This window comes from Pontibacter locisalis (assembly GCF_042684605.1).
GTDB classification, from domain to species: Bacteria; Bacteroidota; Bacteroidia; order Cytophagales; family Hymenobacteraceae; genus Pontibacter; species Pontibacter locisalis.
The window spans coordinates 1-57,671 of the sequence record NZ_JBHULU010000015.1; the positions used below are offsets into that span (position 1 = coordinate 1).

46 protein-coding genes and 1 tRNA gene (1 of these 47 running past the window's edge) are annotated in these 57,671 nt (G+C 42.8%); 15 read left to right on the plus strand and 32 right to left on the minus strand.

Annotated elements, in window-relative coordinates; translation table 11 throughout:
- The 4 genes from ACFSRY_RS10355 to ACFSRY_RS10370 all read right to left on the minus strand — a co-directional run.
- Nucleotides 1-189: hypothetical protein (locus ACFSRY_RS10355; protein WP_377506524.1), on the minus strand; the 189-nt coding region annotated here is incomplete at its 3' end.
- An 83-nt stretch (nt 190-272) separates the two neighbouring features.
- Nucleotides 273-1,559 carry an adenylosuccinate synthase gene (locus ACFSRY_RS10360; RefSeq protein ID WP_377506527.1) on the minus strand — a complete coding sequence of 429 codons (1,287 nt, stop codon included), beginning with the start codon at nt 1,557-1,559 and terminating at the stop codon, nt 273-275.
- A gap of 8 nt (nt 1,560-1,567) precedes the next feature.
- The gene (locus ACFSRY_RS10365; protein WP_377506530.1) at nt 1,568-1,918 is read right to left on the minus strand and encodes an STAS domain-containing protein; all 351 of its coding nucleotides are present in this window, start codon (nt 1,916-1,918) and stop codon (nt 1,568-1,570) included.
- Nucleotides 1,890-2,390 carry a Fur family transcriptional regulator gene (locus ACFSRY_RS10370; RefSeq protein WP_377506533.1) on the minus strand — a complete coding sequence of 167 codons (501 nt, stop codon included), beginning with the start codon at nt 2,388-2,390 and terminating at the stop codon, nt 1,890-1,892. Before ACFSRY_RS10370 ends, ACFSRY_RS10365 begins: the two co-directional genes overlap by 29 nt.
- Before the next feature lie 334 nt (nt 2,391-2,724).
- Here ACFSRY_RS10370 and ACFSRY_RS10375 point away from each other — a divergent pair, with 334 nt between their 5' ends.
- The gene (locus ACFSRY_RS10375; protein WP_377506536.1) at nt 2,725-3,396 is read left to right on the plus strand and encodes a hypothetical protein; all 672 of its coding nucleotides are present in this window, start codon (nt 2,725-2,727) and stop codon (nt 3,394-3,396) included.
- 139 nt (nt 3,397-3,535) lie between these two features.
- Here ACFSRY_RS10375 and ACFSRY_RS10380 read toward each other — a convergent pair whose 3' ends face one another.
- Entirely contained in the window at nt 3,536-5,737 is a 2,202-nt protein-coding gene (locus ACFSRY_RS10380) for a RelA/SpoT family protein (protein ID WP_377506539.1), read from the minus strand.
- 250 nt (nt 5,738-5,987) lie between these two features.
- Here ACFSRY_RS10380 and ACFSRY_RS10385 point away from each other — a divergent pair.
- The 4 genes from ACFSRY_RS10385 (at nt 5,988) to clpX (ending at nt 9,833) form a co-directional block, all read left to right on the plus strand.
- Nucleotides 5,988-6,069, plus strand: a tRNA-Leu gene (locus tag ACFSRY_RS10385).
- Between the two features lie 80 nt (nt 6,070-6,149).
- Nucleotides 6,150-7,472, plus strand: a complete 1,323-nt coding sequence (gene tig / locus ACFSRY_RS10390; RefSeq protein WP_377506542.1) for a trigger factor — start codon at nt 6,150-6,152, stop codon at nt 7,470-7,472.
- An 82-nt stretch (nt 7,473-7,554) separates the two neighbouring features.
- Complete coding sequence (locus ACFSRY_RS10395; RefSeq protein ID WP_377506545.1) at nt 7,555-8,253, plus strand: ClpP family protease; 699 nt, start codon at nt 7,555-7,557, stop codon at nt 8,251-8,253.
- Nucleotides 8,254-8,606: 353 nt separating this feature from the next.
- Nucleotides 8,607-9,833: an ATP-dependent Clp protease ATP-binding subunit ClpX gene (gene clpX / locus ACFSRY_RS10400; RefSeq protein ID WP_377506548.1), complete on the plus strand. Its 1,227-nt coding sequence runs from the start codon at nt 8,607-8,609 to the stop codon at nt 9,831-9,833.
- 81 nt (nt 9,834-9,914) lie between these two features.
- Here clpX and lpxB read toward each other — a convergent pair whose 3' ends face one another.
- The 4 genes from lpxB to ACFSRY_RS10420 form a co-directional block, all read right to left on the minus strand.
- The gene (gene lpxB, locus ACFSRY_RS10405) at nt 9,915-11,039 is read right to left on the minus strand and encodes a lipid-A-disaccharide synthase (RefSeq protein ID WP_377506551.1); all 1,125 of its coding nucleotides are present in this window, start codon (nt 11,037-11,039) and stop codon (nt 9,915-9,917) included.
- Nucleotides 11,040-11,110: 71 nt separating this feature from the next.
- On the minus strand, nt 11,111-11,536 hold the full coding sequence (locus ACFSRY_RS10410) for a 6-pyruvoyl trahydropterin synthase family protein (RefSeq protein WP_377506554.1): 426 nt from the start codon (nt 11,534-11,536) through the stop codon (nt 11,111-11,113).
- The gene (locus tag ACFSRY_RS10415; RefSeq protein WP_377506558.1) at nt 11,537-12,544 is read right to left on the minus strand and encodes a FecCD family ABC transporter permease; all 1,008 of its coding nucleotides are present in this window, start codon (nt 12,542-12,544) and stop codon (nt 11,537-11,539) included.
- On the minus strand, nt 12,541-13,458 hold the full coding sequence (locus ACFSRY_RS10420; RefSeq protein ID WP_377506561.1) for an ABC transporter substrate-binding protein: 918 nt from the start codon (nt 13,456-13,458) through the stop codon (nt 12,541-12,543). The genes ACFSRY_RS10415 and ACFSRY_RS10420 overlap by 4 nt, the downstream gene beginning before the upstream one ends.
- An 82-nt stretch (nt 13,459-13,540) precedes the next feature.
- Here ACFSRY_RS10420 and rfaD point away from each other — a divergent pair, with 82 nt between their 5' ends.
- Together rfaD and ACFSRY_RS10430 are read left to right on the plus strand one after the other, a co-directional pair.
- The gene (rfaD, locus tag ACFSRY_RS10425) at nt 13,541-14,506 is read left to right on the plus strand and encodes an ADP-glyceromanno-heptose 6-epimerase (RefSeq protein ID WP_377506564.1); all 966 of its coding nucleotides are present in this window, start codon (nt 13,541-13,543) and stop codon (nt 14,504-14,506) included.
- A gap of 52 nt (nt 14,507-14,558) precedes the next feature.
- The gene (locus ACFSRY_RS10430) at nt 14,559-15,017 is read left to right on the plus strand and encodes a YciI family protein (RefSeq protein ID WP_377506567.1); all 459 of its coding nucleotides are present in this window, start codon (nt 14,559-14,561) and stop codon (nt 15,015-15,017) included.
- A 61-nt stretch (nt 15,018-15,078) separates the two neighbouring features.
- On the opposite strand, the gene ACFSRY_RS10435 is transcribed toward ACFSRY_RS10430, so the two are convergent.
- From ACFSRY_RS10435 to ACFSRY_RS10520, 18 genes are all read right to left on the minus strand, one after another.
- Complete coding sequence (locus ACFSRY_RS10435; protein WP_377506570.1) at nt 15,079-18,570, minus strand: hypothetical protein; 3,492 nt, start codon at nt 18,568-18,570, stop codon at nt 15,079-15,081.
- Complete coding sequence (locus tag ACFSRY_RS10440; RefSeq protein WP_377506573.1) at nt 18,567-22,268, minus strand: sensor histidine kinase; 3,702 nt, start codon at nt 22,266-22,268, stop codon at nt 18,567-18,569. Before ACFSRY_RS10440 ends, ACFSRY_RS10435 begins: the two co-directional genes overlap by 4 nt.
- Nucleotides 22,269-22,705: 437 nt before the next feature.
- Entirely contained in the window at nt 22,706-22,966 is a 261-nt protein-coding gene (locus ACFSRY_RS10445) for a hypothetical protein (RefSeq protein ID WP_377506576.1), read from the minus strand.
- A gap of 32 nt (nt 22,967-22,998) precedes the next feature.
- The gene (locus ACFSRY_RS10450; RefSeq protein ID WP_377506579.1) at nt 22,999-23,559 is read right to left on the minus strand and encodes a DUF420 domain-containing protein; all 561 of its coding nucleotides are present in this window, start codon (nt 23,557-23,559) and stop codon (nt 22,999-23,001) included.
- Nucleotides 23,537-24,208 (minus strand): SCO family protein, encoded by a 672-nt coding sequence (locus tag ACFSRY_RS10455; RefSeq protein WP_377506582.1) that lies wholly within the window; start codon nt 24,206-24,208, stop codon nt 23,537-23,539. The genes ACFSRY_RS10450 and ACFSRY_RS10455 overlap by 23 nt, the downstream gene beginning before the upstream one ends.
- Nucleotides 24,209-24,217: 9 nt before the next feature.
- Nucleotides 24,218-24,559 (minus strand): cytochrome C oxidase subunit IV family protein, encoded by a 342-nt coding sequence (locus ACFSRY_RS10460; protein WP_377506585.1) that lies wholly within the window; start codon nt 24,557-24,559, stop codon nt 24,218-24,220.
- A 79-nt stretch (nt 24,560-24,638) separates the two neighbouring features.
- Nucleotides 24,639-25,385 carry a cytochrome c oxidase subunit 3 gene (locus tag ACFSRY_RS10465; protein WP_377506588.1) on the minus strand — a complete coding sequence of 249 codons (747 nt, stop codon included), beginning with the start codon at nt 25,383-25,385 and terminating at the stop codon, nt 24,639-24,641.
- A 25-nt stretch (nt 25,386-25,410) separates the two neighbouring features.
- The gene (locus ACFSRY_RS10470) at nt 25,411-25,995 is read right to left on the minus strand and encodes a cytochrome c oxidase subunit 3 (RefSeq protein ID WP_377506592.1); all 585 of its coding nucleotides are present in this window, start codon (nt 25,993-25,995) and stop codon (nt 25,411-25,413) included.
- 2 nt (nt 25,996-25,997) lie between these two features.
- On the minus strand, nt 25,998-26,900 hold the full coding sequence (gene cyoE / locus ACFSRY_RS10475) for a heme o synthase (RefSeq protein ID WP_377506595.1): 903 nt from the start codon (nt 26,898-26,900) through the stop codon (nt 25,998-26,000).
- A complete protein-coding gene (locus ACFSRY_RS10480; protein WP_377506598.1) occupies nt 26,900-27,976 on the minus strand; it encodes a COX15/CtaA family protein in 1,077 nt (358 codons plus the stop codon). Before ACFSRY_RS10480 ends, cyoE begins: the two co-directional genes overlap by 1 nt.
- Nucleotides 27,977-27,984: 8 nt before the next feature.
- Nucleotides 27,985-29,811, minus strand: a complete 1,827-nt coding sequence (locus ACFSRY_RS10485) for a cytochrome c oxidase subunit I (RefSeq protein WP_377506601.1) — start codon at nt 29,809-29,811, stop codon at nt 27,985-27,987.
- 19 nt (nt 29,812-29,830) lie between these two features.
- Nucleotides 29,831-30,895, minus strand: coding sequence for a cytochrome c oxidase subunit II (locus ACFSRY_RS10490; protein WP_377506604.1), 1,065 nt, complete (start codon nt 30,893-30,895; stop codon nt 29,831-29,833).
- 24 nt (nt 30,896-30,919) lie between these two features.
- Nucleotides 30,920-32,170 carry a quinol:cytochrome C oxidoreductase gene (locus tag ACFSRY_RS10495; RefSeq protein WP_377506607.1) on the minus strand — a complete coding sequence of 417 codons (1,251 nt, stop codon included), beginning with the start codon at nt 32,168-32,170 and terminating at the stop codon, nt 30,920-30,922.
- Nucleotides 32,171-32,194: 24 nt separating this feature from the next.
- Complete coding sequence (locus ACFSRY_RS10500) at nt 32,195-32,884, minus strand: c-type cytochrome (RefSeq protein ID WP_377506610.1); 690 nt, start codon at nt 32,882-32,884, stop codon at nt 32,195-32,197.
- Nucleotides 32,884-33,408 carry a DUF3341 domain-containing protein gene (locus tag ACFSRY_RS10505; RefSeq protein ID WP_377506613.1) on the minus strand — a complete coding sequence of 175 codons (525 nt, stop codon included), beginning with the start codon at nt 33,406-33,408 and terminating at the stop codon, nt 32,884-32,886. The genes ACFSRY_RS10500 and ACFSRY_RS10505 overlap by 1 nt, the downstream gene beginning before the upstream one ends.
- Complete coding sequence (gene nrfD, locus ACFSRY_RS10510; RefSeq protein ID WP_377506616.1) at nt 33,401-34,831, minus strand: NrfD/PsrC family molybdoenzyme membrane anchor subunit; 1,431 nt, start codon at nt 34,829-34,831, stop codon at nt 33,401-33,403. The genes ACFSRY_RS10505 and nrfD overlap by 8 nt, the downstream gene beginning before the upstream one ends.
- 20 nt (nt 34,832-34,851) lie before the next feature.
- A complete protein-coding gene (locus ACFSRY_RS10515; protein WP_377506619.1) occupies nt 34,852-37,842 on the minus strand; it encodes a TAT-variant-translocated molybdopterin oxidoreductase in 2,991 nt (996 codons plus the stop codon).
- A gap of 43 nt (nt 37,843-37,885) precedes the next feature.
- Complete coding sequence (locus ACFSRY_RS10520) at nt 37,886-39,211, minus strand: cytochrome c3 family protein (protein ID WP_377506622.1); 1,326 nt, start codon at nt 39,209-39,211, stop codon at nt 37,886-37,888.
- Nucleotides 39,212-39,703: 492 nt separating this feature from the next.
- Between ACFSRY_RS10520 and rpsF the strand changes: the two genes are divergently transcribed.
- The 6 genes from rpsF (at nt 39,704) to priA (ending at nt 46,769) form a co-directional block, all read left to right on the plus strand.
- Nucleotides 39,704-40,072 (plus strand): 30S ribosomal protein S6, encoded by a 369-nt coding sequence (gene rpsF, locus ACFSRY_RS10525; RefSeq protein ID WP_377506626.1) that lies wholly within the window; start codon nt 39,704-39,706, stop codon nt 40,070-40,072.
- Nucleotides 40,072-40,323, plus strand: coding sequence for a 30S ribosomal protein S18 (rpsR, locus tag ACFSRY_RS10530; RefSeq protein WP_377506629.1), 252 nt, complete (start codon nt 40,072-40,074; stop codon nt 40,321-40,323). Before rpsF ends, rpsR begins: the two co-directional genes overlap by 1 nt.
- Before the next feature lie 12 nt (nt 40,324-40,335).
- Nucleotides 40,336-40,779, plus strand: coding sequence for a 50S ribosomal protein L9 (gene rplI / locus ACFSRY_RS10535; RefSeq protein WP_377506632.1), 444 nt, complete (start codon nt 40,336-40,338; stop codon nt 40,777-40,779).
- A gap of 208 nt (nt 40,780-40,987) precedes the next feature.
- Nucleotides 40,988-41,974 carry a GSCFA domain-containing protein gene (locus tag ACFSRY_RS10540; protein WP_377506635.1) on the plus strand — a complete coding sequence of 329 codons (987 nt, stop codon included), beginning with the start codon at nt 40,988-40,990 and terminating at the stop codon, nt 41,972-41,974.
- A 79-nt stretch (nt 41,975-42,053) separates the two neighbouring features.
- The gene (locus ACFSRY_RS10545) at nt 42,054-44,117 is read left to right on the plus strand and encodes a thioredoxin domain-containing protein (RefSeq protein ID WP_377506638.1); all 2,064 of its coding nucleotides are present in this window, start codon (nt 42,054-42,056) and stop codon (nt 44,115-44,117) included.
- A gap of 120 nt (nt 44,118-44,237) precedes the next feature.
- Nucleotides 44,238-46,769: a replication restart helicase PriA gene (gene priA, locus ACFSRY_RS10550; protein ID WP_377506641.1), complete on the plus strand. Its 2,532-nt coding sequence runs from the start codon at nt 44,238-44,240 to the stop codon at nt 46,767-46,769.
- 610 nt (nt 46,770-47,379) lie between these two features.
- Here the strand turns inward: priA and ACFSRY_RS10555 are convergent.
- The 3 genes from ACFSRY_RS10555 to ACFSRY_RS10565 all read right to left on the minus strand — a co-directional run bounded on the left by ACFSRY_RS10555 (nt 47,380) and on the right by ACFSRY_RS10565 (nt 52,133).
- Nucleotides 47,380-48,825, minus strand: a complete 1,446-nt coding sequence (locus ACFSRY_RS10555; RefSeq protein WP_377506644.1) for an SLC13 family permease — start codon at nt 48,823-48,825, stop codon at nt 47,380-47,382.
- 104 nt (nt 48,826-48,929) lie between these two features.
- Nucleotides 48,930-49,454 carry a DinB family protein gene (locus tag ACFSRY_RS10560; RefSeq protein WP_377506647.1) on the minus strand — a complete coding sequence of 175 codons (525 nt, stop codon included), beginning with the start codon at nt 49,452-49,454 and terminating at the stop codon, nt 48,930-48,932.
- A gap of 120 nt (nt 49,455-49,574) precedes the next feature.
- Nucleotides 49,575-52,133: a M14 family metallopeptidase gene (locus ACFSRY_RS10565; protein WP_377506650.1), complete on the minus strand. Its 2,559-nt coding sequence runs from the start codon at nt 52,131-52,133 to the stop codon at nt 49,575-49,577.
- 484 nt (nt 52,134-52,617) lie between these two features.
- On the opposite strand from ACFSRY_RS10565, the gene ACFSRY_RS10570 reads away from it, so the two are divergent.
- On the plus strand, nt 52,618-53,310 hold the full coding sequence (locus tag ACFSRY_RS10570) for a TIGR02117 family protein (RefSeq protein ID WP_377506653.1): 693 nt from the start codon (nt 52,618-52,620) through the stop codon (nt 53,308-53,310).
- A 6-nt stretch (nt 53,311-53,316) separates the two neighbouring features.
- On the opposite strand, the gene ACFSRY_RS10575 is transcribed toward ACFSRY_RS10570, so the two are convergent.
- On the minus strand, nt 53,317-54,270 hold the full coding sequence (locus tag ACFSRY_RS10575; RefSeq protein WP_377506656.1) for an NAD(P)-dependent alcohol dehydrogenase: 954 nt from the start codon (nt 54,268-54,270) through the stop codon (nt 53,317-53,319).
- Between the two features lie 203 nt (nt 54,271-54,473).
- Here ACFSRY_RS10575 and ACFSRY_RS10580 point away from each other — a divergent pair, with 203 nt between their 5' ends.
- Nucleotides 54,474-56,366 carry a CocE/NonD family hydrolase gene (locus tag ACFSRY_RS10580; RefSeq protein WP_377506659.1) on the plus strand — a complete coding sequence of 631 codons (1,893 nt, stop codon included), beginning with the start codon at nt 54,474-54,476 and terminating at the stop codon, nt 56,364-56,366.
- A gap of 74 nt (nt 56,367-56,440) precedes the next feature.
- On the opposite strand, the gene ACFSRY_RS10585 is transcribed toward ACFSRY_RS10580, so the two are convergent.
- Nucleotides 56,441-57,671, minus strand: partial view of a PKD-like domain-containing protein gene (locus tag ACFSRY_RS10585; RefSeq protein ID WP_377506662.1) — the 3' end only. It continues 6,605 nt past the right edge of the window; the window shows 1,231 of its 7,836 coding nt (coding positions 6,606-7,836); its start codon lies beyond the right edge, outside the window — the gene reads right to left on this strand; its stop codon occupies nt 56,441-56,443.

A 57,671-nucleotide genomic window follows, 5' to 3' on the forward strand; every position in this document is an offset into this window, starting at 1 on the left:
CACTTCCCCGTCCCTGCCGAACCGGGATGCAAAAGTAAGAAAGGTTTTTCTCTCCGCAAGGGGGAGAGGTGAAAATAATCCGCCGCCCCGGACAACCCCCTGAAAAACAGGGAGAAAAATTTCAAGGACCCCCAGCCGGCTTCCCCGGGCGCTTTGGGAGAACAGGAAGTCAGCAGAGTTTGGTTCCACCCGAATACTGCTTTTTTCTGCCCCCCCCAAACAAAAGAGCCCGGCAACTGGTGCCGGGCTCTTTTATTGGTAGGCTTTATTGTTTATTCTACTATAACTGCCTCTCTTTTTAGCGTGCTCTTCCTGTCCGGCCCAACCGACACTATTGTGATTGGTACCTGCAGGTTCTCCTCTATAAAAGATAGGTAGTTTTTAAATGCCTCTGGCAAATGATCAATTGAATCTATTTGGTTCAGGTCTACCTTCCATCCTGGTAACTCTGTATATACAGGCTCCAGATTTCCTTCCTCTAAAGAATGCGGCACTTTATCTGTTACCTCACCTGAAGGCAGCTTGTAATGCGTACATATGCTAATAGAATCAAATTCTGTGAGCACATCGGCTTTCATCATATTTAGCTGCGTTACTCCATTCAGCATGATAGAATATTTCAGACTTGGCAGATCGACCCATCCACAACGGCGCGGACGACCTGTTGTAGATCCGAACTCTCTACCTGCTTGTCTTATCTCCTCCCCTACTTCATCCAGTAGTTCTGTAGGGAATGGTCCACTACCAACGCGGGTACAGTATGCTTTGAAGATTCCGTATACCTCCCCGATATGTTTTGGAGCGACACCTAAACCGGTACAAGCTCCGGCAACTAAAGTTGTAGAAGATGTAACGAAAGGATAGGTACCAAAATCAACATCCAGTAAAGAGCCCTGTGCCCCTTCAGCTAGCACCCGCTTTCCATTCTGGATTGCTTCATTGATCATATATTCACTATCCACCAACTTCAGCGTTCGCAGATAGGCTACAGCATCAAAAAATGCCTGCTCCTGATCTCCTAGGTCCAGTTGCTTTCCGTAAAACTCAACTGTCTTTCTATGGCGCTCTATTAGCTTATTATATTGCTCCTGAAAATCATCAGCCAGTATATCACCTACTCTTAATCCAACACGGCCGATTTTGTCCTGATAAGTCGGCCCTATACCTTTTAAAGTAGAACCAATTTTTCCGCTACCAAGCGCCTCTTCTGAAACTTTGTCTAAAACCTTATGCGAAGGAAGAATCAGAGAAGCTTTTTTAGATATATACAGATTTTGGGCAGCATCTACACCCCGATCCGTTAGCTTTTGCATTTCAACCTTAAACACGATCGGATCAAGCACTACGCCATTACCTATGATGTTCTGAATATGCGGATGAAAAATTCCTGAAGGAATTTGGTGCAAGACATGCTTTGTACCTTCAAACTCTAATGTGTGACCTGCATTAGGACCACCCTGAAAACGGGCTACGATGTCATAGGTCGGGGCAAGTACATCGACGATTTTTCCTTTGCCTTCGTCGCCCCACTGCAGACCTATTAATATATCAACTGCCATTTATATGTTTAATAAATTGATTCCTTTAAGAATTGCGTCGCAAAGTTATCATTTTCTGCGATAGTGAAAATCGCATTGAGTTTTGTAACTATAAGAAGCTTACGAATATGATCAGAAGGCTTGATCAAAACAAGTTCTCCGCCCCGGTTGCGAAACTTGGTGAGCAGCGATACCAATATTCCCATGCCGCTGCTATCCATAAAGCGAACATTAGAGAGATCAACAGCACAAAGCAAGGCTTTACCATCCTGCAGCGCATCTACCTCTTCGATCATGCGTTGTGTGTCGGTGCCAGCAATTAGATCACCTTCCAGTCTTATGAACAGGATATCATCCTTCTGCTCTGTCTGATACTTCATGACGTAGTTCCTCTGTAGCTTTTTTGGCGCGGCAATCGCCGCAGACACCATATAGGTTTAGGGAATGATGCAAGATATGAAAATTTAGCAGCTCCCCTACCATCGTCTGGATATTATGAATACGGGGATCACAGAACTCCACTACTTTATGGCACTCTGTGCATATCACGTGATCGTGCTGCCTGAATCCGTAAGACTTTTCATACTGTGCCAGGTTACGACCAAACTGATGCTTGCTCACTAAATCATTTTCCACCAGCAGATCCAGTGTATTATAAACTGTAGCCCTGCTAACACGATAATTCTTATTCTTCATACTGATGTAGAGCGACTCTACATCAAAGTGCCCGTCACGGGAGTAAATCTCTTCCAGTATTGCGTAACGCTCCGGTGTTTTCCGAAGACCCTTGCTTTCCAGATAAGCTGTAAAGATCTTCTTTACCTCTTCAAATTTATTCTTATCTAATGCCATGTTTATATCTCTAATACAAACTTATCTTTTTATGTGGTAATGCTAAAGCTATTGTAAAACAGATTTTAGTTCTGTTAGCTTTTTTATCAAAATTTAGTCAACGAACATATAAACATTGCAATTTCAACATATATTTGTCCGCTCAATTTTAAGCCCTTCACAATCTAAAAATTATGACCACTGATTTTAGCTATAAAGGAACAGTATCTGCTCTTTTAATTTAAAACAGGTGAAGAATGAGAGTGCATACAAAACCATCCCTAAATTATAAACCGAAATATTTTACAACTAATTCACACTGTTTTTTTTAAAAGTTTAATTTCAACCGATTACAATGAAACACTTTTTACTATCATTATTCTTTTTGTCGTTAGTGGCATCTACAACCTCTGCACAAAATTCTAAAGGTGTGCCAGGTGAAGGCTCAACCACTCCATTAGGAAGCTCAATTGGCGGCTCGCTTTCCAGCCTTAAGATAATTGCAGGTATTACTGGTGGTGGAATCAATTTTAAGGATGACACCGGCAACGCCATGAATGTTGAATTTGGCCCTTCCTTGGGTTACATGTTGGGAGTTGCACGAGATCATCAATTCGGACAGAATCTAATCATTCAGCCAGGAATTTCCCTTGTTGGTTTTGGGTCTAAGGTTGTTGATGCTGATTATACTTACAATATCCATTATTTAAGCTTCCATGCTAATGCTCACTTATTAACAGCATTTAAAATTTATGCTGGTGGTGGTTTGTTTCTTGATTATGGCCTGTTTGGAAGCCAGGGTTATCCTTCCGGGGAGTCTAATGATATTTTTGAATCAGGTGGGTTTTCAAGACTTAACAGTGGCTTGAACCTAGAGGCGGGTTATCCTTTAGTCCTACAAGGTAAAAGTGGAGAAGTGTTTGCTTCTTACAGAATTGGTCTTAATAATGTTGAAGGCGATGACGCACCTGCAGGTCAGACGACAAAACTTAGAATGTTTACTATAGGTCTAAAGTACTCGCTATAGTTTAAGCACTTCAGATACCTTAACAGGCATTGAACCATAAAAAGAAAGAGGCCACTGAAGAAGTGGCCTCTTTCTTTTTACACCATCCTAAATTCTACTAATGCAGAACGTCAGGACGTAAAGCTTAGCACAGACTTATCTAATCAAAACGCTCTGCAGTTAATACCCCATTAACTTTGCTCATACGCTGTATTAACTTTTCTAAATGGCTGGTGTCATTTACAAACACCATTATATTACCCTCAAATATACCATCGTTCGAATCAATGGTGATAGAGCGCATATTTACCTTTAAGCTGGTTGAGATGATCTTAGTCAGGTCGTTTACCAAACCTACCCTGTCTGTTCCTTTTATCCGGATACCAGCCAGAAAGGCAAGTTCCTTCTGATCCGTCCATTTTGCTTTAATTACCCGATTACCATAGTTAGACATTAGCTCCATACCCTCCTTGCAGTTGGTACGATGAATCTCAATCTCATCATCCTCTGTTTGGAAACCAAACACATCATCACCAGGAATAGGATTACAGCACTTGGCCACCCTGTATTGCATGTTAGAAGTTTTTTCCCCTATCACCAGCATGTCAGAATTCACGCCCCGAATCTTCTGCACTTCCTTATCAAATGTTTTAGGCTCCAGCATGGAAGTGGCCTTATCAACAGAAGCTGTAAAAATCACCTCCTTTATATTCTTAATGTCGATATGCCCGGTAGCTATCCTATAATATAGGTCCTGCAGGGTAGGCACATTAAAAAAGGCCATTAGCTTGTTCATATTAGCTTGTGTTTCCTGCACGTTCAACTGCACCAGGCGTCGATCAAGCATGGCCTTACCCTGTTCTGCACGGTTCTTCCGCTCCTCTCTCAGTGCTTCCTTTATCCTGGATCTTGCCCGTGAGGTAACCACGTACTGCAGCCACTCCTCGTTAGGCTTCTGCTTCTGGGAAGTCAGAATCTCCACCTGATCCCCATTCTTAAGTTTATAGCTCAGCGGCACCAACTTCTGATTCACCTTTGCCCCCAGGCATTGTAAACCAATCTGGCTATGAATTTCAAAAGCAAAATCTAAGGCTGTGGCTTTATCCGGAAGGATAATGAGTTCGCCTTTAGGAGTGAAAACAAAAACCTCTTCCACGAACAGGTTCTTGCGGAACTCGTCCATAAACTCAAGTGCATTGGCCGTATTATTCTCCAGCATGTCGCGCACCTTATTAATCCACACTTCCAGCCCGGACTCTGAGCTACCAACACCTTCTGTTTTATACTTCCAGTGCGCCGCATATCCACGTTCTGCAATTTCATCCATAAGCTTGGTGCGAATCTGCACCTCCACCCATTGCCCGGACTTACTCATTACAGTAGTATGCAATGATTCATAGCCATTGGCCTTAGGCGTGTTTACCCAATCACGGAGACGATCCGGATTAGGCTGGTAAAAGTCTGTTATAATAGAGTATACCTGCCAGCAGGCCGCTTTTTCGTTTTCAAGCGGCACATCCAGTGTAATACGGATAGCGAACAAGTCATAAATTTCATCAAAGGTGATGTTTTGCTTCTTTATCTTTTTAAGGATAGAGTAGATAGATTTTGGCCTGCCCTTGATGTTGAACTTAAAGCCATACTTGCGTAGCTCTTCCTCAATAGGCGAAATAAAATCTTTGATGAATTTACTCCGGGCGCTGCGCGTCTGGCGTATTTTGTTGGAAATATCCTTATAGGTATCTGTATCGGTGTACTTAAGGTATAAGTCCTCCAATTCAGATTTAATGGCATAAAGGCCCAGGCGATGTGCCAGCGGAGCGTACAGGTACATTGTTTCGGAAGCGATCTTCAACTGCTTGTGGCGCGGCATGCTATCCAAAGTACGCATGTTGTGCAGCCGGTCTGCCAGCTTTATAAGAATAACACGAACATCATCACTCAAAGTGAGCAACATCTTGCGGAAATTCTCTGCCTGCTGAGAGGTACCGTAGTCAAATACACCGGATATCTTTGTGAGCCCTTCAATGATTTTAGCCACACTAGGGCCAAACTCACGCTCGATATCCGCAATCTCCATTTCTGTATCCTCTACAACATCATGCATTAGTGCTGCTACAATGGAGGTAGTTCCCAGGCCGATTTCCTCTACAGCAATTTGTGCCACGGCAAGCGGGTGCAGGATGTAAGGTTCCCCTGACTTGCGGCGCATGTCTTTGTGTGCTTCAACAGAGGTATTGAAAGCTTTCTTGATGATTTTGGCATCACCATCCTTCAGAAAAGGCTTCGCGTACCGAAGTATTCGTCTGTAGTGTCTTAAGATCTCCTTGCGTTCAGCTTCCGGATCAATTATTGTAACCATATTCTATCAATGCATAAGCACCTTCCACATTATGTAAATAGTGCTTACTATAAGTATAAGTAGGTAGAGGCTTTATAAGTTTCAAATATAACGATTATAAGCAGCATGCAATAATATCCTATGCCAAAGCATGTATGCAACAGCTACTATATCCGGAAGAAAAAATATTTGAAAATTTTTTGGAGGAGATATTGCATTTAAAAAAACGTTGCTTACCTTTGCATCACTATTACAAACAAGCACACTTCAAGCGGATGTGGCGAAATTGGTAGACGCACTAGACTTAGGATCTAGCGCTGCGAGGCATGGGGGTTCGAGTCCCTCCATCCGCACAATGAACACGAACCCTCAACAGCCATGTTGGGGGTTCGTTTTTAGTAGGTATTTCTAAAAATCTTAAATTTTATACGCCTTGAATATTACATTAAACCAAACCGACAGCACCAATGCGCAACTGAAGGTGGTACTGGAAGAGGCCGATTACGCTCCGAAAGTAGACCAGCAGGTTAAGGAATACAGCAAAAAAGCCCAGATCAAAGGCTTCAGACCTGGTAAAGTGCCTGCCGGGCTTGTAAAGAAAATGTATGGAAAAAGCATTCTTGTTGAAGAAATCAACAAACTTCTGCAGGCAGAGATTTCCAAATACATCAAGGAAAATGATGTAAAGCTTTTAGGGGAGCCACTTCCTGAGCCAAATCAGGCTGACATTGACTGGGACAACCAAAAAGAGTTTGAGTTTACGTATGCAGTAGGTCTTCTGCCAGAGATCAACCTTCCGCTGGATAAGAGCGTAGAGGGTTATTCTATTGAAGTAGACCAGAAAACAATTGATGAGGCTTACGAAAACATCAAGCGGCAGTTCGGCAAAACAGTAAACCCTGAAACATCTGAGGAAGGTGACTTTATCTCTGGTGAGCTGAAGCAGGTTGATGGTGAATTCCAGGCGAAAACCCTTATCCCTACGAACCGTGTAGTGGAGGGCAAAGACAAGTTTGTTGGCGTAAAGGAAGGCGATGTTATCAGATTTGATATCCGCAAAACTTTTGGAGATGATAACGCTGCCCTGGCTCATGTTACTGGCCTGAGCAAAGAGGTTGTAGCAGATTTAAATGGTGAGTTCGAGTTTACAGTTGATAAAATCAACCGTACGGAGGCAGCTGAATTAAATCAAGAACTTTTCGATAAGCTTTTCGGTAAAGACGAAGTGAAGACAGAGGAAGAGTTTGACGCGAAAATCCGTGAGACCATCAAGGAGAACTATGAGCGTGAGTCTGACAACCTGTTGTACCGCAATATCATTGATACCTTAGTTGATAACGTTAACGTAGAACTGCCAACCGACTTCTTTAAACGTTGGATTAAGGTTACAAACGAAAAGATAACTGATGAGCAGATCGAGGAAAACTTCGACAAGTATGTTCGTGAGCTGAAGTGGTCGATGATCAAAAACAAGGTAGTTGAAGAGAACGAGCTAAAAGTAAGCAACGAAGAGGTTGTTAACAGCACGAAAGAGAAGATGCTTGCTCAGTTCAATATGCCCGAAATTCCTGAGGAGCTGGTAGAAAGCATGAACAATTATGCTAACCAGTATCTGCAGCAGGATAACGGCCGTAACTATATTAATGAGTACGAGCAATTGCTAGCTGAGAAAGTGCTCGCTAAACTTAAAGAGCAAATGACTGTTGTTGAGAAAACAATAACAGCAGAGGACTTCAAAAACATGTCGTTTGAATAAGAACGAATAAACTATATCAGAAAAAAGGTCCTTTTTTAAGGACCTTTTTTTATTTTTGAGTAAACCGTAAACCTAAACACATATGTTTAACAAAGACGAGTTCCGGAAATTTGCCGTAAAAGGCCAAGGCATGAGTGGCCTGGGCGTAGATCAATATATCAGCCATGTAGAGGGCCGAGCCATGCATACCATTGAAAGTATGACTCGCTCTGTTATTGAGGAGCGCCCTACTAACTTCCGTGAGATTGATGTATTCTCCCGCCTGATCATGGACCGCATTATTTTCCTTGGTACGCAAGTAGACGATTTCATTGCCAACATCATCACAGCTCAGTTGCTCTTCCTGGAGTCAGCAGATGCTAAGAAAGATATCCTGCTTTACATCAACAGCCCGGGAGGTTCTGTTTATGCAGGCTTGGGTATTTATGATACGATGCAGTATGTAAGTCCTGATGTTGCTACAATCTGTACTGGCCTTGCTGCCTCTATGGGTGCTGTACTACTTGCGGGTGGTGCTCCTAACAAACGTTCTGCTCTGCCACACGCACGTGTCATGATTCACCAGCCAATGGGAGGTGCACAGGGCCAGGCTTCTGACATCGAGATCACAGCAAGAGAGATCCTAAAGCTGAAAAAGGAACTCTACGAGATTCTGGCGCAGCACTCAGGTAAGTCATATCAAGAAGTATATGATAACTCAGATCGTGACTACTGGATGAAAGCTGAAGAAGCAAAAGAGTATGGCCTGATTGATGAAGTATTAACACGCAAAACCGCTTAAGTATAAAATATAAGCTATTTGCAGTGAAACCCGCTCTGATTAGTACAGAGTGGGTTTTTTTATTGCCTTATAGTCTGATTATAACCTCAGTTGCCCTCCTATCCGTACATAAAACACCATAACACAAGAAAAATTATCAACACAGGGTTGTGGATATCACAAGCACATAAACATTTAGTTTACAACACCTTATCTAAAAATATATAAATATAAATTCTAAAATTTAAACCCTGTTTTTGATATTATAGTAAAAATTGCATTTAAGAAATTGTGCAGGTATAATTTTTCAATTTTGTACCTTTGCTTTAGACTTTGAATAATGGAGTCTGTTTTATTAGGATCAATCGTTTCGTATGGCTGAAATTACGTGCTCATTTTGCGGCAAAAATAAGAAAGATGTATCGGTGATGATTTCCGGTATCAACGCGCACATCTGTGACCGTTGTATCGGGCAGGCGCAACAGATTTTGAATGAAGAGAATAAAATACGCGCGAATAGCCGTACTCCTAAATTCAACCTGATGAAGCCAAAGGAAATGAAAAGCTACCTTGATCAGTTTGTTGTAGGCCAGGATGATGCGAAGAAGGTGATGTCAGTAGCAGTTTATAACCATTATAAGCGCCTGATGCAACCTGCTGAAGCAGAAGATGATATCGTTATTGAGAAGTCGAACATTATCATGGTGGGCGAGACAGGTACTGGTAAAACGTATCTTGCACGTATGATGGCTGGTATCTTACAGGTACCATTCTGTATAGCTGATGCCACTGTGCTTACAGAGGCGGGTTATGTTGGTGAAGATGTAGAAAGCATTCTTACGCGCTTGTTGCAGGCTGCAGACTATAATGTAGAGTCGGCGGAGCGTGGTATCGTTTATATTGATGAAATTGATAAGATTGCCCGCAAGAGCGATAATCCTTCTATTACCCGCGATGTGAGTGGCGAGGGCGTACAGCAGGCATTGCTTAAGCTGTTAGAAGGTACTGTTGTAAACGTTCCGCCGCAAGGTGGTCGTAAGCACCCGGAGCAGAAAATGATCACCGTGAATACAGAAAACATCCTTTTCATATGTGGTGGCGCCTTTGTGGGTATTGACAGACTTATTAAAAACAGACTTAATACCCGACCAATCGGTTTCAGTAAATCCAAGCAGGATGATGCGGATGAAAGTGAGAACTTCCTGAGGTATTTATCAGCCCAGGATCTAAAGAACTTCGGCTTGATCCCGGAATTGATAGGCCGTTTACCAGTAGTAACGCACCTGAACCCATTAGATAAGGAAACACTGCGCCTTATTCTGCTGGAGCCTAAAAACTCTATTGTAAAGCAATACAAGAGACTGTTTGAAATGGAGAACATCAAACTTTCATTTGATGACAGTGCTTTGGAGTACATCGTGGAGAAAGCAGCAGAGTATAAGCTTGGCGCACGAGGCTTACGTTCAATCTGCGAAGGCATCATGACCGACGCTATGTTTGAATTACCGTCAGAAGAAGGTACTAAAGAATTGGTAATTACCGGTGAGTATGCCCGTGAGAAATTCGAAAAGTCTAGCCTTAAGCAGCTGAAAGTAGCATAAAGCTTACTAATAGGATATAAAAGCAAAAGCCCCGGTAGATATCTACCGGGGCTTTTGCTTTTATGTCTGTTTCTTGTCTACCTACACCCTCTCCTTTTCACTGAGGTAGCTAACCATTAGTTCAGCTGCACGCTCCGCAGTACGGAAGTCACCGATTTTTTTGCGAACAAGGTCGTATCCCTCTAGCTGCTTTTTCAGGAAATATTTATCAAACAGCACCTGCTTTAGTTCTGCCACAATCTTCTTCGGGGTGAAATCATCCTGAATAAGCTCTGTCACTACTGGTTTGTCTGCTATCAGGTTAACCAATGAAATGTACGGCACTTTAATGACCATCTTACCGATAAAATATGAAATGGCACTAGTCTTATAACAAACAACCTGCGGTACTTTGAATAATGCAGTCTCTAATGTTGCTGTACCAGAAGTTACCAGAGCAGCTTTTGAATGTGCCAGCAAATCATATGTCTGGTCGTAGATGATTTTGATGTTTGGATCCTTGTTGTACTGCTCGTAATAAGATTTTGAGAAGTTAGAAACGCCCGCCACAACAAATTGATAATCTCTGAAAGAAGGCAGCACACTAAGCATAACGTCGAGCATATTCTCTATCTCCTGCTTTCTGCTGCCTGGTAGTATGGCTATAATAGGCTTGTTGTTATACAGCTTATTCTTTGCACGAAAATCTGTAGACGCCACATGATCTGAAACAGAGTCGCTCACCGGATTACCTACATAGTCCACTTTATAATCAAACCTGCCATAGAAGTCTTCTTCAAAAGGCATGATCACAAACATACGATCTACTACCTTTTTAATCTTATGTACACGTCCCTGGTTCCAGGCCCAGATTTTCGGGGATATGTAATAGAAAACCTTAAGGTTCTGCTTTTTAGCAAACTTCGCAATGCGCATATTAAAGCCTGCATAGTCTACCAGTATCACAACATCCGGTTGCCAGGCTCTTATGTCTGCTTTACACTCTTTCAGGAAACCTAAAATTTTACGAAGGCTTTTGAAAACTTCTGCAAACCCCATAAAAGCCATTTCCTGGTAATGGCGAACCAAATCCATACCTGCTTCCTGCATCATTTCGCCACCCCAGCCGCGAATTTCAGCATTAGGGTCTTGCCTGCGAATTTGCTTTATAAGATTGGAGGCATGTAAATCACCGGATCTTTCACCGGCTATAATATAATATTTCATTCAGTACGTATCCGTTCTGGGCTGCCTAAAAAGAAGGCTAAAAATAAGATTGGGGTTAATAGCTCAGGTGGTTACTCTTCGCCAAAGTACTCTACGTAGTTTCGGGGAGTTTCGTATAATTTGAGGCTATGTAATTTTGCTCTACCTGCAGATATCTCTGAAATGCGCGGTTCCAGTATTTTCCAGAACTCTACCACCAGTATTTCTGTGCTTGCCAGTTTACCTTCCATAAAAGGCACATCCATGTTCAGATTTTTATGATCGACCTTTTCGATAATGTGCTTTCGGATAAGCAGACTCAGTTGTTTCAAGTCGATCACAAAGCCAGTGTCAGGATCCGTTTTTCCTTTCACAGTTGTAACTAACTCATAATTATGGCCATGCCAGTTAACATTGGCACAAGGGCCGAACACTTCTTTATTCTTCGCCAGCGACCAATTCGGGTTATACAGCTTATGGGCTGCATTAAAGTGCTCTAACCTGCTTACGTAAATCATTTAACCTCTAAAGTTGTAATTCTTTCTGAACAGCAAATATACAAAGAAAGGAACACCAAAGAATGAAGTAATGATTCCAATTGGCAAACCCGCCGGCGGATAAATGAGACGGGTAAGTAAATCACAGAGCAGCATAAAAAAGCCACCTACAAAAGCACAAAAAAGGAGATTAAATTTTCCGGTTGCTCCCATCAAACCGCGGGTAACGTGCGGAATAATTAGTCCTACAAAACCAATAGGACCGGAAGTAGCTACGGAAAAGCCCGTCACCACCGAGACTGTAGCTAATATTACCCAACGTGTGCGGGCTACCCTCACCCCCAGAGCTTGAGCCCGCTCCTCCCCTAAGAGCAATATGTTTAGCTGCTTTTGATAAAAAAAGAAAAATACTAAGGCAAGTAGTAGTACTACAGCAGGATAAGGCACTAAGCTCCAGGTCGCTCTTTCAAAGCTACCCATTGACCAAAAGATAACAGACTTAAGCTTTCCCTCTGAGTCGGATAAGAAGGTAAGCAGCCCAACCACAGCTGCTACAAGTGAGCTTAAGGCAATGCCTGCCAACAACAACTGCGCCGGAATCAACTGTCGCTTCCGGTAACCTAGTGCGATAACAACCAGCGTTACAATAAAAGCACCCAGCAAGGCAAATACTGGTGGCATGTAAATTCCTGCAATGGTCATCTCCACAAAACCAAAGAAAACAATTACCGCACCTAATGATGCACCAGATGCAGTACCTAAAAGATAAGGATCAGCAAGACCGTTGTTTACCATTGCCTGCATCAGGTATCCACAGAAAGCAAGTGAAGCTCCTACCACTAAAGCAAGTACCAGGCGGGGCAAACGCAGGTGCACAATAGCATAATGGGTTGTGTTATCACTGTTGTAATAAAAGAGGGCCTCTACTATTGTAAACACATCCGACTCGAATGAGCCTACCTGTAGTCCCAGCAGCAGTACTACCAGAATCAGGAGCAGGGCAAATAAAAAGTACAGTGGGCGCATCATGGGTATAGAAAGCCCTCTAACTCTTTCAAAGATTCCACTACCCGCGGACCAGGTCTTGACATAAGGTCATCAGTTGGTTCATAAAGCCGCTTCTGCTGATAGGCCTTGATTTTTCGAAGCTCAGGATATAGGTTAAAGAATTTCGCCTCTAACTCCTCTTTTGTGCCACCTAGCAATACATCCGGATTAAGTTTAAGCACATACTCTCGTGTCAGTGCCGGATAGGGCTGGTCGAAAACCTCCTTTACAGCATTCTCAGCACCCAACAATCGCAATTTGTCAGTAAAGATCGTATTCTGGCCATATACATAAATCGGATCACTCCAGGTGATCGCCAGCACTTGCTGAGGGTTCTCCTTATTCTGATGCCGTGTTGCGATTTGCTTCACCTCCTGCCGGAGCGAGTCAGCTAAATACTGTGCCTGCTTTTCGCGGCCCATAATCCTACCAATGTCTTCTAAGCCAGTGAAGACATCTTCTACACTGGCATACTTTTGATAATATACAGGAATCCCCAACTCCTCCAGGCGGGCGGCAACATCAAGTGGTGTAATTCCCTCCACTGTAAAAACAAGATCCGGCTTTAGCTGCAAAATTTGTTCATAATCAACTGGATAATTGTTAACTACAGGCTTGGCCAAAGCCTCGGCAGGGTAATCATCGTGAGGTGTACGGGCAACGATACTGGTAGTATCCAGTACGGCAAACAGCATCTCCGTCATAGAAGAAGCCAATGAAAATACCCGTTTCGGCTGCGACTCTAGTTTTATCTCCCTGCCCAGGTCATCTTTTAGAATCAATTCTTCAGTTGTTCCCTGTCTGTCGTTCCTGCTGCAGGCACTAAACACCACAAGCAGGCAAGTAAGAAATGTAAATAGGTTCCGGCGCAACAGGCCTTTAAATTCTCCTTTCAAAGTATGGGTTTGTAATGCCAAATTGGCTCAGTTTATTTTTGTAAATTTAACGCAATTTATCTTACAGTTTTAAATACTGAATATGATCGTTGTAACCGGTGCCGCTGGTTTTATTGCAAGCTGCCTTGTAAGCAGACTAAACCAGGCTAATTTTAATGATATAGTAGTTGTAGATAACTTCTCTGTTTCCAAGAAAGAGACTAATCTGAAGGGGAAGAAAATAAAAGAGTTTGTTGATCGCGACAACTTTTTTGATTGGCTGGATGAGCACTACGAAGAAGTAGAATTCATTTTTCACCTTGGGGCTCGTACCGATACCACAGAATTCAACAAGGACATTTTTGACCTGCTTAACCTGAACTACTCAAAGAAGGTGTGGAATGCCTGCTGCGAATATCAAATACCCTTAGTATATGCTTCATCAGCTGCTACTTATGGTGCTGGTGCCCTAGGTTATGACGACGACGAAGCGACTATTCCGCTTTTAAAACCACTGAATCCATACGGAGATTCAAAAAATGACTTTGATATCTGGGCACTGGAACAAACGGCAAAGCCATTCTTCTGGGCCGGCCTTAAGTTTTTTAATGTGTATGGCCCAAATGAATATCACAAAGGTAAAATGGCCTCCGTTATATATCATACTTATAACGAGATTAAGGAGAAAGGAAGCATGACCTTGTTCCGTTCGCACAACCCTGACTTTGCTGACGGGGAGCAGATGCGTGACTTTATTTATGTGAAGGATGTGGTAGAAGTATGTATGTTCCTGATGCACCATCGCAGAAACTCCGGTATTTACAATTTAGGTTCAGGAAAGGCCCGCACATTTATGGCACTGGCACTAAATACCTTTGATGCTATGCGAGTAACGCCTGATATAAATTTCATGGACACTCCGGAGACCATTCGGGATACCTACCAGTATTTTACGGAAGCCAACATGAGTAAGCTAAGGTCAATAGGTTACGATAAACCCTTTTATACTTTAGAAGAAGGGGTGCAGGACTACGTACAGAACTACCTGATTCCAGGAAAATACTACTAGTTTAAGTTAAGAATGCACTTATTAAACGCCATAATTTAAATAAGCTATACTTATGAAATCTTTTTTCACTTTTCTTATACTTTGTTTTGTGGCTGTTGGAGTGCAGGCGCAAACAAATAATTCTGCTTACGACAAAGCGCTAGCTGACTCTTTGGGTGCAGATGATTATGGTATGAAACAATATATATTGGTTATACTGAAGACTGGCCCCAACACATCAACAGACAAAGCACAAATAAACAAAGCATTTCAGGGACACATGGAGAATATAGGTAAGTTGGTAGAGCAAGGAAAACTTATAGTGGCCGGCCCTATTGGCAAAAATGATAAAACCTATAGAGGCATCTTTATCCTGAATGCCAAAACAAAGGAAGAAGCAAGAGCTATTCTAGCAACTGACCCTGCTGTAAAGGCTGAATTTTTAGATGCAGATTTGTATGACTGGTATGGCTCTGCCGCACTGCCAATGTACTTGCCGATACATAATAAGCTTGAGAAGAAGAAGATATAGCTTTATACTTTCATAGCAAAGGGAGCTTTCGCTCCCTTTGCTATTTTACAGCCGCAGGTAATTAGAACAGCACAGATACCTGTGTTCTTCCGGTGTGTACTGCCCCTATTCCATTAGCTTTGCGGCCATCATAGTTCAAGGAAATATTCAGTCCATTGCTCAGGCGTTGCTGCACATTCAGAGACCATGTAAGGTTGTTTCCAGGGCGCAGTGCATTTAAAATCTCATACCCCACATAGGAATTAGGCTCACCTGTGTATTCTATGTTGATCAGGCGGAAGTTACCTGACACTGTACGTTTGCCAACCTGGCTTAACCTTGCTTCTAATCCGAGTTCATTAAATGTTGCCTCCTGCTTTTCATCCGATGGGGCTAGGTCATTGTCTCGTAAAGCTAGCTGGTAAGTACCCGTAAAGCGGATTTTTGTGCTGGGCTGATAAGATAGCTCCGGCGTTAGCTCCTTTGATACAATTTGAAAGTTTTTGGAGGTTAAAAAATCTGAACGGTGCTCACGTATAGCATAAACCGCCTGAAACTGTGTACTCATCACCTCATTTAGGTTGAGCCTGCCTGCAAGCGTGTGGCTTCCTATATTACGGGTATCGGTACCGTTAGCTAAAAGCGCCTTCTGTTGGTTTTGCTGTAAGGTATACTCTAACCCGTAGCGAGGGTTACTTCGATTATAATATACCGTATTCCGTAGCGACTTCGCTAATGAAATAAGGAATTCATCTTCGAAGTCTTCACTAAATGGATTGAAACGATTTACCAGATCATCATTGGTAATTTTCTTATCGATGCTGATAAAGCTTAGCATCGAGAACTTCGAGGCCAGACCTTTGATGCCTTCCTTCCCACGCCACGAACGAGGTGTGGTACTATTCAAGCGATAGGAGAAGTGATTAGTGAAAGCATTAACATATTCGTCTGTTGGCAGGAAAATTTTAATATACCGCCGCTGATCTACAGTTTGAGCCTCCAGATAATCATTTAGTTCATTTGGGTTACCGCCCTCACGCAGGTAGTGTGTACCTTGTCCTGGCAAAGTTTCTCTAAAAATAAAAACACGCTTCAGTTCCCGTCCTGTACCCACGGCATAACTCATCTCTGATCGAAAACTTCCTTCCAGTAATCCGGCATTCCAGTCTATTCGCGACTGTACTGTCTCCTCATTTCTGCCTGCAGCCAACTCTAGCTTCCGGTAAGTGGCCTGCACTGCCAGATCGCTATCTGGGCCAAGCAGCGTTTGAAGTACGGCATTATACGTCTGCCCAATCTCAGGCAGCCCCAGATCGCCGTTACCTGTTGGCCGTAAGTCTTTACGATAGCTATAGTCTACACGGAATTTGGTGCGTGCGGTGTCGCTGCTTTCTACATACACCAGGTGCTCCTCAAAGTACATAGCCGATCCTGTTATTGAATCGGTAGCAAGTGCCTTTACCTTATTTTTATCGAACCGGTAAAGGTAGCCCGGTGCAAAACCATTGAAGTTATACTTTACGCCAACATCACCCCGGTACCATTCCGATTTACGCTGTCCTTGTTCGCTGTTCAGTACAAAAAAATTATTGCGAAGCTCTACACGCCCTAACCTTTTCCATGCATCCAGGTAATGCTGCACTCCACTTAATTGGTCTTCGCGGCTCCGACGACTAATACGGTAATTGAAAAAGTTGGCCGCATCTTTTGCTGCTCCTACAGAGAAATTGAAAATATGATCTTCTGCGTTAGGCAATATAGTTGGTAAGCTCCAGTCACGATCAAATTCTATAGGCCGGTACCGATCGATAGGCACAAAAAATTCATCTGTATACTCGTAGTTAAGGGTGCTGTTTAACTTGTAGTCTCCTAACAGCGCTACTTCCCTGTTCACTACATTGTACCCTATTCGTGCACCCTTTCCCTTGTTATCTTTGGAGTGGAGATCAGAAAAGCGGTTTACATCATTTTCTGAAAAGGCTCCTTCTACAAACACGTCTATCCCCTGATCTACTTCATAGCTACTCCCCACCGTTATCAGCTGCTTTTTACGGGGAGTTGGAAGTACGCGCACCGGTGCAAAGTTTCCACGGGAAACCCCATCTGCCGGAGCTATCCACCTGTATACCCTACCATTCACAGGGTCATTGGCAGCTATATAATTTCCTTGATTTAAGCCTACCTCTGTAAAGCGCACATTATAAAAGGCGGAGTCTGGATCTGTGGAATATACATAAATGGTAGCCATCTCCTGCCCATTGTTATAAATGGTATCTCGCTTGGCATACAGTACCTGACTGGGGTCAAAGGCAACGCTATCAGCACCCGGAGTTACAGCTAATTGCAGGCTATCACCAATGCTGGCAAGCAGGCGCTTCTGCTCATCCCGCAGATCCAGGTTTATCAAGTTATTAGGGTTGTCTGATTCGTTATAGTAGTTGCCGTATACTTTTAACTTACCCAGGCTTTGGTAGTGATTTAGTGTATAGATACCACGGCTATAATTCTGGTCAGAATATTCGAAATCAACTTTAATGCGGGTATTCTTTGTGATTACATGCCTTGTCGTGAAAGTAATCTCCGCCTGATTGTAGTCGATCACATAATCATAGTCGTAACCTCTTACCAGTAGTTTACCATCCAGGAATACCCGCTCTGAATTTGCCAGCACAATTATAAAGCGTTCATTATTGGGGCCACGCAGGCGGTAAGGCCCCAGCACACCCTCCAATGCCTGGATAGTCTGGGAGGCGAACTTTCCTTTCGAAACAGAAGCTGCCACAGATGTTATCCCCTGATTATCGGGGCTGCTGCCAAAAACTGTTTCAAAAGCCCCTCCTTGCACATTCTTGTAATACTGCAGAAAATAAGATGGCTTATTCCGAAGCACTACATCCCCTGCAGTTAACTGCCAGCGTTTATGATTCAGCGTGATGTACACTCTATCAAATTCCTGCAACTGCTGTGTATTACCTTCCGGCTGAAAAGGAATGTTTTGATCTGTTATTGCAGCGGTAATACCTATATACTCTGTTAGCTTTCCATCTAGCTGAAGGTTTAAAGCAGAGTTAACAAACACATTCTGCGTATTCCCAAAGGATATACCCCGCGAGATACTTCCTGTCTTGTTAAGGCCGGGGGTACTAAAAATCTCCTCCTTTGTACTGATGTCCTCCTGATAGAAGCCTTTCTGGAAAGAGGTCATCTCAAGTTTAGTAATATCGCGCCGGAAAGCTGGTTTGGTAAGATTCAACGGCATTACTCTAAAGCAGACCAGTACGGAGTCCGGTACAGGAGCTTTTGTACCTAAGGAATCTATTACAACTGAATCCGGTGCAGGAAAACTGGTAAGCTTAAACTCATTCCTGGAGAAATTGTAATCGAAGCTAAACTGCTCTTTAAGAGGATGGTAAAATGTTACTGTTTCAGGTGAAAGAGTTAGTGTGTCTAAAACGTGAGGCTGGCTGTTAGCTTGAATCCACTTACAGCGCTGGTTACTAAAGGAAGATTGAGCAAAAAGCGGCACACTCAACCATAACAGCGCAATTAACAACAGCCATCCTCTACTTTTCATGGCTTTGCCAGTGGTAAAGAAATATAAAACGTAGTCCCTCTTCCATCCTCTGATTCGAACCACAACCGGCCGCCTGCGTTTTCAATTCCTCTTTTGGCCACAGCCAACCCTATGCCAGAGCCCGTATACTTGGTGCTGAAGTTAGGAATAAATACTTTATTCCTGATTTCCTCTGGTATGCCACTGCCATTATCTTTAATGGATATCAGTACAGAGTTATCCGGCTGTACTTGTAGCCCTATTTTAATCTGGGGCTTTCGGGATGCCGGCACCGCCTGAATAGCATTCAACAACAGGTTGTTGAACGTTCGTACCATCAGATTCTCATCAGCAATTACACACACTTCCTCCTTTTCAATAGTAGTGTGTACTACGGCTGTAGCCGGATCATTATGCAAGTCAGCTGATTTACGCAGGGCAGCGGAAACGTTAATCAGCTCCTGCTTGGGCTCAGGCATAGTGGTAAAGCTGGAAAAAGAGGTGGCAATATCACTTAATATGTTTATCTGGGTAATAAGAGTATGTGATATCTTCTCAATCAGTTGCTCTGTATTTGGCTTTTTCTCAGAGATGGCCTTCTGAAGGTACTGTAAAGACAACTTCATTGGAGTAAGCGGGTTCTTAATCTCATGCGCTACCTGCCGGGCCATTTCTCTCCAAGCTGCTTCTTTCTCACGCATAGCCAAGTCTTCCTTATTTTGCTCTAACGTAAGTAGCATTCGGTTGTATTCGTTTACCAGCATTCCGATTTCGTCTGCCCCTTCGTAAGCTAACATTTCGTTTTTCCCAGTCAGTGAGGTACGTTTCAACTTATCCGCCAACATACGCAAGGGAACTGTAAGTGCCCGTGAAGCAAAAAAAGTGAGCACCATGAACATGATGAACATCACTGTAAAAATGTTCATGGTGGTCGTAAACAATTCAATCAGTTTCAAATCAAGTTCTTTTTCCGAATCAAAGAAAGGTATGCCTACAAAGCCAGATAAAGATGACAGGTCGTTATTTACCCGAAGCGGCAGATATACAGCATTAAATGATAAGTTACCGGCATGTTCTTCCAACAACACACGAAGCGCCTGTCGCTCCGAAATAGCGGCATAGGCCTGCGGATTTATCAGTTTGGACAACAAGCCTGTATCAAATATAAAAGGTTGGCTTGTAGTAATAAGAACTCCATCGCGATCATACAGGTTTATGTCTGTTTCAGAAATGGTAGCAATCTCAGAAACACGCTTTTGCAGTTCGCTCTTGTTTTCCAGTACTCCTGTACCTATAACTGAATTTAAATTCTCCTGTATTGCTTTTCCCCGTTGCTCATAGGTAGTCATTAAGTCCTTTTTGTAGGATGCCGTTACAAGACTGGTTATAGCAACACTAATCAGGAGCAGGGGTAACAGTATTCCGAAGTTAAGGAACACCTGTATCTTGGTACTAAAATTAGGTCTGAATTCCCGGACATACCTTGGCCGGAACAACAGGGTCAGCAGTCCGAAACCTACGAACCCCAAGACGTACACCAGGAACAGGAATGAAAAGTTAGATAGTATCTCCTTTACACTGTATTTCTCATTTGTTACAACAAGCACTTTGTCCTTCCCAGCCTTCACACCAAAGTGGTGAAAATCATCCTGGTTATGCCCTTCATCATAGAATTCATTATGGCCGATATGAACTGTATCGAAATTTGTGGCATAGTCATATTCCCCTTCACTATAGCTAAGCTTGCTGTTCTCATAAATAGCAAAGCTCAGCAGATCTGTTCTGAATGGCTGATTATTTTGCTGATCGCTTAGCAGTTCAGGTACTACACTGTGGGGCAGCATCCGCTTTAAATCGAGCTGCAACACTATAGTGCCTTTCATTGAATTACTGATAGGTATATTAATCAACTGTAAATAAGTTCGTGCATTATACCGGCTTGGATCCTTTATTAAGAATAGATTTGCTCTTTCAGTCTGTGTTTCAGGAGTATCATATTTTTCAAGGAGCTCCTGAAGCGTAGCAGCTGTTGTATCAGCACTTTCAAGTGTCCTTCCTTCACTATCAAACAATAACACATTTGTTTCATATTTATCAAAATACTCATTCAAATACTGTTTTGAAATTTTGCGCTTTACAAAGCCCGCATCGATGTACGGGCCCATCATCTTATTCTGAATAAGTTCGTCCTTAGCGATCTTGTCTGCTACTTCTTCAAGCAGATATTCGCCAAGCACATCGTTATCCTGAAGCAGGTTGTTTGCAAAACGCTGTTTATATATTTTTACTTCATCCTGATAGTGAGCATATAAGGAAAAAGCTCCAATTGTAGCACTCATCATCATTACCAGGAAAAAGAACAGGAAAGTCCGGTATGGAAAGCTTGTAGTCTGGTTGCTTTGTGCAGACAAACTTATGATAAGCCAGAATATGCTTCCTGTAAGAACAACAGCCAATAACTCTTGCTCTACAAAGAAGAACAATGCGAATAGCAAAGCAGTAACCAGAGCCAGCATTTTATAATGCCAGCCCTTTGGCACCTTCTTTACTAGAACTGTCACCACCGAACTCAACACATAGGTAAAAAGGCAAAGAGCTATCGTATGAATTAACATCACGACATAGACGATAACTTTATACTTAGTAAAATCTAAGGATAGTGTGATGTCAAGTATTAATGGAGAGTTATGATAGATCCCATGGTAAAACTGGTAAAGGACTGCTAGCAGGAGGTACAGACCTAAGATGCACCACACCAGGTATTCACGAGCTTTCGCTAGTGAGAGTAGCTTAAGCTGAGAAAGAACCTTGTTTTTCCGGAAGAGAAAAAGAGTTACTGCTGCCACTGTAAGCAACAGGAGCATATTAAGGGCTAAATCACCTACTGACGGAGACCAGAACGAGGCTGCATAAAGTTTGGGGTTAAATAACTCCGCCTCTGAGATAGCAAATGGTAAGTCAAAAATAAGCAGACCCAAGCGAAATACCAGCAGAAAAAACAACAATGCAGCCGATGCCTTTCCATACTGCCCTAAATTAGAAAAATGCCTGAAAAGAGATATGCAAAAGAGCACGTAAAAAAAAGCTCCTAATGTTAGAAGGATGAGCTGCAGCTTTTTTGTTTTCGGTATTACCTGTTGCCCATCAAACTCAATAGTAAAAAGAAACTCCTTGTTTGGTCCTCTTACTACCGGGAATCCTGAGCCTGGTTCCAGCTCCAGATTCGCATTCATTCCCTTCAAAATCTCTTCTTCTAGCTGTGGATAAGCTTGTGCCCTTTTGCGTACGTCAGTTTTTAAGGTCGCACAAACATAAATATCATACCCTTTTGCCCTATGCGGAACTACTACAAAAGCCCCTCGTTCATTTGACACAGCCTTTATAGAAGAAATATTACTAAGTATGTCTAAATCAGGAACAACTGCATGATCAGACCAGAAAACAAGTTGGCGGTTTTTATAAATGAAAGTTGGATAATCAGATTGCCGAATTAACTCTGAAAAAAGAAAGTCCTGCCTGTCTAGCACATTACCGAGCTTTACAGCTTCTTTCTCAGCTTTACGGATGCTGTTATGGGTTCTTGCAACAACAGTAGCTAGTTGCTCTGCTTTACTTGCATCCGTACTTAATGAAGGGACATTAAGATGCAAGGCAGCAACTGCCAAGAAGCACATTACCGCAGCAATTAGTAGTATGAGTGGGGTTACCTTCCGTTTCAAAATCTATGATTATCTACGAATTTAAACAAAAACGCAAGATAACCTCTATAGGTACAAACAGAATTCAACGTTTGCTCTAGGTTGAATCATAATCTACACCAGTAAAACAGTAAAGTATCAGGTTGTGGGCATACCTGAACAGCAACGTAATAGAAAGAAGAGTCAATCCAACTTCAGTTGCAAAATAAACTCAGGAAGAAAGATTACTTGTTATTAAATACAGCTATTCCAACCCCAAGCACAATGCCTTCTGATAAACCATAACTGATGTACTTAGCACCCAGGAAAACCCTACTTCTGTTTCATAGTAATGGTAACACAGGGAAACTAGTATGCATTAGGTTAAACTTGCGCAGGTTAAGAAAAGAGTGTGCTAAAAAACACCTTTCCTGCAACGCGGACAACGACATGCAAGAATTGCGCCTAAACCAGAAGTCTTAGGCATTTTTCTTTCTACTATACTTATACCACAATAGCCCAACGGAACCAATCAGTATATAAGGAACTATCATAAGATAAAGTATACCAGTATTCAAACCTGATCCTACTTCAGACTCTGGCTCTTTACTACCAGTACCCACATTAGACTCTACAGTAGCCCTACACATAGCACATTGGCTATAGGCATCGGAACCTGTTAAGGTCATTGTAAGGACCAGACCCAGAATTGTTAAAACTTTATTTACTTTAAGCTTCATGACTATACAACAGTTAAATTAGCTCACTGGTTTCAGGTATAGTAAGGGGAAATCAATAGATAAACCAGCACTCCTGTAACAGCGACATAGAGCCATATCGGGAAGGTCCATCTGGAAATACGACGATGCCTTGCCAATTGGTTTGTTATCCCGAAATATACGGAAAGCAAGACTAGAGGTACAATGGCAATTGCCAACAGAATGTGCGTTAGCAGAATGAAATAATAAAAATATTTCAAAAAGCCCTCTCCCCCAAATATTGTACGCTGTCCCAGAAAATGGTAAGTAACGTAGGAAACAAGGAAAATAGCCGAAAGCCCAAAAGCAGCCAGCATGGCTCCTCTATGTGCTTTAATATTGTTCCTCTTTATGTAATAGTATCCTATAATTAGAGCTACAGCTGTTAATGAATTTAATATCGCATGAAATCCAGGCAAATAGGAAACATCAACATTGGATTGGCCAGACTTTGGCAAAAAGAACAGGATAGCAACAACCACAGGAATGGCAACAGATAATACAGCAATAAGCGTTAAGACTTTCTTGTCACTACCACTTGTAAGTTTTCCATTATTTGCTTTTACTGTACTCATCAAGTAAAACGTTTATTTCTATTATTAACCTATCAACATCTTTTGGATCTGTGCCATCATATATGCCCCTTACCCGCTGTTCCTTATCAACAAGCATAAACTTTTCGCTATGAATAAAATCATCCTGCCCCTCTACCTTCTGTACTGGTAAGTAAAAGCCCTGTTGAGCTAAGGAATATATTTCATCTTTTGGTCCTGTTAATAACATCCATTTTTCAGGGTCAGCCCCATATTGCGCTGCATAATTTTGCAGAACGGCAACAGAATCATGTTCAGGATTAACAGTTATGGAAACAAGCTTTACAGAAGGATTGTTTTTGTAGGCTTCCTGTACCCGTGAGAGTTGAGAAGACATCTTTTTACAGATGCTTGTACAACGGGCAAAAAAGAAATCTGCCACGTAAATAACATCAGAAAGATCTTCGGATTGAGAGATAGTTTCTCCTTGCTGGGAAGTAAGTTTAAAATCAGGAACTCTGTTAAAAACAGTATCTCCCTTTTCATTATATACCACCTCACCGGCATCATCTACTTTTGGAAAATATGTTCTGAGCGAAAAATGATGCTCACCAAAAGTTGAGATGAAAATAAAAACGAAAATAGGCACTAATAGTAGAAGTCCTAATATTAGTGCCTTTACATTACTCATTTCAGTAATTTAATTGAAGTAATTTGTAACAGATTCAAAGTAGTAGCTACCTTCTGATAATAATGCAACCATCAGCCATACTACCAATGCCATTGGTATAAGTATTGACCAGATCAAAGCCTTAGTTTCATGCTTTAAGTGCATGAACTCTGCAACAATATAAAATGCTTTGAAAATGGTTAGAATAATAAAGATAGCATTTCTTAAAGTACCCGCGTCCATAGTAAACGCGAAGACGAATTCAAGTGCCGTTAAAGCAACAAGTATTCCAAAGGTTTTCCAGATTGCCTTTGTTTGTGCTTTAGGTATCTCTCCTGTCTGGTGGAAATCGTTATCGTGATGCGTTGCCATATATTCTGTATGTTTTAAAAGCCTTTCTTATTATTTACAGCGAGGCTCCTTTTACAGTTATTTTATAGTTTAATCTTAATTATATCAGGTAGAAGAATGTAAACACGAATACCCAAACAAGGTCTACAAAGTGCCAGTATAAACCTACTTTCTCTACCATTTCATAGTGGCCACGCTTATGGTAAACACCATTCACAGTATTGATGAAGATCATGATAAGAAGAACAACACCAGAAAACACGTGCGTACCGTGGAAACCTGTTATAAAGAAGAAAAGGTCAGCAAACAATGGCGGGCCATATTGATTGATAGTCAAGTTAGCACCAAAAACTCGCGTACCGTCAGAAAGTATCATACCTTCTTCAGTACCAGTTATAAAGTGAGCCCACTCCCATGCCTGACAGCCCAAGAAGATACTACCAAATAAAATTGTCCAAAGCAACCACTTCTGCACATCATTCTTATCCATACGGTGACCAGCCTCAACAGCTAGTACCATTGTAACAGAACTAAGGATCAAGATCATGGTCATCAAAGCAACGAATGCTAATGGAAGATCCACTCCATGGAATCCAGGGAAAGCATTAAAAACTTTTTCAGGAATCGGCCACCATTGCGTTGAAAATGTGAAAGCTTCCGGCTCACCTGTGTATGGTAAGTGCTTATGACGGGATAAACCATAAACAATTAAGAATGCACCAAATGTGAATGCATCTGACAGCAGGAAAAACCACATCATTAGTTTTCCGTAGCTCGCTTTTAATGGCTCATTACCACCGTCCCATGTACCTGACTTAGGTGCTTCCAGCGTAGTTGAAGTAGACATAGTTTATGTATTGAAAAAAACGTGTTTAGTGATTAATTCTTAAGAAGATGTACAAATATAGCCAAAGTCCGCCTAAAAAGTGCCAATAAATAGTGCACAACTGTATACGGAGCATATTCTTAGAATGAACTTTGTATTTTAAACTGCTAATTAATGTGATTAACAAAAATATGAGCCCAGTGATCAGGTGAAATCCATGCACACCAGTTAAAACATACAGAAATGAACCAGCAGGGTTACTCTGTGCTCCACCAAAGTAAACATTATTCTGAACAAGGTCAGCCCATCCGTTCCACTGACCTACCAGGAAAGCAATACCTAACCCAGCTGTTAGCACAAGCGCAAGCTTTAAATGCTGTAGGTTATCTTTCTTTGCAGATTCATAAGCCCAATGCATAGTAATACTGCTTGCAATAATAATGACAGTATTAATAAGCAAAACGGTAGGCAGGTCAAACTCTAACCAGTTCCCTTCCTCTCTCCTTACAATGTAAGCGCTTGTAAAGGCTGCAAACATCATAATTATACTTATAATAATCAACCACAGCGAAAACTTTAATGGGTGAACGCCCAATGTTGATCTTTGCTCTTCTATTTTATTTTCCACCATCACTAAAGATTAACTTTATCTAAAACAAACGCTATCTGCACGATTGGCAGATACAAAAATGAACCGAACATTATATTCATGGCAGCTTTCTTTGTACAAGTGCGCATGAGGTAAAATGTTTGAGCCAAAAATAAAACTCCGCATACAACTGCAATCATCGCCGAAGTTGCCCCTGTCATGCCAAACTGAAGAGGTAAAAGACTAAGTGGAATCAGCATTAAGGTATAGATCATAATTTGAATTGCTGTCTTCAAATTTTTGCCCCCTGCGGTAGGAAGCATTTTGAATCCAGCCTTCTTATAATCATCATCCAATACCCAAGCAATAGCCCAAAAGTGCGGAAACTGCCAGAAAAACTGAATACCAAATAATATGATCGCTTCTATTTCTATAGCTCCTGTAGCGGCTACCCATCCGATTAATGGTGGCATACCTCCTGGAATAGCACCAACAAATACACAAATGGGATTGATGCGTTTTAAAGGAGTATAGATAAAGCCATACAATACAAGTGACAGTAAAGACAGCGCTGCAGCTAGTGTATTGAAGTATATTCCTAAAAGAAGAGTACCGGCAACACCTAACATGACGCAAAAGACTATTGCCTCTGATAAACTTATCTGCCCAGTGGGCAATGGCCTTTTAGCTGTGCGCTTCATCAACTTGTCCAGGTCTTTTTCCAATACCTGATTGATGATATTAGCGGAGCCTGTTACCAGTAATCCTCCTAACATCACCATAGCAATATCTAGATAGGAGGCACCGGGGTAGCCCAATATAAAACCTATGGCACTAGAAAAAGCTACTGTGAAGCTTAACCTGAACTTAAGGAGCTTGAAAAATGCAGATGCTTTTTGAGCCATAAAAAATTGTAACGACAGTGTCTCTTTACTTTCTGATATCATTAGTTAGAAACTGCTACTGTGTTTCGATATGCCTTACGTGAGGCATAATGATAATGTATTAACAATTGAAACTGCACTCCAAATAAAAGTGCCGCAAAAGTAAGATGTAGAGGTTGTAAGAATGCAGGAATGGCAAAATACGCCATCACAATGCCAAAAACTACTTCTATTGCTACCAATAGGAGCATAGTGTTAGTCATCCTGGTCATTGTTTTATCTTTCAACCTATACAGTAAATATGCCAGGTACACGTGTAAACCTAGTATAAGTATTGAGTAAGAACGATGAATGTAGAAACTGATTCCCAACTCATCTACCCATGCTTCTCTGTTTTCCCCATTCATAGAGAAGGCCACAATATCAACTTCTTCTCTTACTTGAGTACCTAAAAGAATTTGTGCAAAAGTTGTTATGGCAACAATCCAGATAACAATATTGACCTTTCCTGAATATTTAAATCGGCCGGAGAAATTATTTTTTTGGGCTCTGGTAACAGCATACTGCAACATAGCTACAAGCACAAGAGCAAGTGCCATGTGTATAGTTACTGTTACGGGAAGTAAATTAGTGGATACAATTATTGATCCTAACCAACCTTGAAAACCAACTACAATAAAACTTCCTAATGACAGAAAAAATACCGCTTTATCTTCTCGAAGGTAAGGGATTGAAAAAACTAATGTCAGGAAAATAAAAATACCTATCAGTACACCAACTAAGCGATTTAAATATTCTATCCATGTCTTGGTTACATTGAACTCAGTCTCAATATACTGACTCGGATGAGAAAAGATAGACGCGGATAATTTTTCGAATCCCATATTATCAAGGATTCCCGCCAGTCTCTGATTCTTTTCTATTCGCTTTTCTTTGTATACTTCTAGGTAGTCTTCTGGTAATTGGCTAACATCAGTCGGAGGAACCCAACTTCCGAAGCACTTTGGCCAGTCCGGACAACCCATACCTGAACCAGTACTACGAACAATTCCCCCGACTAATATTAGAAAGTATACAGCCAGAACTGTAAGTACTCCAATATATTTAAACCTTTTATACTGAAAAGATTTTACTGACATTAAAAGTTTTATTCAAAATCTTTCTCTTGCGGCAGGTTTGAAGACTGCGTTTCTGAGAAAGGTATGTTTTGTGGAATAAAATCTTCAGCAGCACCAGGCTTGCTATAGTCATATGGCCATCTGTAAACTGCTGGGATATCTCCTGGCCAGTTACCATGTCCTGGCAACACTGGTGTTGTCCACTCAAGTGTATTCGAATGCCATGGGTTAGGCGTTGATTTACGGCCTCTGAAGATGCTGTAAATAAAGTTGAACAGGAAAACAAACTGGGCACTGAAACCTAAGATAGCAGCAATACTGATAAACGTGTTCAGGTCTGTGAATATATTGAATGTTTCAAAACCTGTCCAGTTATAGTATCGTCTTGGGAAGCCGGCTATACCTATATAGTGCATTGGCATGAACACCAGGTAAACAGAAATAAATGTTAACCAGAAGTGTACAGCACCCAATTTCTCATCCATGAGCCTTCCGAACATCTTCGGGAACCAGTGATAAACACCAGTAAACATACCAAAGAAAGCAGCGGCACCCATTACTAGGTGGAAGTGAGCAACAACGAAGTATGTATCGTGCAACTGGATATCCAAGGCAGAGTTACCAAGGATAATACCTGTTAATCCACCTGAGATGAAAAGAGAAACGAAGCCTACAGCAAATAGCATCGCAGTAGTGAAACGTATGTTACCTCTCCATAGTGTAGCTATCCAGTTAAACACCTTAACTGCAGAAGGCACAGCAATTATAAGCGTGAGGAACATGAAAACAGATCCCAGGAATGGATTCATACCTGTCACAAACATATGGTGAGCCCACACAACAAATGACAGTACAGAAATACCTATCATTGATCCAATCATCGCTCTGTAACCAAAGATAGGTTTCCTAGAGTTTGTAGCAATTACTTCCGATACAATACCAAAAGCAGGAAGGATTACTATGTATACCTCCGGGTGACCCAGGAACCAGAACAAGTGCTGGAAAAGGATAGGGCTACCACCTGTATTTGAAAGTGCCTCTCCGGCTATATATATGTCTGACAAGTAGAAGCTGGTTCCAAAGCTACGATCAAATATCAGCAGCAATGCAGCTGAGAATAGTACAGGGAATGCAAGCAAACCAAGTATAGCGGTGAAGAACAAAGCCCACACTGTAAGTGGCAGCTTTGCCATCGACATTCCCTTTGTTCTAAGGTTGATGATAGTAGTGATATAGTTAACTCCTCCTAGTAGCGTTGAAACGATGAACAATGCCATAGAGATCAACCACAGCGTCATACCTGTTCCAGATCCTTGAATAGCTTGTGGAAGGGCACTCAAAGGTGGATAAACAGTCCAACCACCTGCAGCAGGTCCTGTCTCTATAAAAATTGACATGAACATTACTATACTTGACAGGAAGAAAATCCAGTAAGAAAGCATGTTCATAAATCCTGAAGCCATATCACGGGCACCTATCTGCAATGGAATCAGGAAGTTGGCGAACGTACCGCTAAGTCCGGCTGTCAAAACAAAGAATACCATGATGGTACCATGCATTGTAACAAGGGCCAGGTAGAATTCAGGATTTAACTTTCCATTCTCAACCCAACCTCCTAGGATAGGTTCAAGGAAGGTAAAAGTTGCCTCAGGCCAACCTAACTGTAAGCGGAAGATAATTGATAAAAAACCACCTACGAAAGCCCATGCCATACCAGTAAAAAGGAATTGCTTTGCAATTACTTTATGATCCTGGCTAAAGATGTACTTCTCAATGAAGTTCTGATCGTGATGGTGATCATGCTCCTCATGGGCATGATGTACATCTTTATCGATAGAGATATCTGTACTAGACATTTTTATTAGTATTTAAATGCTACAATTCTGATTTTACCTCTCCTACCTCAGTTGTATTTTCAGCCGTCAGCTTTTTAGATGCTTCAGTTTGAAAGGCAGCAAGAACTTCAGGATTCTGTTCTACAAAAGGCTTTTGTGCGGCTAACCACGCTTCATAATCTTCCGGCTCATCTACTACCACAATGAATCTCATTGCAAAGTGACCACGTCCGCAAATTTCTGTACAAGCAAGTTCATACTTGAAGTCTGGGTTACCCGTCTCATTTTGCATCTCGTAAGTAGTCTTAGTTGGCACAAACCAAAACTTGGTAGGCATACCTGGTACTGCATCCATTTTCAAACGGAAGTGCGGCATAAACACGCTGTGAATTACATCCCTTGATCTGATTTTCAGTAGAACAGGCTTTCCTTTCGGCACGTGGATTTCCATCGGCATGAAGTCATCTAATGCATTTACATCACTAAAATCAACTCCGAATTCATTCGTTGCAGTTATTAGTGTGTGCTTGGCTACACCTAACTTGCCATCTTCACCCGGATAGCGAACCATCCAGTTAAACTGCTTACCCATTACCTCTATTACCACTGCATCTTCTGGAGCTGCACTTGTAATTTTTGTCCAGGTTTTCCAGCCACCAAATACCAGTAGTGCCATCACAACTGCAGGGATCATTGTCCAAACAATCTCCAGCTTGTTGTTATGAGGGTAGTAATAAGCTCTTTTTTCATCCTTGTGCTGGTACTTGTATGAATACCAGAATAGAAGAATGTGCGTAATCACAAAAACTATTCCGATGATTATCATTGTTGTCCAGAACAGGTCATCTGTCCATTCACCATGCACAGAGGCAAGAGGAAGGTTCATAGTTTCCCAGGAATCTGAGAAAGACCAGGCAAACGCTGCACCACCAAAGATCAGGAACAAAAGGAACAGCATACTGTTCACTTTGTTGCTCGTTGGAGTTGTACCTGCTGCACGCTTTGAAGAGCCTCTGAATATTGAAGCAAGCGTACCAATCCTGAAAAGGAGGAACAGGACAACCAGTAATAAAAGTATGGATAAAACTATCGCGATCGTAATCATTATTTAACGCTTTTAGTATATTCTCTAAACATGATGGTGAACACTCTCCTCCAGGAACGGGTGGTTAACCGGAACAAGAGAAGCCTTAGTCAATCCTTTAGTGAAGGTAATCAGGAACACTCCCAGGAATACTAAGGTCGTTCCTATCTCTATAAACCCGATGCTTGCATCTGAACGCATTGTTCCAGGCATCATCATCAGGTAGAAATCTAACCAGTGACCTAACAGGATAGCTATTGTTACAATCTTTAGCATGATCATCTGACGCTTCGCATCTCTTGTCATTAGAACAAGGAAAGGGAAGGCAAAGTTTATGATAAGGTTAGTAAAAAATATCCAGCGGTAGTGATCATTCAATCGCTCCAGGAAGTAGATAGATTCTTCAGGAATATTAGCATACCAGATCAGTACAAACTGAGAGAACCAGATGTAGGTCCAGAAAATAGAGAAGGCAAAAACAAACTTACCTAAATCGTGCAGGTGGTTTGAGTTTACCATTTTCAGGTAACCGTTCTGCTTTAAAATAATCACTGTTAAAGTTGTAGCAGCAAGTCCTGAAACAAACCAACTCGCGAATACATACCAACCAAACATTGTAGAGAACCAGTGTGGATCAATCGATAGCACCCAGTCCCAAGCAGACATGGAAGATGAAATACCAAATATTACCAGGAATATAGCAGAAACTGTGATGCTTTTATGGTAATAACCTGTGCCTCCGTGTAAATCTTCGTTAATTGACAATCTTCTCAACCAATTAAAGAAGATGATCCAAAGAGCAAAGAAAACAACCATTCTGATCAGGAAAAATACTGTGTTAAGGTATCCTGATTTACCAGCAATGATCGGGTCATACCTTGGATCATTTACATCGTACAGGTACTCATGTGTCCAATGAAATATGTCATGAGAACCAAATAAATACACCACCAGCATTACAATACCACCAATTGGTAAGTAGTAGCTAAGTGCTTCTGGTATTCTTTTAATTAAAACTGACCATCCGGCATATGCTACGTATTGAACAGCAACGAAAAATGTTCCTATCAGAGCAATACCTGTGAAGTACACATTGTTTAGCCAAAGGTTTACAAATAAACGCTTTGTCCAGGAAGCTGGCTCATGACCTGCAGCAGCAGCCTCTCCATGGTGTTCTGCCCCTCCGCCTGTAGCCATGAAGATGATACCTGCTATAAGTAGCACAACACCTACAGCTATCATTAAGAAAAACTTATTGTTCGTTTTTCTAGAAATGATGAGTCTTTCTTCTGTCATTATCTTTTAAATTATGCCTTAGACTTAGTTTTTAGGGGTTTCTCTTTTGGGAGTATCTTCCGGGGTGCCTGTTACAGGGTTATCTGTAATAGCTTCTCCACCGGCTTCCTCCTTAGCATCAGAACCAGCTTCTACAGTTGTTCCTGTCTCACCTTTTTGAAGCTGTTGAACATACATTACTATTTTCCATCGCTCTGTTGGGTTTACCTGGGAACCGTGAGGCATCATTCTGCCTCTACCCATTGTAATTACATGGTAAATATGTCCTGCTGGTAATTCAGCTACACGACCAGCAGTGTATGATGGTACACCTTTGAACTTCACACCAACTAAACCTTGTCCATCTCCGTTTTCACCATGACATGGTGCACAAAAACGACTGTACAAAACTTTACCTTGCGCCAGGTTTTCCTCATTTTTCTGAAGAGGGTTTGTTAGTTCAACACCTGCAACCTCGGCTGTGTCTACAGAAAGATATAAATTATACCCTTGCTTACCTCTAGGAACCGTTCCTTTTGCAGGCTCACGCATGTTCATACCTCCTGGGTTGAATTTATTCTCTTTTATCTGAGAATATGGATCAAGGGGAATAGAATGATACATATCAGGAGCATACTCCAACCCCGGATCTTGTTCATTACTGCAGGCAAATATAGCTGCAGAAGAGAAAAGTATGGCTGAGGCTTTAAAACCTATTTTATTAAATCTTTTCATTATTTTACTACCTCCTTCTCATTGACTTCTATTGCACCGTTAGATCGAAGCAGGTTATTTAGTGCAGAAAGATCTGTTACACCTTCTTTTACTTCGATAGCCATTACAAATTTATCATCCGTAGAACGCTTATCGAACACATTTACCCTGAGTGATGGCTTCAGCTTACTTACTATGAAGAAAGTTATCACCATTCCGAAAGCAGCACATAATACTGTTAACTCGAAAGTTACTGGTATAAAAGATGGTAATGCAATGTGCGGTTTACCACCTATGATCATCGGCCAGTCAAAGCCTAGCATCCAGATCTGCATCCATAAAGCGAAAGATGTTCCGAACAGGCCGCAAAAGAAAGCAACAATAGGTAATCTTGAGCGTTTGATGCCTAATACATCATCTATACCGTGTACAGGATATGGAGAAAACACATCATATATTTTAGTACCGGCAGCGCGGATATTTTCGATGGCTGTCAGCAGCACATCCTCATCATCATAAATCCCTAGAACAAATTTCTTATTCATTGCTTCGATGTGTATTTGTATTCAATTCCTTTTCAGTAGCATGCATTGTATCTGCATGGTTGTGATGCTTTACACCAGAGGAAGACTTCAATATTGCCTTCACCTCAGCCATGTTCACTACCGGGAAGAATTTCGCGAACAGGAGGAACAGCGTAAAGAACAGACCAATGGTACCTACATATACTCCTATATCAATGATAGTTGGAGAGAACATTGCCCAAGAAGACGGCAGGTAATCTCTGTGCAGAGAGGTAACGATAATAACGAATCGCTCAAACCACATACCGATGTTCACAAAGATCGATATGATGAAAGTAGCTGTTAAGCTTCTTCTGATTTTTCTGAACCAGAAAAGCTGAGGAGTAATTACGTTACAAGTCATCATCGACCAATAAGCCCACCAGTAGGGTCCGAAAGCCCGGTTGATGAAGGCATACTGCTCATACTCAACACCTGAATACCAGGCGATAAAGAATTCTGTAGTATAGGCGATACCAACGATAGAACCTGTCAGGATAATTACCTTGTTCATCGACTCCACGTGCTCAAGCGTAATGTAGTGCTCCAGATGGAACACCTTCCGTGTAATGATCATCAACGTTAATACCATGGCAAATCCAGAGAAAATCGCACCTGCCACGAAATATGGAGGGAAGATTGTGGTGTGCCATCCTGGTATAACTGATGTTGCAAAGTCAAATGATACGATTGTATGTACTGACAATACAAGAGGTGTCGCAAGACCTGCAAGGATCAAAGATACTGTTTCATATCGAGACCATGCTTTCGCAGATCCAGTCCAACCAAAGGATAAGACAGCATATGCTCTTCTTGCAATCGGTCCTACTGCTCTGTCACGGATGGTTGCGAAGTCTGGAATCAAACCGATGTACCAGAATACCAATGATACTGAAAAGTAAGTAGAGATCGCAAATACGTCCCAAAGAAGTGGTGAGTTAAAGTTTACCCAAAGTGAACCAAATGTATTCGGTAATGGAAGTACCCAATAAGCTAACCAAGGACGCCCCATGTGAAGAACAGGGAACATCGCAGCACAAATTACGGCGAAAATTGTCATCGCCTCAGCTGCTCGGTTAATTGAAGTTCTCCACTTCTGACGGAACAGTAAAAGGATAGCTGAGATCAGTGTACCGGCGTGACCGATACCTACCCACCATACGAAGTTGGTAATATCCCATGCCCATCCTACAGTTTTATTTAGTCCCCACTCACCGATACCGAACCACAGGGTACGGTATACTGAGTACATAAATATAGCTAAGCCGACTAAAGCTACAGCAAGGGCAGCGGCCCAACGCACGTTGGGCTTAGCCTCCACCTGTCTGCAGACATCTTCGGTGATGTCGTGGTATGTTTTACCCCCCGTTACAAGAGGCTCCCTAATCGGAGATACATGCTGCATAACGCTCTCGAAATTTAATTTTAAGCTAAGTTTCTAATTTTTGTCAGGTATGTTATGTTTGGCTGAACGTTAAGCTCTTCCAATACATGGAATGCACGCTCCCCTTGCTGACGAGCAAGTATTCGTGATATGCGGCTCTCTGGGTCCTTCATGTCTCCGAATACTATCGCTTCAGTAGGGCAAGACTGAGCACAGGCAGTCACGATTTCACCATCCTTCGGTCTTCTGTTTTCACGCTTCGCTTCTAGCTTTCCTAGCTGCACACGCTGAACACAGAAAGAACACTTTTCCATAACACCTCTTCCACGAACTGTTACGTCCGGGTTCAGCACCATCTTGCCAAGATCACTGTTCATTGGCTCGTTGAAGTCAAACTTGTCGTTGTTCGCATAGGCGAACCAGTTAAAGCGGCGTACCTTATAAGGGCAGTTGTTTGCACAATAACGAGTACCTACGCAACGGTTATAAACCATCTGGTTGATACCTTCTGAGCTGTGCATGGTAGCAGCAACAGGGCAAACAGTTTCACATGGTGCGTGGTTACAGTGCTGGCAAAGCATTGGCTGGAACACTACAGCTGGATTTTCTGCAGGGTCTTCCATCGTTGCATAATCCTTCTCCTCGTGTTCTACTGCGCTGTAGTATCTGTCGATACGCATCCAGTGCATCTCACGACGGTTCAGAACTTCGGCTTTACCTACAACCGGAATGTTGTTTTCAACATTACAGCTCATTGTACAGGCACCACAACCAATACAGGAGTTAAGGTCGATAACCATACCCCAATGGTGGTTCTTGTATTCGTAATCATCCCAAAGAGAGATAGTAGCAGGCTTAACAGGACCATCATGGGTTGCTAAACGGATATACGTTGTAACTTCTTTAGGATTCTCTTTATACTTTGCTAATGTACTCGCCTGTACAACTAAACGATCCATGATCGTATGGTGTGTTTGCGTTTGGGCAATTGGGGAAACAGCGCCTGTTTTTTCTAATTTTACAGGACCTGTATATAGTACCACATTATCAATGACAGTGGCTAATGGGTAGGCGTTTTCACCCAGTCCTTTCGCAACAGGCAGTGCCTCAACCTTTCGGCCATAGCCCATGGCAATGCTTACTGTACCATTCGCCTGTCCTGGTTGCATTAAGGCAGGAAGTTCAATATTCTGCCCATTGGCCAGTGTTACTATCAATACATCGCCCTGAACAACACCCATCTCTTCAGCCATTTTGCGCGGCATGGCTACATAATTACCCCACGTTGCTTTTGAGATTGGGTCCGGCAACTCCTGCAGCCACGGGTTACCAGCAAGCTCTCCGGTACCTATACTTACTTTTTCATAAAGCACACCTTCAATTGGGCTTGTAGGTATAACCTTTACAGATGGTGTTGATAGTGGAGCCGCAACTGCAGCTACAGATAACATACTTGTTCCATTTTGCAGAACTCCATCATGTAATACCTGCTCCCAGAATGCATTGAAATCACCGGTTGCAATTGGCCGCCAGTTATTTCTCAGGTATTCATAGTAGTTTAAGGTATTCCCACCCCATGTTAGCAAGCTATCCTGCATCTGACGGGTTGTAAAGATAGGGCTTATAGCCGGCTGGGCTAAGCTTATATATCCTTTCTTCGGTTCAAAGTCATTCCATGACTCCAGGTAATGATGATCCGGAGTAACAAAATCACAGAACTTAGCAGTTTCATCAACCCTGTCAGCAAAAGATACTTTCAAGTCAACTTTACTTAAACCTGAAACTACTTTAGCAGATAGCGGATGGTTATATACAGGGTTTGCATCGTAGAAGAACACTGCACCAACAGTACCAGCGTTCATTTCGTTGATCAGGCGAATCATGTTCCCATCGCTACCCTGCTTCACATAGTATGGAGAAGCTGTATCTATCGTGGTTCCTTCAGCTCCAAGCGCACTGTTTATAGCAGTGATCATCACTTGAATACCTGGATCATTGGATCCGGAAACAACAAGCGCTTTGCCTCTGTTTGCCAGTAACTCTTTAATAGCCGTAGCCACTACCTTAGAGTCAGAAGCAGCACCTGCACCTTGTCCTGTTATTCCTTTGTATAGAGCAGTTACCAGAGCCGCCTCTTCAGAAGGTCTGATTGGCTGACGAAAATCTGCGTTTGCACCAGTTAAGGAATACATCGTCTCAAACTGGTAATGACGGGACATCTTCGGGTTATCAGCATCCAATTTCCTTGTCTGGATGTACTGCTTTGCAAATGGTACGGGTGCTACCCATGTACCTAAGAAATCAGCATTTATGCCTACAATTACATCTGCTTTGCTGAAGTCATATCCAGGTATCACGCCTCCGTTTGCCTGTAATAAACCAGACACAGAATGCGCGTCATATGTAACGTGCTCAAAGTTGGCAAAACCAGCTCCAAACTCATTTATAAGTTTATTTGTAGTTGGGCTTATGATTGTAGAAGAAACAAAAGCCACTTTACCATTTACATTAGCAAGGCGTGCTCTTATTTGCCTATCCACTTCCTCCCAATTTGCTTCATCAAGTTTGATTAGCGGATAGCGCAGGCGGTTTGTATCATATAAGCCAAGCAATGAACCCTGAGCTCTTGGGCTTGTGCCAAAAGGTGTCAGCTCTGACATTGGGTTTGGCTCTATTTTAATAGGTCGTCCTTCACGGGTCTTAACAAGAATACTATTGTAATCTCCATTTAGGAAATATGTTGAAGCATACCAGTTTGCAATTCCTGGTTCCACATCAACAGGCTTGTTAAGGTAAGGAATAGCTTTTCTTACTGGTGCCTCACACGAAGCAAGAGACACAGCAGCCATGCTAAACCCTAACAACTTTAAAAAGTCTCGTCTTACGGTTTTACCGCCAGAAGAAGGCTCATCTCCACCGGGCTCACTATTTACCGGCAGGAATTCTGGAAACTCATTATGAGCATGCTTTGCGAATTCAGGAGTATTTTCCAACTCCTCAATACCTTTCCAGTATTTTATTCTGTCTTGCATATTATATCTAGAAAACTCGAATACTTAATAGAAATCAAAATGATTAGTAGTGACACTTAGAACACTCCGTACCACCATTAGATGAAACTGTGAATGCTCCCTTTGAAGATTCCTCATGCAGTTCCACTAAGTTATCGTAGTACTCATTACCTTCTGTGTTCAATGGAGTCTCACGATGACAGTCAATACACCAGCCCATTGTTAAAGGAGAATATTGATAAACTACATCCATCTCCTCGATTGGACCGTGACACGTCTGGCATTCTACACCACCAACCTGCGTGTGCTGTGAGTGGTTAAAGTATGCCAGGTCTGGAAGGTTGTGAATTCGCACCCACTCAATTGGCCTGTTTCGCTCAATAGCTCTGTAAATCTTCTGAATCTCTGGAGACTCTGTTTTGATCTGGCTATGGCAGTTCATACATATGTTTGCAGAAGGTATGCTGGCACTCTTACCCTTATAAACAGTTGTGTGGCAATAGTTACAGTTTATCTGGTGCTCACCAGCATGCAGTTTATGAGAGAAAGCAATTGGCTGCTTTGGCTGGTACCCCTGCTGTATACCAATACCCATTGTCTCTTCTATTGTAAGGTCTATCAATACCACTACAAATATCAACACAACAAGCGTACGCACTGCTTTTGACTTATATATTTTAGAGAAATCGAAACGCTGGTTTACAACCTCATTGTCATACTCATCTAAAGTGCGGGTTTTGTTCAGGTAGTTCTTCAGAAGCGAAGTGATCAGCAATAGTGTCACCACTAATACTATCAACACAACAATAAGCACTACCAGGATGATATCCAGATAGCCGCCTACAGCACCAATAGCCTCAGTTCCTATATTCTCACCTGGAGTTGTTCCTTCCGGACCTTCAACAACAGTTGAAACAATACCTTTACCAGACTCAACGTAAGCTAAGATTGCCTTTACTTCATCATCAGAGAAAGCAAAAGAAGGCATCGCCTGCTTGTTGTACTCATTGTAAACAGCAACAGCCTCAGGATCTCCGGCTTGAATAAGTGCCTGTGAATTTTTAATCCACTTAATCAACCAGGCCTCATTCCTTCTGTCGCTGACACCCTGTAGACCAGGACCAACGATTACATCTGTTCCTGCCGAGTGACAAACAGCACAATTGTTTTTGAACAGAGCCTCGCCTGCACTAATTACTGCAGGGTCACCTGCTGGAGTTGCGTCTGTAGTTGCACCTTCAGTAGCACCTGGCACTACTCCTTTCGTTGCCACTTCAGCTTGCTCACTGGCTTTCTCTTGCTCCTGGGCAAATGCGCCAGAAGAGACAACCAACGCAAGTAAGAAGGCAAGGAAAACTTTGGATTTAGTTTTAAGTATACAGCTAATCATAGCCAAGATCACTTGTGTGTGTTTAGTATAATGGTGAATTTACTTTACGGGCACAAATCTACTACTCGAATTTCATTAATCAAACTGAATAAGGTTATTTTTGGACTCCCTCAGATGTTGGATACTTTTGTTGGCTCTTTACTAGGCAAATGCCTCTTTTAACATTTGCAAAGGCCTTTTATTTAGAATTGATTTAAATAATATCAAAAACCTCCCCTGTCCAAACAACTAAGTATTGTACTATAAAAACACCTAAATACAAAAACCATCGTTTCTGTCTTTTGTTCGAAAATCCCCTGTTATAGTACTTCCCTTTTCCTGAGCTACAGCCATGTGCTACACCTTATATATAGAAGGTGTAATTTTACATACCAAATTGAGCCATCTACCCTATCGTTCCATTGTCTCACGGTATACTTTTGCTTAAGCTTGCTTTATAGAAAAACTCCTTCTATATTTGCACCCTTTAATAAAAATCATATATCGAACCGAATGGAATTGAGAAATTACGAAACGGTCTTCATTCTGACTCCTCTTTTGAACGAGGTGCAGATGCAAGAAACGGTCGAGAAGTTCAGACAGGTGCTTAAGGAAAATGGCGCCGACATTATTCATGAAGAGAACTGGGGTCTTCGTAAACTGGCTTACCCAATCCAGAAGAAGTCAACTGGTTTCTACCACCTAGTTGAGTTTAAAGCTCCAGGCAACGTTGTTGACGCGCTTGAGCTGGCTTATCGCCGTGATGAAAAAGTTGTACGTTTCTTAACTACTGCCCTTGATAAGCACGCTGTTGCTTACAACGAGCGCAGAAGAAACGGAGAGTTCAAATCACAAGCTAAAAAAGAGGAGGTTAAAGGATAATGAGCTTAGTTAACGAAAGAATCCACAAGCAAGAAAATCGTCAGAAATACTGCCGTTTCAAGAAAAGCGGTATCAAGTATATCGACTACAAAGATGGTAACTTCCTGCTGAAGTTTGTAAACGAGCAGGGTAAGATCCTTCCTAGAAGACTTACTGGTACAAGCCTGAAGTTTCAGCGCAAAGTATCTCAGGCTGTTGCCAGAGCAAGACACCTTGCTATTTTACCTTATGTAACAGATTCTTTAAAATAAGGAGGGCAAACGATGGAAGTAATACTTAAAGATGACGTTAAAGGCTTAGGCTACAAAAACGATACAGTAACAGTTAAGCCAGGATATGGCCGTAACTACCTTATCCCACAGGGTATGGCAGTTATCGCCAGCGTTTCTAACAAAAAAGTTGTAGCTGAAAATATCCGTCAGGCAGCTCACAAAGCTGAAAAGATCCAGAATGATGCACAGGAGCTGGCTAACAGCATCGGTGACATTACACTTGAGATTCCTGCTAAAGTTGGTGAAACTGGCAAGATTTTCGGTTCAGTAACTACTAACCAGCTTTCTGAGGTGTTAAAAGCAAAAGGCTTCGATGTAGATCGTAAGCGTATTTCTTTTGACCAGGATGTAAAAACTGCAGGTGAGTACACTGCAACACTTAACCTGCATAAGGAAGTGAAGCATCAGGTACGTTTCAACGTAGTTTCTGAGTAACAGAATCTAGAAGACTATTATCTTAAGCGTTCTGCTCAAAAGGCAGAACGCTTTTTTTATGCCCCACCTGTAACTTACCTTTCCCCTGTTAAGTTTCTAATGGCTTGAAACACCTGGTCCCATTTAGAATTTCCTTATATTAGTTGATATACATGGGTACAACTGATACAACCCATATCTGCGTTTTCTTTCACCACCAAAGAAGTATATGATGTTCCGTACAGAGGTAGATGTTAAAAGTGCCGGTACAAACTTAACCATCCATGACCGGGTCCTGACAATTGGCTCCTGCTTCGCAGAAGTCATAGGATCAAAACTTCAGCAAAACAAAGTAGATGCACTAATTAATCCCTTTGGTACTATCTTTAACCCGCTTTCTGTATGTCTTCTATTGAAAGCCGCTTCTGGCACCCCCTATAACTTCGAACAGCACCTGGTCCAACAGAACGGCATCTGGTATGCCTATGACCTTCATTCCTCCCTCTCCTCTCCTGATAAAGAACAACTACTGGAGCAGATTCAAATAAGAATCAACAGAACCCATGAATACCTGCAGCAGGCATCACTAATAATCATTACGCTGGGCACCTCCGTGGCCTACAGATTAGTAGAAAGTGGCAATGTAGTAGCCAATTGTCATAAGCTTCCGGCAAAGCACTTTACCAGGGAGCTGTTAAAACAGGAAGAAATTCAGCAGGCTTTCCAGGAAATGTATGAGAGCATTGTAGCTTTAAATCCAAGTGTCAAAATATTGCTTACTGTTAGCCCTGTTCGCCATATTAAAGAGACCATGTTAATAAACAGTGTCAGCAAGTCTTTGCTGCGCGTTGTGTGTCATGAGCTCCAGCAGGAGCATGAAAGTATTCTATATTTCCCTGCTTTTGAGCTGATGATGGATGATTTGCGCGATTACAGGTACTACAAAGATGATCTGATTCATCCAACTTCCATGGCTGAGGACTATATATGGCAAAAATTTGTGGGCGCTTATTACAATGCTGAATTCCAAGCCTTTCTTGGTGATTGGGCTAAAATACAGCGTGCACTACAACACAAGCCGTTTCACCCAGAGTCGAAATCTCATCAGAAGTTTTTGGAGAACACGGTAGCTCAATTAGAACACATAACTCAGAAGTATAAAGTAGATGTGCGTGAAGAGGCGGCTATTGTAGCAAAACAACAAACGGCCGGCTAGATTTATACTCCCAACCTGTTGATACTTTTACCCGGCAAGTCCGTAATTAAAAGTAGCCAGGAGTAAACTGGATAAAGACATGGCCGGAGATAAAAACAAACCTAACAAGCTTATACACGAAAGTAGCCCTTACCTGCTACAGCATGCGTATAACCCTGTGGATTGGTACCCCTGGGGCGAAGAAGCTTTATCTCGTGCCAGGCAAGAAGATAAGCCAATTATCGTAAGCATAGGGTATGCCGCCTGCCATTGGTGCCATGTAATGGAGCACCAATCCTTTGAAAAGCCAAAAGTGGCAGAGGTAATGAACACGCACTTTGTCTGCATTAAAGTGGACAGAGAGGAACGCCCCGATGTAGATGCTGTTTATATGGATGCCTTACAAGCCATGGGACTGCAGGGCGGCTGGCCTCTGAACGTTTTTCTTAATCCGGATGCGCAACCCTTTTACGGAGGCACCTATTTTCAACCACAGCAGTGGGTTAATCTTTTGATTAACATCGCCGAAGCTTATGAGAAGAACCGGGAAGAATTAAATACCTCCGCCGAGCAGTTTGTAACGCACCTTAACAGAAGCGAATTAGAAAGGTATGGGCTAAAGTCGAATGACCTTAGCCTTAGCGAAGAGGACTTTAACCTACTCTTTAAAAACCTTAGCTCCCGTTTTGATAAAGAACACGGAGGACTTTCACCGGCACCTAAATTTCCGATGCCGACAAATTACCTTTGGCTATTACGCTATTACCACCACACAAGAGACGAGAAAGCGCTGAAGCACCTGCACCTTACTTTACGTGAAATGGCCTATGGTGGCATCTATGATCAGATAGGCGGAGGGTTCGCACGCTATTCAGTGGATGCAGAATGGCTGGTGCCTCACTTCGAAAAGATGCTTTACGATAACGGTCAACTCGTTACCTTATATGCCGAAGCGTACCAGGCTACACGTGAAACATTGTACCACGACGTGGTCTACGAAACGATTAACTTTGTGGAACGTGAGCTTATGAGCCCGGAAGGGGGCTTTTACTCTTCCCTGGACGCAGACAGCGAAGGAGAAGAAGGCAGGTTCTATACCTTTACAAAGGATGAGCTTCATAAGCTGCTAAAATCAGAGGAACCTCTCTTTTCTAAGTACTACCATATAACAGCAGCTGGCAACTTCGAACATGGCCGGAATATATTGCACCGCCGCATCAGTGATGAGAAGTTTGCAACAGAAAACGAACTTGAGCTGGAAGTACTGCAGGATATGGTGCAGAATTGGAAGGAGAAGCTAATGCAGGTGCGCACATCGCGGATAAGGCCTGCACTAGACGATAAGATTCTTTGCTCCTGGAATGCGCTGATGCTAAAAGGACTTGCAGATGCCTACTACACCTTCGGGAACAAACATTTCCTTGCGCTTGCCTTACGCAATGCAAACTTTCTGCTCAATAATCTTAAGAAGGGGAATAAGCTTTCCCATAACTACAAGAATGGGAAAGCTACCATAGCAGGCTTTCTAGAGGATTATGCCTTACTGATAGCTGCCTTCATAAGGCTATACGAGGTTACTTTTGATGAAAAATGGCTGCACCAGGCAAGAGGAATGGCTGACTATACACTGGAGAATTTTTACGATGAAACAGAAGGGTTCTTCTTTTTTAATGATAAGAAAGCAGAACAACTCATTGCACGCAAAAAGGAGATATTGGACAATGTAATTCCCGCTTCCAACTCTGTGATGGCTAACAACCTGCACACGCTGGGCCTGTATTTTGATGAAGAGCAGTATACAACGATCTCAGAAAACATGCTGGCCAAGATGAAGGACCTGTTGATAAAGGAACCGTCTCATTTAAGTAACTGGGCCATACTTTATTATTACAAGTTAACCCCTATAGCAGAAGTAGCCATTGTCGGTCCGGAGGCACCTGAAATGCGGGCTGAGATCAGTTCCTTCTATCAGCCAAACATGCTGTTGCTTGGCACTACAGGAAAAAGCAACCTGCCACTACTTGATGGTAAAGAAGCCCACCAGGGCAAAACCACCGTTTTCGTTTGTTACGACAAAGCCTGCCAATTCCCTGTTTACACAGCCGCTGAGGCACTGGAAAAACTGCAGGTTAAGCAGGATAATACAAAGTTCCCGTCGTTGTAGCGGTTTATTTAATGATGAAATCCTAGATGTTTCCTATGGCTGGCAACAATTCAGCTTCGAACAACTCAGGATTTACTTCATTTTTTACGACCTTTGCAGTAGCACCATTAGTTTCACCCTTTGTCAGAACTACTTAATTTTAATTATCCGCCAGAGCAAGTGGTGGAGCGTGTTACATTGTTTGCCGATGTAATCTTACCCCTCCCCCTTCCAAAGCTCTATACCTACCGCATCCCGTTCGATATGAATGATGATGTGATGGTGGGGGCGCGTGTAATTGTGCAGTTCGGTTCGAAGAAGGTGCTAAGCTGTATAGTAGCAGAGATACATGAAAATGCTCCCGCTGATTACCAGGCAAAGTATATCCTGGATGCACTGGATGATAAGCCAATCATTACAACGCCCCAGCTAAAGCTGTTTAAATGGATTGCTGACTACTATATGTGCACCCTCGGGGAAGTGATTAACGCCGCCTTGCCTTCTGCTCTCAAACTTAGCAGTGAGTCCCGGATACAACTTCACCCGCAGTTCAACCCTGAGGAAGATGAAATAGAGCTGGCAGTTCAGGAGGAGAAAATAATCTTTGCACTACAGAACAACCAGGCCCTCACGTTTACTGAGATAGGTAACCTGCTTCAGATGAAAAGCTACCACAAGTTTATAAAATCGCTTATTCAGAAAGAGGCGATAATCATTTATGAGCAGGTAAGCGATAAATTCTCCCCTAAAGTGGTGAAGAAAATTCGTATTTCTGAGCACTTTGTACAGGAAGAGGGGATGCTGGAGGAGCTGTTCAATCAGCTGACACCACAACCAAAACAACTGGATGTGTTGCTCAGTTATCTTCAAAAAGTGCCTGTACACCAGGACGTCCACCTGAACTACAAAGGCTTTGAGAAAAGCGAACTAACGAAGACACCGCATTTATCCGCTTCCTCCATCAATACGCTTATTAAAAATGGAGTGCTGGAGCAGTTTGACCAGATTGTTTCCCGTTTTCCTGTAGATGGCCAGCAGAAGCTGCTGCCTTTAGTTTTATCAGAGCACCAGGAGCAGGCTAAAGATGCGATCCTAGGCCTATTCAAGGAAAAAGATACCGTGCTACTACACGGAGTGACAGGAAGCGGTAAAACAGAAGTTTACATTGACCTGATCAAGCATGCTCTGGAAGGAGGCGGACAGGTATTGTACCTTTTACCTGAAATTGCACTTACAGCACAGATCGTGACACGCCTAATGAAAGTATTTGGGGAAAAGTTGGGTGTATACCACTCTAAGTTCTCTGATAATGAACGTGCGGAAGTGTGGCAAGGAATACTTTCCGGCCGATTTCAAGTAGTTGTAGGAGTCCGTTCTTCTGTTTTCCTGCCTTTCCATGATCTTTCCTTGGTGATTATTGACGAGGAGCATGAGGCTAGTTATAAACAGTATGACCCTGCACCACGATACAATGCTCGCGAGACAGCCTTGATGATGGCAAACCTGCAAGGTGCTAAAACATTATTGGGATCAGCCACCCCTTCAATAGAAACTTACTATAACTGTAAGACTGGCCGGTGGGGACTCGTAACTATGTCCAAGCGTTTTGGTGAGGCACAGCTGCCGGAAATTGAGTTAGTAAATATTAGGGAGGAACAGCACCGGAAGAACATGCACAGCCATTTCTCTGGTAAGCTGTTAACCGCCATTGAAGAACGCCTGCAACGCCAGGAGCAGGTAATTCTGTTCCAGAACCGCCGGGGTTATGCCCCTTTTATCAGCTGCGATGAGTGCTCCTGGATTCCAAAGTGTAACTTCTGCGCGGTAAGTCTCTCCTACCATAAGTACAACAACGAACTGCGCTGCCACTACTGCGGTTACCACGAGCGCATGCCCCACGACTGTCCGGCATGCGGTGCCACTACACTAAAGAGTATGGGCTTTGGAACGGAAAAAGTAGAGGATGAACTAAAACTGCTCCTGCCAAATGCTGATATACAGCGCATGGACCTCGATACCACCAAGAAGAAGAACAGCTATCAACAGATTATCGCTGAATTTGAGAGTGGAAAAACCAATGTCCTGGTAGGAACTCAGATGGTAACAAAGGGCCTGGATTTTGAGAAGGTGAGCCTGGTGGGCATACTTAATGCAGACACCATCATAAACTTCCCGGATTTCAGAGCCCATGAGCGGGCATTCCAGCTGTTTGTACAGGTAAGTGGGCGTGCAGGCAGAAGAGGTAAGACCGGAGCCGTTATCATACAGACGCGCGACCCTTTACAACCGATCTTCCGGAAAGTCCGCAATAACGACTACTTAAGCCTTTATGAGCATGAGATAGAGGAGCGCATGCGCTTTAATTACCCTCCTTTCGTGCGTATGATCCGAATCACAGTAAAACACGCCGATGAGCGCATTTCTGAAAATGCAGCTATTGTACTGGCAAAAGATCTGGCGGATAGACTAGGGAAACAGCTGGTTCTGGGGCCTGAGGTGCCCTACATCTTCAAGATAAGGAACCTCTTTTTGAATGAGGTTCATATAAAGCTACAGCGAGACACTACCAATTTGAGAGCAGCCAAGTCTCAGGTAGCACAGGCTATATTTAACTTAAGGCTTCTCCCTGATTTTAAGGCTATTCGTATAGTAGCCGACGTTGATCCTGTTTAAATTCTCCTGAAGAGCCGCAGGAAGAACGGATTCCCGATTTGTACCCTTTGTATTATTTAAAGCACGACAACCACTCAGTAGCTCTTTATTGAGTTGTGGCGTATGACCTATGTTTTACATAACAAATGTCCTGGTGCCTCGGCATTAGAGCGATCAAATGAACTGGCTGGAAAGAACAATTTCATGGCTTCGGAAAAAAATAAAAATATTTTTCCGGCATTGACAACTATTACAAAACCACTGCCGTATATAATAGTACCTTTGGCTAAAAGTTGAAAACCTGAAAGTCTTATTCGTCTCCCAAGATAATACAGACTTTCAGGTTTTTCCTTTCTACCCCCTCCCGTTATACATCCTTCTGCTTCCGCAATAGAATAAACAGGTAAATTGTACCAAAAACCAGGAAAATAATTAATAGAAATATATCTATAATATTAGAATTCCCTTGTAATATTTTGTAACCATTAAAGCCTGCGAAAACAAAGCAAGCAATGGTCATAACAATACGATATGTTCTGCGATTCTGCATGTTTGGTAAAGGTAAGTGGATTTAAGTTTGGCTGTAGCTTCGGAAGATATATAATTTCTACCAGATGAGCTTTATTTTACTTTAGAACACCATCATATAAAGTAGTATAAAAAGAGTAGTAACAACTGCGCCAAGTATGTTCAGGAGCAGACCTGTACGCGCCATATTAGCTATCGGCACCTGCTTACTACCATATACAATGGCATTAGGTGGAGTTGCAACAGGAAGCATAAAGGCGAAGCTACAAGCCACCACCACTCCCAATACAGGGTAGAGCAGGGGCAATTGCAGGCCCTGCAGCACACCAATGATAATCGGCACGAAAGTAATGGCTATGGCTGTGTTTGAACTTACTTCAGTAAGCATCAGCACCAGGAAAACAAGTGAGAAAACAAGCAGGACCTGCTGCTCAGGATCTATAAAAGTTGTTATGCCACGGCCAATGATATCAGCAAGACCAGAACTTACCACCAACTGCCCCAGAGCCATACCGCCGCCAAACAATAGAATAGTATCCCAGTCTATGCGTAGCAAATCTTCTGATGTAATTGTTCCCTCTCCATTGTTCTCTTTACCAGGAGGTATCAGAAAGAGTAGTAATGCTGCCAACACGGCTACTGTACTTTCGGCAAAATAAGTACTCATAAAAGTATAAGCTTCCTCAAGCCCTAACAGGTTAAAAACGCCCGGAGCTAACCAAAGAATGACTGCGAGTATAAATACTCCCATGGTGACCTTTTCTCCTTTTTTCAGGCTTTCTCTTTTTTGCTGCCGCTCCTCCACATAGGCTTCCACAGTTCTTTTGTCATAAGCCGCTTTGTTCAGGTAAGAATACATGTACAGCAACATTCCGCCATATACAGTCAGGGAGATAGGAAGCGCCAGCAACATCCACTGGAGAAAATCAATTTTTATCCCCTGCTGTGCAAGATAATTTACACCTATCAGATTAGGAGGTGAACCTATAATAGTGCTTACCCCTCCTATAGAAGCACTGTATGCGATACCTAACAAAAAAAGCACCGTGGAATCACGTTCTTTATCTTCCTGCTTACAAACCAGTTTAGTAACCCCAAGCATAAGCGGCAACAGCATGGCAACTGTAACGGAGTTGCTCACCCACATCGACAGCACATAGGATACCAGAGAAAAGCCTAAGAACAATCTAAACAGGCTCTTTTGAAAGTAAGACTGTGAAAGTATAAATAGAGCGATGCGCCTGTCAAGCCCATGGCGTGTCATGGAGCGGGCTAGCAGAAAGCTTCCTATAAAGAGAAGTATGATGGGGTGGCCCAGGTTCTGAAAGGCTGTTTCAATCTGGGCAACTCCTACAAGTACCGCCAGCAGAACGCCCAGAAAGGCTGTCATAGACAAAGGAATAACCTCCGTCATCCAGAACACCAGGCAGAAAACCATTATAGTGGCCACTATACGAGCTTCGTAAGGCAGCCCGGTCGCGAACCACCATACAAGCAGGGCTAGTAAGGGAGCAAGAACTAAACCGGTATTTCTGCGGCTAAGAAACATATACGGCTATAATTTTGCTACTAGAACGGGGTTTATGCTTTAAAGATACGAGTAGCCTTTTAATAGCAAGCACTTCTGCCTTTTATCCGCAGGCAAAGCCTTACCTAAGAAAGGTAACGCTCCCGGATTACTTTCAGATGGTGAATCTCATGGCCTAAAATAGTATAGCCAAGCGCACGAACGCTTAACTCCAGGCCACTTCCGACACCTTTTTGCTCCAGAGCCTCCTCATCAAAACTTTTAAACAGCTCAATAGTGGCTGTTCTGACAGCCGTATACTCTGCCAATATGGAATTAATGTCTCTCGCATCTGCTTTGGAGGGCGCGACGAACTTGTTTTCATCAAATCCGGGCAGGGCTGTCTTATCCTGACGGGCAAAGCGTAGCGCACGGTATGAAAAAATTCTTTCGGAATCAAGCATATGAACCAGCACCTCTTTTATACTCCACTTCCCTGGTTCATAACGATGCTTCAGCTGCTCCTCTGAAAGGCCCTGCATCAGTCCAGCAATAAAGGAGTAGCTAGCTGTAAGTCCTTCAATCAGATCTTCGGCTTGTGCCAACTGTATATATTTTTCAACATATCCGGTATACTCTTCAGGTTTGGGGTATCCGATAATTCTAGCCATTGTACTATATATGATTAATTGATATTGCGAAGGTAATCAAATAGACGTTAGCTATACTCCTAAATATCAAAAGCCCTGTAGCTTTTCTGGCTACAGGGCTTTTGCAAGGTGAAAGCAGTTCTACTGCCCTACAACAAATACTGCGTTTCCGAATAAAAGCTTACCACCATGCCAGAAACCACGGAATAATGGATTATCAGCTAAATACACTACCTGACCACGGCCCATATCTTGCGTGCCAAGAATAAGCGCATCCTGTAGTTTAGCTTTGATATCAGCTCCTACAAATCCAGTCGTATAATTATTCTTCTTCAGTACACCTACATTCCAGCCGTCTTCCAAGTATTTGAATGTATCAGAGGAACGAACCAAAGCATAGTAGGTATCTCCGTAGCCGAAAGCCAGCGGATGTGTTTTATCCAGGTCTACCCGGAATACACTACCCTGAACTTCCTCCTGCAGTGCCTCACGTTCGCGGTTACCATAGGCTCGCAGGTTTTCATAAGGATTCTCCTCTTTCTTATCCTTCTTCTCCTTATCCTTTTCCTCTTCATCCGCTTTCTTCTTCAGGTTGAAGTCTTTTTTACCTGCAAGGTAGCTAGCAGCGCCTTCCATAGCGATAAGCTTTCCTCCGCCACGTACCCAGTTTTTTACTTGCTCCAGTGTCTTCTCGTCTAAAATGCGGCTGTATGACCCAGTTGGCAAGATAAGCACATCAAATTCGTGTAAGGGCACATTGCTAAAGTAGGAGGTGTTCAGCACAGTTACAGGATATCCTATCTGCTGCTCAAAGTAATGCCATACTTCTCCAAAGCCATACGGAGAAACGCCCTCACCTGAAAGCAAAGCTACTTTAGGCTTTTTAAGATAGCGTACATTGCCAGAGCCAAAGTCGGCACCGCTGCTCACGAAGCCTGTTGTGGTGGCATTCAGGTTCACATCAAACTTTTGGGCAAGATCACGAACAGTGGCATCCAATTTATCCCCCATGCGCTCATTGCCAGTACGGGTAATGATAAGAGTTCCTGGTTCATACTTTTTACCTTCTGTTTCAAACGCTTTTTCAGCCATACGGACTTTTACATCCTGCTTCATCAGCTCTGTCAGGAATCTAAGATCCTGTACGCTATTCCAGCGAGCCAGGTAGGCATAAGGTTTTTCAATGCTGATGTTAGAAGTATTACTGGCTTCCGGTTTGCTTGTATTTACATCTACTTTATCCTTTAAAGCATAGGCCTGCACCCCATAGGCATAAGGCAATGACCAGGAAGTAATGTCATAGGTAAGGGAATCTTCCAGCCTCGCATTTGGCTCGAAAAGCACCTTCACTAAAGTAGACTTAGGCTGATACATGCTCACCACAAGGTCATTCTGCTCCAGCTTTACACGCTCTTCTTTTCCGGTGCCATAGTTAAAGCCTTTCGCTGAGGTATTCTTGCCTACATAGCCATACTTGATACCCTGGTTATCCAGGTACTGTGTAAGTGCTTTGATGTTTCCGCTTTTTCTCTCATCCGTTTTGATTACGAAGGCTTTATAAGCTCCTCCCGGATTCTTCAGGTTATTGTCATGATACTTTTTAAACTCCTGCTTAAGCTTGTCAGCTTTCTCCGCTGTTGCTTGAATGGTGGCTTCACTGGCTGCTACATGGTGTGCAATTCTATCAACCAAAGTTAATGTATCTCCATCCTGCTTCTTGTAAGCCAAACCAGCACGGCCAGAACCACCTTGCTCATAAGTCATACCGATGGCACCATTAAAAGTGGGCCAGGTATCGCCGTAGCTCGGGTAAAAAAGGTCGAAATTCTCACGGGTAAAATATAACCAGTTATTTTTATCAAAGTACTGTCGGTTATAATCACCGATGGTGTTCTGAAACTGGCGCTGCCAAGGCGTAATACTTTCGTGGAAAGGCTTGGCCGCCGGTGAAAAGTAGTATGGCGACTCTGGTCCCATCTCGTGGAAGTCTGCGTGCACCTGTGGCAACCAGTTATTATACTTTGCCAAACGCTGCTTCGACTCAATCTGGGTCTGCCATGCCCAGTCCCGGTTCAGGTCAAAATAATAGTGGTTGGGTCTTCCTCCTGGCCATGGCTCCCAATGCTCCCATGCGTATGGAGATGCGTTCCCACCCTGGTTAGAGGCCTGCTTATACCACTGCACATAGCGCTCACGACCATCAGGGTTTACAGTCGGATCAAGAATCACCACTGTATTTTCGAGCCACTTCTTAGATTGTGTATTCTCTGGATTTACCAGGTCATAAAGCACCTGCATTACTGCCTCGGCACTTACAGACTCGTTGCCATGTATGTTATAACTCAACCAAACAATGGCAGGCTGATCCCCTTGCACTTGCCCGCTTAAAATGTTTGCCTGCTTCAGGTTGTTTTCGCGAATCTGCTCAAGTCTTGGTAAGTTTTCCGCAGAAGCGACGTAAGCCAGCATCAGTGGGCGTCCTTCATAGGTGCGGCCATACTCCTCCACTTTCATGCGGTTTGGAGACTGCGAAGCCAGGTAAGTAACATAGTCTACGATGCGGGCATGCGTTGTAAACTGTTTCCCCAACTGATACCCCAGGAACTGCTCTGGTGTCTTCAGTTTTTGTTGAGCTATTGCTACCTGTACTGTTAAGAACAGCAGAGTAAAAGCAGCAATACTCTTTACTTTTTTAATCATAATAGATGATGTTAAAGATTTTCTTTAGTTGAGGGCAAATAATCAAATTACAATTTGCAAAATAATGCTGTTTCCTACAAATATTTGCTTTTCTCAGCAACTCGGGCAAAAGGAGTTCATGATGAATTCTTGGGTCGCTCTATTTAATAAATTTTATTCCCATTAGCTGAAGATAAGGAATTTTAATTAGCTTTGCATCCGCGAACAACAAAATCAATGTTTATACTTTGATTATAACTCAAGGCTTTATAGAGCCAGGTCCTGTTGTTGGCTAAGCCACTCTAAAATCCAAAAACAAACACATCATCTTAAAGCTGGCAGACTGCCCTGGGCAGCGAGCATTAATGTATGTATTTGAAGTGTTTTAAAGAGGTTGGGCTTTATAAGAGAGAAACTAAATTAACTAAACTTACATTCAGACCCGGAGCTTTGCTCCGGGTTTTGTTTTTCCCACACACCTTAAATCAAAATTCGTATCTATAGTATGCGAAAATGGATTTATAAAATCTGGACAACGCTGCTATGGGTGGCAAGTTCTGTTCTTTCTTTAACAGCCCTCTTTTTCGTTGCCGCCTTTATTCTTAGCAGCATACCAGTAAACAGTAGCTTAGCCCAGTCAACTGAGGAAGATGCTATAGAAATATTCGTTACTTCTAACGGAGTTCACACAGATATTGTAGTGCCGGTAGTTACCCCGTATCTTGATTGGCGCAGCAAACTCCCGCTCCACCATTTTGAGCATGTAGACAGCAGCTATTCCTACATCTCTTTTGGCTGGGGCGACAGGCGCTTTTACATGCAAACTCCCGAGTGGAGCGATCTGACTCCTGAAGTTGCTATTACCGCCGCCCTTTGGCCTACCCCTACAGCCATGCATGTAGCCTATATACGCTCTGGTCTAGCCCCCACCAAGCGGCAACAACCTGTAAAAATCACCCCTGACCAGTACATAGAATTGATTAAGTATATTGACAGCTCTTTTCAGAAACAGAACGGCAGCTACCTCCATATTGCCGGTACAGGATATACTTCTAATGATACTTTTTATGAGGCTCACGGCAAATTTCACCTGTTAAAGAACTGCAACAACTGGGTAAACAGCGGTCTGAAAGCTATGGGAATGGAAGCCGCACTCTGGGCACCACTTCCGTTCGCTGTCATGCGTTACCTTAGGTAAGGACAATTAATGATCATCTACTAACAAAACTATCTTTCCTGCTGCATGCCCCTCTTCACTGTACCGGTGAGCATCGGCGGCTTCTTTAAGTGAGTATACTTTGTCAATAACAGGCTTCACCTTACCGGATTCAATCCAGTCCTTTATCAGCCGTAGATCTTTGCCCCTATCTTCGGTCATCATAACCCGCAACTTCTTATCCGAGAAAACAGAGAGTACGAAGCCAAAAGCAAAATCTTTCGGGTCAGGCACTGTGGTTACGTAGCGGCCGTTAGGCTTCAAACTGGGCTTACTATCTATGTAAGTTGTTTTAGCAACTGCGTCAAAAATGAGGTCATATCGCTCTTCATGCTGTGTAAAATCCTCCTCGGTATAATCAATCACAACATCTGCTCCCAGACTTTTTACCAAGGCAACATGCTCCGTGCTGCAGACTCCTGTAACCTCTCCTGCTCCTAAAGCCTTTGCAATTTGTATGGCAAAAGTGCCAACTCCACTCGAAGCACCGTTTATCAGAACACTCTCCCCATTTGCCAGCTCTCCTTTATCCCGCAGCGCCTGCAGCGCCGTAAGTGCGGTTAATGGAACAGCCGCGGCTTGTTCATAATTAAGATTATCCGGAAGAGGTACTGCTACTTTTTCCGGTAGTGCCGCGTACTCGGCATAGGCTCCACCTAAAAAATCATCAATCATTCCAAACACCCTGTCTCCAGGCAGGAAATTCTCAACGTCTTTACCCACTTCTGCCACTACGCCAGCAATATCAAGGCCCGGTATCTTAGGAAAATCCAAACCAGTAACAGGCAACATCATACCGCCACGTATTTTCCAGTCTACTGGGTTCACACTAGCTGCATGTACCCGCACTAAAATCTCATCATCCTTTATAGTAGGCTTAGGCTGTTCACCATACTGTAACACGTCAACAGGGCCATATTTATCAAAGTAGACTGCTTTCATTCCTATTCATTTTTTATTGATGTTTTTATAATACGCCACAAACAACATCCCGTTGATGCTCGCACTATTAAACTTGAAAAAGAAAAGTACAAATTCACTCACACAGGTTAATTCATTGCAAAACACCTTCTTCCATAATAAGATTATCAGGAATAATTCTTTACTTTAAAGCAATCAATTAACTCTAAACCTCCATTTCACCCATGGCTAAAAGAGCTAAATCTCTTATTCCTGTAGTGTTACTCTTGTTTTTACACCTGACAACCCTGACAGGTGTAGTAGCACAAAGCATAAATCAGGACTCACTTTACATCAGGCAGAATTATGAAAAAGCAGAATACCAGATACCAATGCGTGATGGCAAGAAGCTTTTTACGGTAGTGTATTCGCCTAAAGATAATAGCAAGAAGTACCCGATTCTGATGAACCGCACCCCCTACTCTGTCAGCCCCTACGGAGAGGGTTATAAAACCAGCCTCGGACCGAGCAGCACCCTGATGCGCGATGGGTATATCTTTGTATACCAAGATGTTCGTGGTACCTACATGTCGGAGGGCGAGTTTGTAAACATGACTCCACACGTTTCTAAAAAGAAAGGGAAAAAAGATGTAGATGAGAGCACAGACACTTTTGATACCGTAGAGTGGCTCACAAAAAAGCTTAACAATGATATCGGACGCGTTGGCCAGTGGGGCATCTCCTACCCGGGCTTTTACGCTGCTGCCGGACTTATGAGCAACCACCCTGCTTTGAAGGCAGTTTCTCCGCAGGCACCGATTGCTGACTGGTTCTGGGACGATTTCCATCATAACGGAGCCTTCTTCCTTCCGCATGCATTCAACTTCCTGGCCAGCTTTGGATTGCCCCGCCCTGAGCCTACCACAAAACGAAACCCCCGATTTAATCACGGCACCCCCGATGGCTACGAATTCTTCCTGCGAATGGGATCGCTAAAGAACGCTAATGAAAAATACCTGAAAAACCAGGTAGCTTTCTGGAATGATCTGGTAGAGCACCCGAACTATGATAAGTTCTGGCAGGACCGCAACATTTTACCACACCTGAAAAACATAAAGAACACGGCTGTAATGACAGTAGGTGGCTGGTACGATGCAGAAGACTTGTATGGCCCATTGAAGATCTACGAGACCATTGAAAAGAACAACCCGAACATCACGAACATGATTGTGATGGGCCCATGGGTACACGGTGGCTGGGCACGTACTGATGGATCTAGCTTAGGTGACGTACACTTTGGCCAGCAGAACTCCCCCTGGTACCAGCAGGAGGTGGAAGCAAGATTCTTCAACCACTACCTGAAAGGTGAAGCTAAGGCTCCTGTAAAATTACCAGAAGCTATCATGTTTGAGGGTGGCACAAACAAATGGCGCGAATTCGAAGTATGGCCTCCTAAAGAAGCACAGGAGAAAACACTGTACTTGCATGCCAACGGCAAAATGAGCTTCGAAGCACCAACTGCCAGGGAGCCAGAAGCAAGCGAATACATCAGCGACCCTTCCAAACCAGTACCCTTCAGTGAGGCAACAGCCACGGGTATGACGCGCGAGTATATGACCGATGACCAGCGCTTTGCCAGTCGCCGACCAGATGTACTGGCTTTCCAGACAGATGTGTTAACGGAGGATATTACGTTGGCAGGTGAAGTCTTGGCTCAGTTAAAAGTTGCCACCACCGGCTCCGATGCTGACTGGGTTGTGAAGTTGATTGATGTTTACCCTGATACAGCCAGTGCTAATCCCCATCAACCAAATAAGCCAATGGGAGGTTACCAGGCAATGGTACGTAGTGAGGTATTCCGTGGCCGTTTCCGGAACAGTTTCGAAAAGCCCGAGCCTTTCACCCCCAACCAGGTAGCACCGGTAAATGTGGAACTACAGGATGTGCTTTATACTTTCAAGAAAGGCCACCGCATCATGGTGCAGATTCAGAGCTCCTGGTTTCCGCTTGTTGATCGAAACCCACAGAAGTATGTAGATAACATCTTTAAGGCTAATGAAGAGGACTTCATAAAAGCAACCCATAAGGTGTATCATTCGCCGGCACAAACTACCAGCCTGAAAGTAAAGGTGCTATAGTATAACAGGCACAAAAGCAAAAGAGCCGGATGATACACCCGGCTCTTTCAGCTTTAAACCCTAATTAGTTTCTTTTACTGTTTTAATAATTTGAAGTGGTTGGTTACACTTCCCATTCTTGTTGTTACAAAGTATACTCCCCGCGGTAACGCTGTACCGAGCAGCAACCTCTCCACGTTTAGTCCCTTCTTAACCTGAACAGTAGTTTTTATCAACTGCCTTCCTACTGAGTTTGTAAAGACTATCTCTACTTCCCCATCCTGTTCAGCATCTATACTTACCTCTACCTCGTCTTTGAATGGGTTCGGGTACACCAGCAGTTTGTTGCTTACACTGCCAAACTCCACTACTTTCGGACCGAAGTACTCAAATGTACCTGCATGGTCTATCTGCTTCAGCCTGTAGTAGCGAGTACCGTGCTTACCATTTTCCTTATCAGTATACTCATACAATTGCTTTGTAGTCGTGTTGCCATTCCTGGTAGGCACAAAGGTGATCTTACGGTAGTCAAGGCCGTTATTCGAAACCTGCACCTCGAAGCCTGTATTGTCTCTCTCCATTGCCGTAGCCCACTTCAACACCACATCACTTTCCTGCTTCTCGGCTGTTAGGTAGATAATTTCTACCGGTAATGGAACTACCCCAATATTCGTAAGACTATAAAGCGTACAAGAAGCGCTGTTTAAAATCTCAGCTTTTATCTCTAAACCAGCTACAGGATTGGTTTCAATATAAGTGTCAGTAGAGTATGGCTGGTTTGTAGCCGGATTAATCAAAGGACTACCCCAGTTTGTATCAGGAGATACGCGCCTGTACCATCTAAATTCAGGATCATCACCAAACTCAACAAGGGGATCTGCTGCACTTTCTACCGCAGTTACTTTCCACTCCTTCATATAAACAACTGACTCAACAACCAAAACTGGCTCCTCTACTGGTGTAGGTTGAGTGAACTGAACATTTGTTGTTGCTGAAGTACTTCCACAAGACTTGGCATCACTTACAGTTACCGTATATTCTCCAGGAACAGTTGTTTGGAAACTCGCCACATTACCAGGGTTAGTAGCACCCGCCGGCACTGTCCAGGTATAGGTAAATGGAGCGGTACCACTTGTTACGTTTGCAGATACTGTTGCAGGTGAGCCAATACATACCGGAGTATGCTCTGCTTCTGCAAGTGGATTTGGATTTACCTCTAATACCGCCTGCTCTGATAATGGACTTGCGGTACAAGCTGTACTTTGAGTATCGTTGCTTACCTGAGCATAGTACTGTCCTGCATGTCCAATTTCTACACCTGTTATT

Bases quoted from the DNA above. Each gene is read 5' to 3' on its own strand.
- ACFSRY_RS10465 (WP_377506588.1), bottom strand. From the start codon at position 25,385: ATGTCTACTTCAACTACGCTGGAAGCACCTAAGTCAGGTACATGGGAC.
- ACFSRY_RS10370 (WP_377506533.1), bottom strand. From the start codon at position 2,390: ATGGCATTAGATAAGAATAAATTTGAAGAGGTAAAGAAGATCTTTACA.
- ACFSRY_RS10415 (WP_377506558.1), bottom strand. From the start codon at position 12,544: ATGATGCGCCCACTGTACTTTTTATTTGCCCTGCTCCTGATTCTGGTA.
- ACFSRY_RS10575 (WP_377506656.1), bottom strand. From the start codon at position 54,270: ATGAAAGCAGTCTACTTTGATAAATATGGCCCTGTTGACGTGTTACAG.
- ACFSRY_RS10565 (WP_377506650.1), bottom strand. From the start codon at position 52,133: ATGATTAAAAAAGTAAAGAGTATTGCTGCTTTTACTCTGCTGTTCTTA.
- ACFSRY_RS10460 (WP_377506585.1), bottom strand. From the start codon at position 24,559: ATGGCAACGCATCACGATAACGATTTCCACCAGACAGGAGAGATACCT.
- ACFSRY_RS10395 (WP_377506545.1), top strand. From the start codon at position 7,555: ATGTTTAACAAAGACGAGTTCCGGAAATTTGCCGTAAAAGGCCAAGGC.
- rplI (WP_377506632.1), top strand. From the start codon at position 40,336: ATGGAAGTAATACTTAAAGATGACGTTAAAGGCTTAGGCTACAAAAAC.
- ACFSRY_RS10545 (WP_377506638.1), top strand. From the start codon at position 42,054: ATGGCCGGAGATAAAAACAAACCTAACAAGCTTATACACGAAAGTAGC.
- ACFSRY_RS10515 (WP_377506619.1), bottom strand. From the start codon at position 37,842: ATGCAAGACAGAATAAAATACTGGAAAGGTATTGAGGAGTTGGAAAAT.
- ACFSRY_RS10430 (WP_377506567.1), top strand. From the start codon at position 14,559: ATGAAATCTTTTTTCACTTTTCTTATACTTTGTTTTGTGGCTGTTGGA.
- lpxB (WP_377506551.1), bottom strand. From the start codon at position 11,039: ATGAAATATTATATTATAGCCGGTGAAAGATCCGGTGATTTACATGCC.
- ACFSRY_RS10500 (WP_377506610.1), bottom strand. From the start codon at position 32,884: ATGAAAAGATTTAATAAAATAGGTTTTAAAGCCTCAGCCATACTTTTC.
- ACFSRY_RS10450 (WP_377506579.1), bottom strand. From the start codon at position 23,559: ATGAGTACAGTAAAAGCAAATAATGGAAAACTTACAAGTGGTAGTGAC.
- rpsR (WP_377506629.1), top strand. From the start codon at position 40,072: ATGAGCTTAGTTAACGAAAGAATCCACAAGCAAGAAAATCGTCAGAAA.
- ACFSRY_RS10555 (WP_377506644.1), bottom strand. From the start codon at position 48,825: ATGTTTCTTAGCCGCAGAAATACCGGTTTAGTTCTTGCTCCCTTACTA.
- ACFSRY_RS10360 (WP_377506527.1), bottom strand. From the start codon at position 1,559: ATGGCAGTTGATATATTAATAGGTCTGCAGTGGGGCGACGAAGGCAAA.
- ACFSRY_RS10410 (WP_377506554.1), bottom strand. From the start codon at position 11,536: ATGATTTACGTAAGCAGGTTAGAGCACTTTAATGCAGCCCATAAGCTG.
- rfaD (WP_377506564.1), top strand. From the start codon at position 13,541: ATGATCGTTGTAACCGGTGCCGCTGGTTTTATTGCAAGCTGCCTTGTA.
- nrfD (WP_377506616.1), bottom strand. From the start codon at position 34,831: ATGCAGCATGTATCTCCGATTAGGGAGCCTCTTGTAACGGGGGGTAAA.
- ACFSRY_RS10485 (WP_377506601.1), bottom strand. From the start codon at position 29,811: ATGTCTAGTACAGATATCTCTATCGATAAAGATGTACATCATGCCCAT.
- rpsF (WP_377506626.1), top strand. From the start codon at position 39,704: ATGGAATTGAGAAATTACGAAACGGTCTTCATTCTGACTCCTCTTTTG.
- ACFSRY_RS10470 (WP_377506592.1), bottom strand. From the start codon at position 25,995: ATGGTGGAAAATAAAATAGAAGAGCAAAGATCAACATTGGGCGTTCAC.
- ACFSRY_RS10490 (WP_377506604.1), bottom strand. From the start codon at position 30,895: ATGATTACGATCGCGATAGTTTTATCCATACTTTTATTACTGGTTGTC.
- ACFSRY_RS10505 (WP_377506613.1), bottom strand. From the start codon at position 33,408: ATGAATAAGAAATTTGTTCTAGGGATTTATGATGATGAGGATGTGCTG.
- ACFSRY_RS10495 (WP_377506607.1), bottom strand. From the start codon at position 32,170: ATGACAGAAGAAAGACTCATCATTTCTAGAAAAACGAACAATAAGTTT.
- ACFSRY_RS10570 (WP_377506653.1), top strand. From the start codon at position 52,618: ATGCGAAAATGGATTTATAAAATCTGGACAACGCTGCTATGGGTGGCA.
- ACFSRY_RS10380 (WP_377506539.1), bottom strand. From the start codon at position 5,737: ATGGTTACAATAATTGATCCGGAAGCTGAACGCAAGGAGATCTTAAGA.
- cyoE (WP_377506595.1), bottom strand. From the start codon at position 26,900: ATGATATCAGAAAGTAAAGAGACACTGTCGTTACAATTTTTTATGGCT.
- ACFSRY_RS10365 (WP_377506530.1), bottom strand. From the start codon at position 1,918: ATGAAGTATCAGACAGAGCAGAAGGATGATATCCTGTTCATAAGACTG.
- ACFSRY_RS10435 (WP_377506570.1), bottom strand. From the start codon at position 18,570: ATGAAAAGTAGAGGATGGCTGTTGTTAATTGCGCTGTTATGGTTGAGT.
- ACFSRY_RS10445 (WP_377506576.1), bottom strand. From the start codon at position 22,966: ATGAAGCTTAAAGTAAATAAAGTTTTAACAATTCTGGGTCTGGTCCTT.
- ACFSRY_RS10455 (WP_377506582.1), bottom strand. From the start codon at position 24,208: ATGAGTAATGTAAAGGCACTAATATTAGGACTTCTACTATTAGTGCCT.
- ACFSRY_RS10520 (WP_377506622.1), bottom strand. From the start codon at position 39,211: ATGATTAGCTGTATACTTAAAACTAAATCCAAAGTTTTCCTTGCCTTC.
- clpX (WP_377506548.1), top strand. From the start codon at position 8,607: ATGGCTGAAATTACGTGCTCATTTTGCGGCAAAAATAAGAAAGATGTA.
- ACFSRY_RS10560 (WP_377506647.1), bottom strand. From the start codon at position 49,454: ATGGCTAGAATTATCGGATACCCCAAACCTGAAGAGTATACCGGATAT.
- ACFSRY_RS10540 (WP_377506635.1), top strand. From the start codon at position 40,988: ATGATGTTCCGTACAGAGGTAGATGTTAAAAGTGCCGGTACAAACTTA.
- ACFSRY_RS10480 (WP_377506598.1), bottom strand. From the start codon at position 27,976: ATGTCAGTAAAATCTTTTCAGTATAAAAGGTTTAAATATATTGGAGTA.
- ACFSRY_RS10580 (WP_377506659.1), top strand. From the start codon at position 54,474: ATGGCTAAAAGAGCTAAATCTCTTATTCCTGTAGTGTTACTCTTGTTT.
- ACFSRY_RS10375 (WP_377506536.1), top strand. From the start codon at position 2,725: ATGAAACACTTTTTACTATCATTATTCTTTTTGTCGTTAGTGGCATCT.